This is a genomic window from Chelativorans intermedius (assembly GCF_025398255.1).
GTDB lineage: Bacteria > Pseudomonadota > Alphaproteobacteria > Rhizobiales > Rhizobiaceae > Chelativorans > Chelativorans intermedius.
The window spans coordinates 56526-112340 of record NZ_JAODNW010000019.1; the positions used below are offsets into that span (position 1 = coordinate 56526).

Genomic DNA, 55815 nt, shown 5'->3' on the forward strand with positions numbered 1-55815 from the left:
GCTTTCTGCGATCTTCGCCTTGGCGGCGAGAAGTTCGTGGATCGCAAGCTTCATCCAGAGTTCCGAAGTCTGATGCTGGATGATGAACAGCATCTCGTCGTGCGCATTCGAGATCGGATTCTGCGCGGACAGCACCTTGTCGAGCGCCAGATAGTCGCCGTAGGACATGCGCCCGTCGAATTCCATCTGGGCGCCGTCTTGCGCCGGATCGTAAGGTGTGGCTGGCCTCGTCATGTGACCTTCGCCTTCTTCTTGAACTTCTCCCTGTCCCAGGCGCGCGTGAGGATGATCTCCTCCAGCACCTCTGCGGCCCGGAACACGTCCCTGTAGGATAGATAGAGCGGCGCGAAGCCGAAGCGCACGATGTCAGGCGCGCGGAAATCGCCAATCACGCCGCGGGCGATCAGCGCCTGCATCAGCGGATAGCCGAAGTCGCAGCGGAAGGACACCTGGGAGCCGCGCAAAGCCGCTTCGCGCGGGCTTGCAAGCGCCAGATCGGGACAGCGCGCCTCGACCTCGGCGATGAAGAGCTCGCAAAGGCTGACCGACTTTTCCCGCAGCGCGCGCATGTCGACATCGGCAAAGACGTCGAGCGCGGCATCCAGCGCCGACAGCGAGATCACCGGCGGCGTTCCGACGCGCATGCGGTTGACGCCCTCGGCCGGCCGATAGTCGAGATCGAAGGCGAAGGGCGCCGCGTGGCCCATCCAGCCGGTGAGCGGCGGCTCGACCGCATCGCGATGCCTCGGCGCCACATAGAGGAATGCCGGCGCTCCCGGCCCGCCATTCAGATATTTGTAGCCGCAGCCGACCGCGAAATCGGCCTCCGCGCCGGCCAGATCGACCGGAAAGGCCCCCGCCGAATGCGCAAGATCCCAGATCGCGAGCGCGCCGGCTTCGTGCGCACGCTTCGTGAGCGCCCGCATGTCGTGGCGGCGCCCGGTCTTGTAGTCGACCTCGGTGATCATCGTAACCGCGACCGTCTCGTCGATCGCCGCCGCCACGTCTTCCGGCGGCACCACCTTGAGTTCGTGGCCCGACGCGAGCAGGGCGGCAAGCCCCTGTGCCATGTAGAGGTCGGTCGGAAAGTTCCCGCTGTCGGAGAGGATCACCTTCCGTCCCGGGCGCATCTTGAGCGCAGCGGCCAGAACCTTGAAGAGGTTGATCGAGGTGGAGTCGGCCGCGACCACGCTTCCGCGCTCGGCGCCGATGAGGCGGGCAATCTTGTCGCCGACGCGCGCCGGCAGGTCGATCCAGTCGTGTTCGTTCCAGCCACGAATGAGGCTTTGCCCCCATTGCCGTGACACGACATCCGCCAGCCGGGAAGCAACGCCGCGTGGAAGAGCGCCGAGCGAGTTGCCGTCGAGATAGATCACGCCTTCGGGAATATCGAACGCCTCGCGCTTGTGCGCGAGAGGGTCTTCACGGTCCAATCGTGCCACCTGTGCCGGTGTCGATCGCGCCATCTTGGACATCCTCCCCAGGGTCTAAGATCGCGGAACCTATCAGGGAAAGAAGGGCTGGACAAGAGTTATATATAATCTATCCTTACATATATACTGGAAGGCCGCAGTCATGTCGAAATCCGAAGATGCCTTCGCCATCCTCAGACGCGATATTCTCGATGCCGTTCTGGCGCCGGGCGAGCCGCTCGTCATTGCCGGGCTGAGGCAGAGATACGGCTTTGGCTGGACGCCGCTGCGCGAGGCGTTGCCGCGGCTTGAGGCGGAGAAACTCGTCGTCTTTCAACAACACCGTGGCTATCGCGTTGCGCCGGTTTCCGCAAAATCGCTGCGCGACCTGCAGGCGGCACGTCTTGCGGTGGAAAGCGCGCTTCTCAAGGCGTCGATCGAAAATGGGGATGGCGAGTGGGAAGGCAGGATCGTTGCCGCCCACCATCTGCTCGGAAGGACACCGGCGCCGGCGCCGGGAATGGCCGAAGACGCGACAAGGCTGTGGGAGCAACGGCACGATGCCTTCCACGACGCGCTTCTTGCGGCCGGAGAGTCGGAATGGCTGACGCGTTTCCAGCGCCAGATCGCCGACCAGTTGCACCGCCATCACCGTTTCATGGTGCACGGGCCCAACACGCGCGGCATTCTCCGGGCCGATGAGCGGCCAACCCTTCAGGCAGTCCTGCAGAGAACGCTGGGCATCGAGCATCACACGGCGCTGATGGAGGCCACCCTCGCACGCGATGCTGCCAAGGCCCTGGCGCTTCTTGAGGAACATATCGGCTTCTCGCTCGCCGTCTATGAAACGCTCTGGCCTGCCTGAGCCGCCCGCCTGCGCCGGGGCGGCGGCACCGGCGCGGCCCCGTCCGCTTGTGATCGGAAGGCTTGCCGTGGCCTCACTTTTCAGGCTGCGTGCCTTTCGACGGTATTGGGGCCTTGAGAGGGCAAAAGGGGCAGCGCAGGCAATCCGCGCATTCCCGGCGGATCGCCTGGCGCGGCGCGGGCGGTTGCATCTTCTGGCTCTTGCACATGGCGGTGTCCTTTCGTGGGTGGAGGCAGGCACGGCCGCGCCTGCCTCCGGGTTGGTCACGCGGCGCGAGCCTGGTCTCTGCCGAGCTGCGACATGAGCAGCGGCTCGTTGATGGTCAGCCAGGTTTCGGCGATCTTGCCCTCCTCCATCCGGTAGAGCGCCACGCCATCGAAGACGATGCGGGCGCCATCGGGCCGGATGCCCCGAAACTCGCCCGAATGGGTGGCCCAGATCTCCCAGTGCGCGGAGACGAAGTCCTCGGTGGCGATGGTCTTCAGCGTCTGGAAATGCATGTCGCTGAAGGACTCACGGAAGATGCGGAAAAACGCCTTGTAGCTCTCGCGGTCGCGGAACTCGCCATTGGGAAAGCCGGGGAAGCCGTGGCAGACGATGTGCGGCACGACGGTCTCGTCGATCACCTCCACATCTTCGATGTTTGCCGAGTGGGTGCCGGCGAGAAATTTCGCCACGGTGGCCTTGTTGCGTTCCACGATGTCGTTGGTCATGTCCTGTTCCTTTCCTGGGTACGGCAAGCTGCCTTTTTCGGGTAGACGGGCCCCTATCGGGGTGAACGGCCTGCGCGCGCCCGCCCCGTGGATAAAGACCTGTCGCGTGAGCCCGCAGTGCCCGGACGGCGGTGCAACCCTGTGTCCGCCCGGGCAGTTCGCGGGTCGGCGGGCGGGCAGCCGCCGGCCGCGTTCCTCGCCCGTTCAGCCGAGCGCGGCCTCGATCTGGGCAACGGTTTCCAGGCGCAGATCGCGCGTGGCTCCGCGCCCATAGGCGCCGGCCAGATGGCGCAAAAGCGGCCCGAAGCCATCGGCAAGCGGCAGATGGCCGGAAAGCACATGCGCCGGCGCCATTGCCTCCAGCCCATGCAGGATGCTGCCCAGTGCCTGCTGGTCCATCTGGGCAAGCCATGGTGCGTCGATGGAGGACCAGGTCACCAGCCCGTCGCGCAGCGCGTCATCGGCCAGTTGGCCGATTTCCTCCACCGCGCCGGGCAGAACGGCGCCGAAGCTGTCGGCCGCGAAGAAGACCCCATCCTTCGCGTCGAAGAAGCCCATCGTCTCCGGCGCGTCGTAATAGGGCGGCCTGATCTGGTGCAGGCGGCGGCCGCCCACCTCGAACACCTCGCCGGGTTCCAGCAAGCGCATCCTCTCGGGGCTGCCGGCGCCCATCATGCCCATCTTTCCGGCTCCCAGAAAGTTGGTGACGACGCGTGCATTCGGCGCGAGGGCCAGCACGCGGTCCAGATTGCCGATGTGGTCGGCATCCGTGTGGCTGAGCCAGATCCAGCGCAGGTCCTCAAGGTCCACATGCGCGCTCAGCGTCGCGACGAATTCGTCCGAGAGTGCGCCAAGCCCGGTGTCGACGAGCATCGGCTCCGGACCTTTCAGCAGAAAGGCATTCACAGGGATCGCCCCAAGCCCGGGCACGGGAAGCCAGGAGGGCAGTGCCAGCCAGGCATCGCCGATCTCTTGCGCCGGTTGCTGGGTGGGATTTTCGATGGGTGTCATGCGCGTTCTCCATTTTCAATAAACAATAATGTTCATTGAATTTGCATTAGCCCGCACGAATCCTCTTGTCAACCGTTCAGTGATCATCCATGTTCATCCAATGACGGAGACGAAGCGACCCTACAGGATGAGCGCCCGGGCCAGGGCGCAGGAGGAGACGCGCCAGCGCATCGTGGAGGCGACGATACGCCTGCACGAGGCTTTGGGGCCGCGCGCGACGACCATCAGCGCCATTGCCAAGGAGGCCGGCGTGCAGCGGCTCACGGTCTACCGCCACTTCCCCGACGAGACTGCGGTTTTCCAGGCCTGTACCGCGCACTGGCTTGAGCTCAATCCGCCTCCCGATCCGCGGGAATGGGCGCAGGAGGCGGCCGGGCCGCAGCGTGCTCGGCGGGCGATTGCCGATTTCTTCGCCTATTACCGGCGCACCCGGCGCATGTGGATGGCATCCTTCCGCGATGTGGATGAGGTGCCGGCCCTGCAGGGGCCGATGGCCGAGTTCGCCCGTTTCGTGCGTGGGGTGACGGACGGGCTTGCCGGCGAGATCGCGCCGGCGCAGGGCGAATTGGCCCCTGTGGTGGAGACGCTTCGCCATGTGCTCCACTTCCTCACCTGGAAGGAGCTCGATGAGCAGGGGCTCTCCGATGCGGAGAAGCTGGCGCTGGTGATGGACTGGCTGGAGGGCGTGCGCCGCGGGACTGAAGACGCATTGCGGCGCGCGGCGGAGGCACCGCACCAGGGGGCGCAGAGCCGCAGCACGCCGCAATGAATTGGGCAGGCGCGGCCGCAAGGGCGCGCAACGCATCTCACCGCCCTGCCCTCATCGGGCATCGGGCTTCAGGCAGCGCCATGCGTGCTTGGGCACGCATGGCACTGCACACTGTTGAAACCTGGCAGGTTCCTGCTTCGCGCTTTCCGAAAACCGGTTCCGGCTTTCAGCCTTCGTATTGTGCCTGGCGGAAGCTCACGCCCGCAGGCCGGCATGAAGCGCGTCAGACACGCGCGACGAACCACACATTCATGGGGTCGTGGGGCAGAACGTTCCGTTCGATGGTGCGCGCTCCCGCTTCGCGCAGAAAGCGTTCCGCCGTCTCCCAGCCCCACATGGTGCCGAGGCCGGCGCCGCCCTGGCCGATGGAAACCGGCGTGCAATGGACGGTGGAGACGGCATAGAGCAGCGTGGCGAAGGGGAAGTCGCGGTTCTTCTCCAGGTCCGCGGAGGCGCCGATGTCCTGCATCAGGTAGACGCCGCCGGGGCGCAGCGAGGCGAGAAGCCCCTTTACGAGACCGAACGGGTCCTTCTGGTCGTGCACCGCATCGAAGCTGGTCACGAAGTCCCAGCGGCCGGGCTCGCTGTAGCCCGTCAGGTCGCGGACCTCGAAGGTGACGTTGCCGAGGCCCTCCGCACGCGCTGTCTGGCGTGCATGTTCGATGGCGTCGGCGCACAGGTCGTAGCCGGCAAAGCGGCTCTTGGGAAAGCGCTTCGCCATGGCGATCAGCGCCGAGCCGCGCCCGCAGCCGGCATCCAGCACGTCGATTCCCTTCTCAAGGCGGTCGAGCACATCGGGCACCAGCGGCAGGATGTGGTCGAAGAGCCCGGCCGTCACCGTCTGGCCGCTGTCCTCGGCCATGATCTGATGGAAACAGGGATAGTCGTCGTAGCGCGTGCCCTCGCCGGTCTCGAAACATGCGATGGTGCGCTCCTCCACCTTGCCGAGAAGTGCGATGTGCTGCGCATAGACGGCCAGATTGCCGAGAGGCGCGTCGCGCGTCAGGCAGGCGGCGTGTTCGTCCGGCAGGCGATAGCGCCGCGTCTGCGGCGCGTAGTCCACCACGCCGGCCATCACCATCGCGGCCAGCCACTCCCGCACATAGCGTTCGGAAAGCTGGGCAGCCGCTGCGATCTCGGCGCTGGTCGCCGGCGCCCTGCCCGCCAGCGTGTCGAAAAGGCCAAGCCTGTGGCCGAGCGACATCATCGCCGCCGCCGCACCCGCGTCGAGCATGCCGCCCACGCGCTCGGCAAAGGCCTCCGCCTTTGCCATGTCAAGTGTCTGTTCCTGTACCGCCGTCATCGGTCGTTCTCCCGGTCTGTTCAGAGGATCATGGGTGAGCGCCTACACGGGGCGGCACGCTGCCGCGAGAGCGATTTTGGACGAAAAGGGGGCAAAACGGCCATTTGAAGGCCTGTTTTGGTAGACTTCTGCCGGTGTTTCGGCCATTTTCGGCGCATGTCCGACATGCGCCCCATCATTCGGGTCGGCCTTCTGACCCTGCCTGAATCCTATCCTGCTGTGCTTTACGGCCTGCACGAGCTTTTCGGCTGCGTCGGGCGCATCTGGCACAACATCACCGGCGAGCCGGAGGCTGCTTCGTGCATCTTCTCGCCCAGGCTCGTCTCCCGCGATGGGGTGAGCATGCGGTCGCCGGCCGGCCCGCAGATCGCGGTGGAAACCTCCATCGACGCCATGCCGCAGCCTGACATCGTGATCGTCACCGACCTCGGCCTGTCGCTCGATTTCGATCCCAGGGGGCGCTGGCGGGCCGAGGCGGAATGGGTGCGCCAGGCGCATGCGGCCAGCGCCGTCGTCTGCTCGGTCTGCACCGGAGCCGTGTTTCTGGCAGAGGCAGGGCTTCTCGACGGCATCGAGGCGACGTCGCACTGGTCGGCGGCCCGCATCTTTCGCACCCATTATCCTCGCGTTCGGCTGAGGCCGGAACGGATCCTATGCCCGTCAGGACCCGAACACCGGATCGTCACCGCCGGCGGGGCCTCCACCTGGGGCGAGCTCGGCCTTTATCTGGTGGCGCGCTTCGGCGGCGAGGCGGAGGCGCGGCGCATGGCCAAGGTCTTCATGATCGGCGACAAGAGCGACGGCCAGCTTCCCTTTGCCGCCATGGCGCGTCCCCGCCAGCATGAGGACGCCGCCATTGCCGCAGCGCAATGCTGGATCGCCGACAACTACACCACCACCAATCCGGTCTCGCGCATGGCCGAGGTGGCGGGCTTGCCCGAGCGCACCTTCGCGCGCCGCTTCCGCCGGGCCACCGGCTACGGGCCGGTGGAATATGTGCAGGCCCTGCGGCTGGAGGAAGCCAAGCAGATGCTGGAGACGACCAACGAGCCCACCGATGCGGTGGCGCTGGCCGTGGGATATGCCGATCCGGTGTTCTTCCGCCGCATCTTCAAGCGCTCGGTGGGGGTCACGCCGGCGCGCTACCGCCAGAAGTTCGCAGCCCTCGCAAGAGTCTGACCGTGCCCAAAATGCGCCCGCTTGCCGTGGCAGGAGGCCGGCGTGGCCAACAATCCGCCGGAGTGTGACAAAGAATGATTTGGCGATCTTTCATCTTTCTGGGTGCCCTTGCGCTTATTTCGGGATGCACCACCATGACGCCCGAAGAGCAGCGTGCGGCAGATGAGGCGGAGTGCCGCAACTACGGCTTCCGCCCGGGCACCGATGCCTTCGCCGAATGCCTGCAACGCGTGGAGCTCGACCGCAGGGCGGAGTGGCGCGCCCGCCGGCTGGAGATGGAGCGTTGGAACACTCCCACGGTCATCTATCAGCCTGTCGTGGTGGAGAAGCGGGACTGAAGCCCGCCCCTCGCCGCGGCTTCATTTCCTGCCTCCGGCCAGCATCTCCTGGAAGAAGGGAATCTCCGCCGCCATCGCCGCGTCGCGCTCGCTGCTGTGGCGATAGGCCGGGCGGTCCGTGGCGCGCGCCACATATGCCTCGAACACCGGCTTCTTTGGCAGGACGCTGATCATGTTCATGGTGTAGTTGATGCCACCGGCAAGCATCACGTCGGCAAGCGTGAAGCGTTCGCCCGCCGCCCAGGGCTGCGCGGAGAGCCGGCGTTCCAGATGGGCCACCATGTCTTCAAACAGGCCGAAGGGATAGTCGTTGCTCGCATAGCTGATCCCGTGCGCCCGGGCGCAGATGACGGGATCGAACACGGCATCGTGATAGACGAGCGTGGTCAGATAGGCGGCACGGTCGGCATCGTGCACGGCCGGCGCAAGCCCGGCCTGCGGGAATGCGTCGCCCAGATAGATGGCAATTGCCGCCCGCTCCGTCACCACCGTGCCGTCGTGCTCGATGGCCGGCACCTTCTTATTGGGCTGGATCGCGCGATAGGCTTCCGGCGCCCCGCCCTCGCCGCGGATGTCCACAAGCTCCATCTCATAGTCCACGCCGAGCTCCTCGAGGAGCCAAAAGACGACGGAGGACCGCGACCAGGGGGCGTGGTAGAATTTCAGCATCGCCTTTCTCCTTCATTGTTCGGCTGTGCCAGGATAGCAGCCACCTGCTGACAACCATCTGTCAGGAGCATGACGCGTAGACGAAAAAGGGCGGCCCCATGGGAACCGCCCTTGCAATCCGCGGGAAGCGGACGCGTCAGTTGGGAAGCTGGTCGTCCACGCCCTCGACATAGAAGTCCATGCCGAGCAGCGTGGCATCGTCGGCCACCTCGCCCTCGGCCAGCCACGGCGTGCCGTCCTGCTTGTTGATGGGGCCGGTGAAGGGATGGAACTCGCCGGAGCGGATGCTCTCCTCCACCTTCTGCGCCAGCGCCTTCACATCGTCAGGCATGTTGGTGTAGGGCGCCATCACCACATGGCCTTCCGCAAGGCCGGCCCAGATGTCCACCTGTTCCCAGGTGCCCTCGCGCACCGCCTTCACCCGCTCGACATAGTAGGGACCCCAGTCGTCGACGATGGCGGTAAGCTGTGTCTCGGGCCCGAACTCGATCATGTCGGAGGCCTGGCCGAACGCCTTGACGCCGCGTTCCGCCGCCACCTGCATCGGCGCGGTGGAGTCGGTGTGCTGGGTGATGATGTCCACGCCCTGGTCGATCAGCGCTTTGGCCGCATCCGCCTCCTTGCCGGGATCGAACCAGGTGTTGGCCCACACCACCTTCACCTTGAAGTCGGGATTGATGGACTGGGCCCCGAGCACGAAGGCGTTGATGCCCATCACCACCTCGGGAATCGGGAAGGAGGCGATGTAGCCGGCCACCCCTGCCTCCGACATCTTGGCCGCGATCACGCCCTGGATGTAGCGGCCTTCGTAGAACCTGGAGTTATAGGTGGAGACATTCGGATGCTCGCGCTTGTAGCCCGTCGCGTGCTCGAACTTCACGTCGGGGAAGCGCCCCGCCACCTTGTTGGTGGCGTCCATATAGCCGAAGGAGGTGGTGAAGATGATGTCGCAGCCCGAGCGGGCAAAGCGCTCGATGGCGCGCTCCGCATCCGCGCCTTCCGGCACGCTCTCCAGATAGGCGGTCTCCACCGCGTCGCCCAGCGCTTCCTCCACCTCCAGCAGGCCCTGATGGTGCTGGTAGGTCCAGCCGAAATCGCCGATCGGCCCCACATAGATGAAACAGGCCTTGGTCGGCTCGTCCTGTGCCAGGGCCGTGCCGGCCGCGGCAAGCCCCAGTGTGGCGGCGGTCAGTAGCACGAAAGTCTTTCTCATCGCATTCTTCCCTTTGTTGTTGCCTGTGGCGCCTTCCCGTCTTCTATCGCTCCGGCACGAATGGGCGCCCCAGCGATGCCGGCGTGTTCATCATGGTCAGTCTCCGGTTGCGCGAGATTATGACAAGAACGGCGATCGTTGCCAGATAGGGCAGCGCCGAAAGAAGCTGCGAGGGGATGGCCACCCCGAGCGCCTGGGCGTGAAGCTGGCCGATGGTGACGCCGCCGAACAGATAGGCGCCGGCCAGCACCCGCCACGGGCGCCAGGAGGCGAAGACCACCAGCGCCAGCGCGATCCAGCCGCGCCCTGCCGTCATGTTCTCCACCCATTGCGGCGTGTAGACGAGCGAGAGATAGGCGCCGGCCAGCCCCGCGCAGGCACCCCCGAACATCACCGCGAGGTAGCGCACGGCCACCACGTTGATTCCCTGCGCGTGCGCCGAATCGTGGTTGTCACCCACGGCGCGCAGCGTCAGCCCGGCGCGCGTGGAAAAAAGGAAGTAGGCAACGCCCGCCGTCAGCAGCAGCGAAACGTAGAACAAGGGGTCCTGGCCGAACAGCAGCCGGCCGACATGCGGCAGGTCGGAGAGGAACGGGATGTCCACCTGGCCGAGCTTCACGCCGGGCCGGCCGACAAACCCCTCGCCGATCATGCCGGAAAGCCCCAGCCCGAAGAGTGTCAGCGCCAGGCCGGTGGCCACCTGATTGGTGACCAGGGAAAGGGTCAGGAAGCCGAACAGCAGCGCAAACGCCGCCCCGACCAGGATGGCGCCCAGAACGCCAATCCATGCCGAGCCGGTCACGATCGCCACGGCGAAGCCGGTGATGGCCCCCATGATCATCATGCCTTCCACGCCCAGGTTGAGCACGCCGGAGCGCTCGACCACCAGCTCGCCCACGGCGGCGATGAGAAGTGGCGTGGCGGCGGTGGCGATGGTGATGAGAACCGATTCAAGCATGGCCGGCCTGCGCCCCCTTTGCGTCCATCCGCGCGGTGCGGACGAGGCGGATGCGGTAGTGGATGAGCGTGTCGCAGGCCAGCACGAAAAACAGCAGCATGCCCTGGAAAGCGCGTGCGACCTTGTCCGACACGCCGATGGAAATCTGCGCCGCCTCGCCGCCCAGATAGGACAGAGCCAGCACCAGGCCGGCAGCGATGATGCCCAGCGGATTGAGCCGGCCGAGAAAGGCGACGATGATCGCCGTGAAGCCATAGCCCGGCGAGATCGACGGGCGTAGCTGGCCGATGGCGCCGGAAACTTCCGAGATGCCTGCAAGTCCGGCAAGGGCGCCGGAGACCAGGAAGGCGAAAATCACCATGCGCCCGCTCGAAAATCCGGCGAAACGGCCGGCCCGCGGGCTCTGCCCGATCACCTTCACCTCGAAGCCCTTCAGCGTGCGCGAGAGCACGAACCAAAGCACCAGCGCAGCCACCATCGCGAAGACGAAGCCCCAATGCGCCCGGCCCGAGGCCGGCAGGATCTCGGGCAGTACCGCATAGGCGTGGAAGTTGCGCGTCTCGGGAAAGTTGAAGCCCTCCGGGTTTCGCCACGGGCCGCGCACCAGCCAGTCGAGAAAGAGCTGGGCCACGTAGACCAGCATCAGGCTGGTCAGGATCTCGTTGGTGTTGAAGCGCGCCTTCAGCACCGCCGGTATGGCGGCGTAGGCTGCGCCGCCTGCGATGCCCATCAGCAGCATCAACGGAAGCACGATCCATGACTGCAGGCCGGGAAAGACCACGGGCAGGATGGAGCCCGCCACCGCGCCGATGATGAACTGGCCCTCCGCGCCGATGTTCCAGTTCTTGGAGAGAAAGCAGACCGAAAGCCCCACCGCGATCAGGATCAGGGGTGCGGCCTTGACGGCCAGCTCGTGCAGCGACCAGACCTCCAGCAGCGGATCGACGAAGAAATAATAGAGCGCGGTAACCGGGTTCTTGCCCAGAAGGAAGAACATCACGGCACCGGCGGCGAGCGTAAGCGCCAGGGCGAGGAAGGGCGAGAGGATGCTGAAAAGCGCGGATTGCTGCGGCCGCTTGACGAGCTCGATGCGCATCACACCGCCTCCAGCACGGGCTCGCTCGCCGCTTCCGGTGCAGCGCCGCCCATCAGCAGGCCCACTTTCTCATAGGTCGCCTGGGCGATGGGCATGGGCGCGGAAAGCCGCCCGTGATGCATCACCGCGATGGCGTCGCAAATCTCGAAAAGCTCGTCGAGATCCTGGCTGATGACCAGAACCGCCGAGCCTGCCTTGGCCAGGTCGATGAGCGCTTGGCGGATGCGTGCCGCAGCCCCCGCATCGACGCCCCATGTTGGCTGGTTGACGACCATCACCATGGGCGCGCGGTCGAGCTCGCGGCCGATCACGAATTTCTGCAGGTTGCCGCCCGAAAGCGCGTTCGCTTCCGGGTCTTCGCCGCTCTTGCGCACATCCATGGCCGCAACGATGCGCCGGGCGGCGGCGGCGAGCGCCGGCGTGCGGATGAAGCCGAAGCGTGAGAGAAAGGCGCGCGCATCCGTTCGGTAGCGCGAAAGGAGCAGGTTCTGCGAAAGCGTCATCGCCGGCGCGGCGGCATGGCCCAGCCGCTCCTCCGGCACAAAGGCGGCGCCCATCAGCCGCCGGCCGGAAATGTCCAGCCTGCCGGCGTCCCGGCCCCGGATGCGCACCGTGTCGGCTCGTTCCTGCAACACCTCGCCGGAGACCGCCTCGAAGAACTCGCTCTGACCGTTGCCGGCCACCCCGGCAATGCCCAGCACCTCCCCCGCCTGCACGGCCAGCGAAATATCGTGCAACGTCACGGCAAAGGGATGGGCGGCCTTGCGGCTCAGGCCCCGCACCTCGAGAAGCGTTTCCCCCGCCGGACCCGGCTTTTCGCGCACCACCGGCTGCACCTCGTCGCCCACCATCATGCGCGCCAGCGAGGCGGCGGTCTCCTGGCCGGGGTCGCAGTGCGCCACCACCCTGCCCTGGCGCAGCACCGTGGCCTTGTCGCAAATGCGTTTCACCTCTTCCAGCCGGTGGGAGATGTAGAGGATGGAACGGCCCTCCGCCTTCAGCGTCTCCAGGGTCTTGAAGAGCCTGTCCGCCTCCTGCGGCGTGAGCACCGAGGTCGGCTCGTCCAGGATGACGAGATCGGGGTTCTGCAGGAGGGTGCGGATAATCTCGATGCGCTGGCGCTCGCCCACCGAGAGGTCGCCCACATGGGCATGCGGGTCGAGCGGGAGGCCGTAGGCTTGAGAAAGCTCGCGGGCGCGCGCCGCCACCGCGCCGGGCGGTGCCGAATCGTCGAGCGAAAGCATGATGTTTTCGGCCGCCGTCAGCGCGTCGAACAACGAGAAGTGCTGAAACACCATGCCGATGCCCAGCCGGCGCGCCTCGCCGGGACTGGTGATCGAAACCTCTTCGCCTTTCCAGCGGATGGTGCCGGCCGCCGGCTCCAATGCGCCGAACAGCATCTTCACGAAGGTGGACTTTCCTGCCCCGTTCTCCCCCAGAAGGGCATGAATCTCGCCGCGCCCGATGGTCAGGTCGATGCCGTCGCACGCCTTCAGCGTGCCGAAAAGCTTCGTCAGGCCACGGACCTCGAGCAGCGCCGAGGCCCGGTTCTCAAGTGTCGTCGGCACAACACCTCCCATTCAGCGGTGTTTTTTCTTTGTCGTTCCCTTGCAGCCATCGTAGGCGCGCAGGATTGCATTGCAAATAGGGCACACGGCTTGAAACTGCTTCAAGTTTTTCTCGCGGTCAGGAAAAACGGTCAGCCTCTTGTCCTGCCCAGTTGCGGCAGGGCCTGCATCACCCCGCCAATTGCATAGAGATAGATCGCGGTTGCACCGATCCCCACCTTGACGAGGAGGCTCGCCTGCAGGTCCTGCAGGAGCGCGACGACGCCGAAGGCGCACCATGCCAGGAAGATGGAAAGGTTGATGGGCCTCAGCCTTTTCACCCGTACCGGGTGCAGGAAGTGGATGGGCAGGAAGGTCAGCACCGCCGAGACCACGACCACCGCGAAGGAAAGATACTCCCCGGTTCCGATGACGAACAGGGTAAAGACGAGCATGTTCCAGACGACGGGAAAGCCCTTGAAGAAGTTTTCCGACGTCTTGATGCCCGTATCGGCATAGTAGATGGCGCTCGAGACCACGATGATGGCGGCGGAGAGAAACGAGAGCCCGGCGCCCATGAAGCCGCTCTGATAGAGCGCGAAGGCCGGGATGAGCACGTAGGTCACATAGTCGATGATGTTGTCCAGCATGTCGCCGGACCAGGTGGGCAGCACCTCCTTGACCTCCAGCTTGCGGGCGATCGGCCCGTCGATGCCGTCGACCAGAAGCGCCAGCCCCAGCCACCAGAACATCGCCGTCCAGCGCTGCTCGCTCGCCGCCACCAGCGAAAGGAAGGCCAGAAAGGATCCCGAGGCGGTCAGCAGGTGGACGGAGAAGGCCTTTGCCTGCGGCGCCGTTACCTTCTTCTTCATGGCTGGTCGCCCTTGCATCCCGCCCGCCGTCGGATCTTCAAACGTCTTGCGCTCATCCACTGCCTCGCTCCGGCGCCCGACGCGCCGCCGGCCATGATTAGCACGGACGGCGCGGCTGCTCATCATGATGCTTTCGATGCCGGCAAAGCGCATGTGGAAAACATGCCGCGCCCCGCCTGCGTTGATCGCGCCTGCGCCGCTGCCTATATGTGCTCATCGTTGCGTTTCGGGGAGACGGCCGGTGAGCGACAGGCACAGGGCGAGAATTCTGGTGGCCGGCACGGGGCCGGCGGGGCTTGCCGCCGCGCTGGCGCTTGCCGCTGGGGGCTGCGAGGTCCTGCTCGCCGGCCCGCCGCCAGCCCGCGAGGACCGGCGCACCACCGCGCTGATGCTGCCGGCCATGGCCTTTCTGAAGACGCTGGGCGTGGAGGAGGCGCTCGCGGCGCAGGCGGCACCTCTCGCCGCCATGCGCATCGTCGACGCCACGGAAAGGCTGGTGCGCAGCCCCACCGTCACCTTCCGCGCCGCCGAGATCGGCGAAGAGGCGTTCGGCTTCAACATCCCCAACGCCCATCTCAATACCGTGCTGGCCGAAGCGGTGCTGGCCGAGCCGCGCATCTCCTGGCGCGAGCAGATGGTGGAGGCGTGGCAGCCCGGGGCGGACAGCGTCTCGGCGAGGCTTGCCGATGGCTCGTCCATAAGGGCTGCACTCGCCGTGGCGGCCGACGGGCGCCATTCGCCGGCGCGGGCGGCCGCCGGCATCTCGGTGCGCACGCGCCGTCTGCCGCAAAGCGCTCTGGTGCTCAACTTCTCGCATGCGCGCCATCACGGCTTTACTTCCACCGAGTTCCATACCGAAGACGGTCCGTGCACCCAGGTGCCGCTGCCCGGCGGCATGCGCTCCAGCCTCGTCTGGGTGACACGGCCGGGCGCGGCGGAAGCTCTCGCCTCGCTCGACGCCGATGCCCTGTCCCGGCGGCTGGAAGAGCGTCAGCATTCCTTCCTCGGCAGGGTTGCGGTGGAGCCCGGCGTTCAGGTGTATCCCCTCTCGTCCGCGCTGCCTGCCCGCTTTGCTGCCCAGCGCATCGCCCTCGTCGGCGAGGCCGCCCATGTCTTCCCGCCGATCACCGCGCAGGGGCTCAATCTGGGCCTGCGCGATGTCGCGGACCTCGCCGCCATTGTGCGCGCCCATGCGGACGATCCCGGCGCCGCTTCGGCCCTTGCCCGCTACGATCTCGTCCGCCGACCGGATATCCTGGCACGCTCGACCGCGGTCAATCTGGTGAATGCGTCGCTTCTCTCCGCGCTGCTCCCGGCGCAGCTTGCCCGCAGCGCCGGGCTCGGCCTTCTCGGCCATGTGCCCTTCTTGCGCGGCTTCTTCATGCGCGAGGGGATGCGCCCCGGCAGCGGCTTCTCCGCGCTCCTGCCGGCGCGGCTTCGCGCGTGAGAACGGTCAGGGAAACAGGTCGGCCGGCACGTAGCCATTGACGATCGCATAAAGCAGGCCGGTGACGGTGAACACCGAAAGTGCCGTGGCGATCAGCACGCTCGCCGAGGCGCGCTCCACCCACACGCCGTAGTGCTGGGCGATGACGAAGACATTGGTGGCCGTCGGCAGCGCCGCCATCAGCACCGCCGTATAAAGCCATGTGTCGGGAAAGTCGCCGATCAGGCTGAGCACGAAATAGCACAGCAGCGGATGCAGGATCAGCTTCAGCAGGACGATGGCGCCCATCTCCCGCGGCACGCGCCTGACCGGCCGCAAGGCCAGCGTCACGCCCATGGCGAATAGCGCGCAGGGGGCCGCCGCCCCCGCCAGATAGTCGAGCAGCCGCTCCACCGGCGCCGGCGGCTGCAGGTCGAAGAAGGCAGCCGCCACGCCCGCCCCCGTGGCGAGGATGAACGGGTGAAGCACGATGCTGCGGGCCACGCCGGCGGCCAGACGCGCCGCGCTCTGCCGGTCGCCGCCGGCAATCGCCATCATCGTGGGCGCCACGGCGAAGTGCACCACGTTCTCGAAGGAGAAGATGAGCGCCACGGGCACCGCCGCCTCCGGCCCGAAGGCAAGCAGCACCAACCCCGGCCCCATGTAGCCGATATTGCCATAGCAGGCGGCAAGCCCCTTGACCGTGCTTTCGGCGATGGTGGCGCCGCGCCCCATCATCGAGCCGGCGAACATGAGGGCGAAGACCAGATAGGTGGTGGCCACGACGCCGGCCACATAGCGCCACTCGGCCAGCCGCTCCACCGGCGTCTTGGCCACGAGCTGGAAGAACAGCGCCGGCAGCGCCACATAGATGACGAAGATGTTCATCCAGCCGAGCGCCTCCAGCGGCTGGCGCACCAGCCTCGCGGCGGCAAAGCCGATGAAGATCAGGCCGAAGAACGGCAGCACCAGGCCGGCGACATCCGCCATCGGATCCCCCTTTCCCCTTCAATATCCCGGCTCCTGCCGGGCCGCCCCGCCCGCCCCTCGACCGCACGGCGGGATTGAATTGTGCTCCAAGCTGCGCCACATAAGGGCAAAGGTTGAAGAAAATGCAGAACATCAAGACCGCGAAATTTGCGATCGGGCAGGTCGTCCGCCACCGTCTGTTCCCCTTCCGGGGCGTTATTTTCGACGTCGACCCGGAGTTCGCCAACACGGAAGAGTGGTATCAGGCCATTCCGCCGGAGGTGCGGCCCGCCAAGAACCAGCCCTTCTATCACCTCCTCGCCGAGAACGAGGAGACGGAATATGTCGCCTACGTCTCGGAGCAGAACCTCCTGGAGGACGAGTCGGGCGAACCCGTGCGCCATCCGCAGCTTTCCGAGTTTTTCATCGAAACGCCGGACGGGCGCTACCAGCCGCGCATGCGCCAGCATCATTGAGGCCGCAAACGAAAACAGGGCCCGATGAGGCCCTGTCGCGGTCCGTGGCTGGCGTTACTGGGCCTGCTTCGCCCGCTCCTGGGCGGCCTTCAGCTTCTCGACGAACTCCTCGTTGTTCTTGCTGACAAATTCCTCCAGCTTCTTCTGCCGCTCGTCGAGGTCGCTCTGCTGCAGCGGCTCGCCGTCATAGGCGTCGGTGAAGCCCTGCAGCGTCACCTTCACGGGGTTGGGCTGGTTCTGGAAGTTGACGGAAGTGAGGGTCAGCTCCGAACCGCGCTTGAAGGAGCTGATGAGCGCATCGGTGAGCTGCGCCTCGGCCACGCAGCGATCAGGCACGCAGATGGCGTAGTCGATCTTCTGGGTATTGCCGCCATCCACCTGCAGGCCGATGCCCGGCGGAATGAGGCGGCCGGTGGGAACGGCGATCTGCAGCACGCGCCGGTTCACCTTGCCCTCGATCTCGATCAGGTTCACGCTGGTGAGAAGCTGCCCCGTATTGGCGCGCAGAAGGAACTGCACGTTGCAGACGTCCACATCCTCCTGCTTGGTGCAGGCTTTGAACCAGCCCTGAGGCGGCTCCTGCTGCGCGTGTGCGGTACTGCCATAGCCGATGGCGGCCACGCCGAGCGCACCGAGGAAAGCTCCCGCCAGGCGGCTCGCTCTCGCTTTCAGGCTCATCATCGTTTCCCCGTTCCTCTTGATCTCACAAAAACCGTGCGGCTGAACCAACTGCCGTAACTGGTGGCCGAATGCGGCGACAGCAAGGCCCCTGGCGCCTGTTACAACGCCTGCGCCGGCGAATCCAGTGCCTCGCCGCCAACGGGCCGCAATTCGCCGTTCAAAATCCTGCCCGCCGGCGTGGACAAACCGGCCACGCGGGGAGAGGATGCGCGGCCGTAACACCCGAGCCGATTCGATCCCGCATGGAGGTCAGACCATGTTCCGCACCGTTTCCACTCCAGTGCTCCTGGCCGCCCTCCTGCTTTGCGGGGCAGCGCAGGCCGAGGAGGCGCCGGCCCACGGCATTGCCATGAATGGCGAGCCGGCCCTGCCGGCCGATTTCACCCATTTCCCCCATGCCAACCCGGATGCCCCGAAGGGCGGCGAGATCACCTATTGCGTGGTCGGCTCCTTCGACAACCTCAACCCCTTCATTCTCAAGAGCATGCGCACCACCGCGCGCGGCATCATCGACACCATCTTCGGCAATCTCGTCTTCGAGTCGCTGATGCGGCGCAGCGATACCGAGCCCTTCTCGCTCTACGGGCTGCTTGCCGAGAGCGTGGAGATGGACGCCGAGCGCACCTATGCCGAGTTCCACCTCAACCCCGACGCCAGGTGGTCGGACGGCAAGCCGGTCACCCCGGAGGATGTCATCTTCACCTACGAAACCTTCGCGCAGAAGGCCCGCCCGCCCTACTCCACACGCATGAACCGGATCGACAGGATCGAGAAGACGGGACCGCACAGCGTGCGCTTCACCTTCAACGACAAGGCCGACCGGGAATTTCCGCTCATCGTTGCCATGACGCCCGTCATCCCGGCCCATGCCTTCGACCCAGAGACCTTCGATCAGGCGACGCTGAAGCCGCTGGTGGGCAGCGGCCCGTACACCATCGAGACGGTCCGTCCGGGCGAGCGGATCGTCTTTCGCCGCAACCCCGACTACTGGGGCGAAAACATCCCCTCCATGCGCGGCTTCGCCAATTACGGCCGCATCACCATCGACTATTTCCTGAACGGCAACGCCCAGTTCGAGGCGTTCAAGAAGGGCCTGTGCTCGGCCTATGCGGGGGCCATCTATACCGGGTTGGAGCCGAGCCGCATCGAGCGCGACTTCGACTTTCCCGCCGCCCGCGACGGCAAGGTCATCGTCGAGTCCTTCGAAACGAAGATCCCGCCCGTCGTCACCGGCTTCGTCTTCAACACCCGGCGCGAGAAATTCGCCGATCCGCGCGTGCGGCAGGCGCTGTCGATGCTCTACGATTTCGGCTGGATCAACGCGAACATCTTCGACGGGCGCTATCACCGCACGCTCAGCTACTGGCAGGGCTCGGAGCTGTCGGCGCTCGGCCGGCCGGCGGGACCCAAGGAGAGAGAGCTTCTGGCGCCCTATGCGGACAAGGTGCTGCCCTCGGTGATGGACGGCACCTATGGCGAGGATGCCGATTCGGACAGGAAGATCGACCGGCAGACCATGCGCGAGGCGCTCGACCTGCTGCAGCAGGCGGGCTACCGGCTGCAGGATGGGCGGCTTGTGGATGCCCAGGGCCGGCCCTTCTCCTTCGAGATTCTCATCACCTCCGCCGAACAGGAGCGCTTCGCCGCGGTCTTCCAGCGCGCGCTGCGGCGTCTGGGTATCGAGGTGTCGCTGCGCCTTCTCGACGACTCGCAGATGCAGCAGCGCAAGCAGACCTTCGAGTTCGACATGCTGATCTCGTCGGTCGGCTTTTCCGGCTCGCTGTCGCCGGGCAGCGAGCAGGTCGGTCGCTGGGGCTCCTCCTCGGCCAATGCGGAAGGCTCCTTCAACCTCGCAGGCGTTGCCGACCCGGCGGTCGATGCGATGATCGAGGCGATGCTCAAGGCGCGCGACAAGGAGACCTACGTCGCCGCGGTGCGGGCGCTCGACCGGCTGCTGATCTCCGGCGCCTACATGGTGCCCATGCAGCACGACAACAGCAAGTGGATCGCCTACTGGAACTATCTGGAGCACCCAGAGATTGCGCCCAACAACGGTTTCGACCTTTATAGCTGGTGGCGAAAGCCGGAATAGGCGGAAAGACCATGCCCGAAGGGGAAACCATCCATATCGACGTCGTCTCCGACGTCGTGTGCCCGTGGTGCTATGTGGGCGAGCGCCATCTTGCTGCCGCGCTCGGCCTCATGGAAGGTATCGAAGCCGTCATTCGCTGGCGTCCCTACCAGCTCGATGCATCCATCCCGCCCGAGGGGCGCGACCGGCAGACATACCTTCTGGACAAGTTCGGCGACCCGGCGCGCATCGAGGCCATGCACCGGCGCCTGCGCGAGATGGGCGAGGCGGCCGGCATCACCTTCAATTTCGAGGCAATCAAGGTGTCGCCAAATACGCTCGATGCACACCGCCTCATCCGCTGGGCGGCGAGTGCCGGGCCGGGCATACAGGCCCGCCTCGTGCGGCGGCTGTTCCAGCTCTATTTCGAGGAAGGCGCCGATATCGGCAGAGGCGAGGTCCTGCTCGATGCTGCGCGTGCGGCGGGCATGGATGCGGCCCTGGCGGAGACGCTGCTGCCCACCGGAGCCGACCGCGCCGAGGTCGAGGCGGAGATTGCCACGGCCCACCGCATGGGCATCACAGGCGTTCCCTGTTTTCTGCTCGAAGGCCGCTATGCGCTGATGGGCGCACAGCCGCCCGAGGCTCTGGCGGAGGCCATCGGCAAGGTCGCGGCGGCGAAGGCTGCGGGCGCCCTGGACGACGAGACCCAGGAATAGGGCTACCGCCGCCACAACGGTTCATACGGCCCGCGGGGGGACAGATTCAACACCCCCCGAATCTCCCTCCCCCGCCAACCCATTGCCTCTACTCACTCTTCCCTATTCTCTGTTCGCGCCATCCCCCTTTTCATCCGCACCCGCACCGCTTGGCTTTCCGAGCGACGAACACCCGGAGCCATGGCGGAGACCATTGGATGCGCCGCAGATCAATAGAGAAGGCATGGACAACCCGCCCCGTTTTCCGGGGCTTTGACAAGACCCGGCCTGGAGCCGAGGCGCAAAAACGAAGACGCACGGGCGGGCCAACGATCAGGCGGCCTGCTTTTCCACCAGCCGTACGAGTTGCGTCATGATGGTGGCGGCACCGGCGAGGCGCTTTTCGGCGTTCGGCCAGTCGCGGATGAACACCACGCTGTGGTCAGGGCGAATTTTGGCGAGCGAGCCCTGTTCGCCGATGAAGCGCACCAATGCTGCCGGGTTGGCGAAGGTCTGATTGCGGAAGGCGATGACCACGCCCTTGGGGCCTGCGTCGAGCTTTTCCACGTTCGCCCTGCGGCACAGCGCCTTGATGAAGACGATCTTCAACAGGTGCTGGACTTCCTCCGGCAGCGGGCCGAAGCGGTCGATCAGCTCGGCGCCGAAGGCATCGATCTCCTCCGGCGTGTGCAGTTCGCCCAGCCGCCGGTAAAGCCCCAGTCGAAGCTGCAGATCCGGCACGTAGCTTTCGGGGATCATCACCGCCGTGCCCACCGTGATCTGCGGCGACCAGCCGGTGTCGGCCACCTCGCCCGTGCCGCGCATTTCCGCCACGGCCTCCTCCAGCATCTGCTGGTAGAGCTCGTAGCCCACTTCCTTGATGTGGCCCGACTGCTCCTCGCCCAGAAGGTTGCCGGCGCCGCGGATATCCAAGTCATGGCTGGCAAGCTGGAAGCCGGCGCCCAGCGTGTCGAGCGACTGCAACACCTTCAGCCGCCGTTCGGCCGTAGCGGTGAGCTTCCTGTTGGCCGGCAGGGTGAACAGCGCATAGGCGCGCACCTTGGAGCGGCCCACCCGGCCGCGGAGCTGGTAGAGCTGCGCCAGGCCGAACATGTCGGCGCGATGCACGATCAGGGTGTTGGCCGTGGGAATGTCGAGGCCGGACTCGACGATGGTCGTGGAAAGCAGGACGTCGTACTGCCCGTCGTAGAAGGCATTCATGATGTCGTCCAGCTCGCCAGGCGCAAGCTGCCCATGGGCGGTCGCCACCTTCAGTTCCGGTACCTGGCTGGCCAGAAAGTCGCGCACCTCGGCAAGGTCGGCGATGCGCGGCACGACGTAGAAGCTCTGGCCGCCGCGATAGCGTTCGCGCAGCAGCGTCTCGCGGATCACCAGCGGATCGAAAGGCGAGATGAAGGTGCGGACGGCCATGCGGTCCACGGGCGGCGTGGCGATCAACGAAAGCTCGCGCACCCCGCTCATGGCCAATTGCAGCGTGCGCGGGATGGGCGTGGCCGAAAGCGTCAGCACATGCACGTCGGACTTCAGCTCCTTCAGCCGCTCCTTGTGCTTGACGCCGAAATGCTGCTCCTCGTCGATGATAAGAAGGCCGAGATTCTTGAAGTGCACGGATGCGCCCAACAGCGCATGGGTGCCCACCACGATGTCCACCGTGCCGTCGGCCAGCCCCTTCTTGGTTTCGCTGAGCTCCCTGGCGCCCACCAGCCGCGACGCCTGGCGCACCCGAACGGGAAGACCCGCGAAACGCTGGCTGAAGGTCTTGAAGTGCTGGCGGGCAAGCAGGGTCGTCGGCACCACCACGGCAACCTGGAAGCCTTCCATCGCCGCGACGAAGGCAGCACGCAGCGCCACCTCGGTCTTGCCGAAGCCGACGTCGCCACACACCAGCCGGTCCATCGGACGGCCGGACGAGAGGTCTTCCAGCACCGCCTCGATGGCCGATTGCTGATCCTCCGTCTCGTCATAGGGAAAACGTGCCGCAAACTCTCCATAAAGCCCGTCGGGCGGCGCCAGCTTGGCGGCCGGGCGCATCTGCCGCTCCGCGGCGATCTGGATAAGCTGACCCGCCATTTCCAGAAGGCGCTTCTTGAGCTTTGCCTTGCGCGACTGCCAGGCGACGCCGCCCAGCTTGTCCAGCACGGCCTCCGCCGAATCCGAGCCATAGCGCGACAGAAGCTCGATGTTCTCCACCGGCAGGAACAGCCGGTCGTCGCCGGCATAGCGCAGTTCCAGGCACTCATGCGGCGCGCCGGCGGCCTCGATGGTTCTGAGGCCCACGAAGCGGCCGATGCCGTGATCGGCGTGGACGACGATGTCGCCGGCCGACAGCGCATTGACCTCGGAGATGAAATCGGCTGCCTTCTTCCGCCGTGCCGAGCGGCGCACCAGCCGGTCGCCCAGAATGTCCTGCTCGGCGACGATGGCAAGGCGCTTTGTCTCGAATCCCGCCTCCAGCGGCAGAACGCCAAGCCCCGCCTGGCCACTGGCCAGCCCTTCAATTGCGGCAAGGCTGTCGACGCGCACCACATTGCCGAGCCCATGCTCGGCGAGGATCTGGCCGAGGCGCTCGGCCGAGCCCTCGCTCCAGCCGGCGATCATCACCCGCTTGCCGGCAGCGCGCAGGGCGCCGATGTGCTTCACGGCGTGGTCGAAGACATTGGCGTTCGGATCGGCCCTCTCCTCGGCAAAGTTGCGCCCGGCATGGGCGCCGCCGTGCAGCACGGGACCGGCGCCCTCCTGCGGCGTGTCGAATGGCGTGAGGCGGACAAGGCCGCGCGCCTCCGCCAGCCGCACCGCCTCTTCCGGCTCCAGATAGAGGCGCGCAGGCTCCACGGGCTTGTAGGGAACGGCGGCGCCGAGCCCCTGCCCCTCGGCCTGCCGCAGTCGGGCCTCGTAGTGGTCGACGATCAGCGCATGGCGTTCGCCGAGCGCCTCCTTGGCCAGGTGGTCGAAGACCACCGGCGCGTCGGGCAGATAGTCGAACAGGGTTTCCAGCCGTTCGTGGAAAAGCGGCAGCCAGTGTTCCATGCCGGAAAAGCGCCGTCCTTCGGAGACCGCTGCATAGAGCGCATCATCGCGCGACGGCGCGCCGAAGGCTTCGATATAGTTGCGGCGGAAGCGCGAGATGGTTTCCGGCGTCAGCGTCACCTCGCTCATCGCCTGCAGAACCACCTCGGCACGCTGGCCGGTGGTGCGCTGCGAAGCGACGTCAAAGGCGCGGATGGACTCCAGCGTGTCACCGAAGAAGTCGAGCCTCAGCGCCTCCTCCCAGCCGGGTGCGAGGAGATCGAGAATGCCACCGCGCACCGCAAACTGGCCGACGTCGCGCACGGTGGGGACCCGCTCGAAGCCGGCGTTCTCCAGGCGCTTGGCCAGCGCCTCCATGTCCACCTGGTTTCCCGGTCTGGCGCGAAAGCTCTGCGCGGCGATCTGGTCGGCGGGCGGCATGCGCTGCAGCAGCGCATTGGCGCTTACCAGCACGATGGCCCGGTGCGGCCTTTGCTTCAGTGCCGCCATGGCCGCCATCGCATCGAGCCGCCGCGCGGCCGCATCCGCGCCGGGCGAGACGCGGTCATAGGGCAGGCAATCCCAGGCGGGCAATTCCAGAAGCGGCAGTCCAGGCGCGGCAAATCGCAATGCTTCGGCCACCAGCGGCAGGCGCTGTCCGTCGCGCAGCACGAAGACCAGCGGTCCCTGCGGCGCGATTTCGGCGCTGATGCGCGCCAGCGCGAAGGGCTCAAAGCCGTCTGCAATGCCGTCCACGGTCACCGCGCCGGTGCGGCCGCGGGAAAGGCCGATGGGGTCGATCAGGTCGGTCATGGCTTGTCGGGTCAGCTCGGCGTTTCGCAGAAAGCGCGCAGTCGGGCAAAAAGCGCGGTGTCATGGGCGGGCGCCACCGGCGCGCGGCCCGTCACCCAGGGCAGAAGCGTGGAGTCGGGCACCTCCAGAAGCGCCTCGAACTGCGCCAGCTCTTCCTGCGACAGCGTGGCGATGTGGCGGTCGGCAAATCCGCCCAGCACGAGGTCCATCTCGCGCATGCCGCGCCGCCAGGCGCGCACCAGGGCGCGGCGTCTGCGCGGCTCGAGATCGGCGCTCGAACGGGTGGTTCCGGTCATGGCGTCTTGTCCTTCTGCGAGGCGCATATAGCGTGTGACAACGGCGCTGTCAGCCTTGCGCGGGGGCTTTTGTTCCATAAGCTGACATTCATGCGCCCCTCGATCCTCGATCCCCTCTTTGCACCGGCCACGAGCCTCGACGGCATCGGCGACAAGCTCGCCCGCCTGATCGCCAATGTCGTTCCGGCCGATCTTGCCTCCCGCCCCCTGCGCGTGGGCGATCTTCTGTTCGTGCTTCCGCATGCTCTCATCGACCGGACCAACCGGCCGGGCGTTGCGGGCGCGCCGCACGGCGCTATCGTCACCCTGTCGCTCACCGTCGACCGGCACCAGCCGCCGCCAGGCGGCAGGAAGAACGTGCCCTATCGCGTCTACGCCTTCGACGAGACAGGAGAAATCGCCCTCACCTTCTTCCACGCGCATCAGGCCTATCTGGAGCGCCTCCTTCCCGTGGGTGGCGCTGTGGTGGTCTCCGGCCGCATGGAATGGTTCAACAGCCGTCCCTCCATGGTCCACCCGGACCACATCCTGCCGGCGGACGAGGCCGCGGCGCTGCCGTCGCTTGAACCGGTCTATCCGCTGACGGCGGGGCTTTCGGCAAAGGTCCTGCGCCGCGCCATCGCCGGGGCGCTCGCCCGCCTGCCGGCGCTTCCAGAGTGGCACGATGCGGGCCTGCAAGCGCGACTCGGTCTGCCCTCCTTCGCGGCCGCTCTCAACACGCTGCACAACCCGCAGGGCATATCCGACATTTCGCCGGAGGGCGCGGCATGGCGGCGCCTGGCCTATGACGAGTGCCTGGCAAGCCAGCTCTCGCTTGCCCTGGTGCGGGCGCGCGCGCGCCGCCTTGCCGGGCGGCCGCTCGTGGGAGACGGCAGGATTACCGAGCGCATCAAGGCCGCGCTACCCTATCGGCTCACGCCGTCGCAGCAGCAGGCGGTGGCCGACATCCATGCCGATCTGGCCGGCGAGAAGCGCATGCTGCGCCTTTTGCAGGGAGACGTGGGCGCGGGCAAGACCGTGGTGGCGCTTCTGGCCATGGCGCGGGCGGCGGAGGCCGGCGGCCAATCGGCGCTGATGGCGCCAACGGAGCTGCTGGCCCGCCAGCACCTGGCGACGATCCAGCCGCTTGCCGAAGCAGCGGGGCTGAAGGCGGCAATCCTGACCGGCCGAGAGAAAGGCCGCGAGCGCCAGGCGGTGCTCGCAGCCATTGCCGCGGGCGAGATCGCCTTCGTTGTCGGCACGCATGCCCTGTTTCAGGAAAAGGTGCGCTTCCGCGATCTGGTGCTGACGGTCATCGACGAGCAGCACCGTTTCGGCGTGCACCAGCGCCTGGCCATCAGCGCCAAGGGAGATGCGCCGGACATGCTGGTGATGACCGCCACGCCCATTCCGCGCACCCTGGTGCTTTCGGCATTCGGCGACATGGACGTCTCGCGCCTCACCGAAAAGCCTGCCGGGCGCAAGCCGATCCGCACCGTCACCATGCCGGCGGAACGCCTCGATGAGCTGGTGGCAAGGCTCGTGAAGGCGGTGGCGGAAGGCCAAAAGGTCTACTGGATCTGCCCTCTGGTCGAGGAATCGGAAGCGATGGAACTCACCTCCGCGGAAGACCGCTTCGCGACCCTTGCCAAGGTGTTCGGAGCCAAGGTCGGTCTCGTCCACGGCCGCATGGGCGCCCGCGAGAAGGACGAGGCCATGCGCGCCTTCAAGGAGGGGAAGACGCGCATCCTCGTCGGCACCACGGTGGTGGAGGTGGGTGTGGACGTGCCAGACGCCACCATCATCGTCATCGAGCATGCGGAGCGTTTCGGCCTGGCACAGCTTCACCAGTTGCGCGGTCGCGTGGGGCGCGGCGAGCGCGCGTCGTCCTGCGTGCTTCTCTACAAGCCGCCGATCGGCGAGACGGCGAAACGCAGGCTTGCGATCCTGCGCGAGACGGAGGACGGATTTCTGATCGCCGAGGAGGATCTGCGGCTGCGTGGCGAGGGCGACCTTCTGGGCACGCGCCAGTCCGGCTCTCCCGGGTTCCTGGTGGCGCGGCTCGAGTTTCACGCCGACCTTCTTGCCACCGCGCGCGACGACGCACGGCTCATCCTGACGCGGGATCCCGAGCTTGACAGCGAGCGCGGAAGGGCGCTGCGCGTGCTTCTCTACATGTTCGGCAAGGACGAGGCGGTTCGGCTGTTGCGCGCCGGCTGAGCGGCCAGCGCCTCCTCCGCCAGGGCCTGGGTCGCGGCCTTGTACTCCGGCGTGACAAGGCCAGCCGAGACCACGAGCTTTGCCGCATCCTCGATCGACATTTCCAACTCGATGATCTCCTCCTTCGGCACATAGAGGAGATAGCCGGAGGTGGGGTTGGGAGTGGTCGGCAGGAAGACGGCAATGGCGGGATTGTCGTCTCCATTGGTCACGTGGCGCACCTCGCCGCGCGCCTCCGTAGCGATGAAGACCAGCGCCCACAGGCCCCTGCGCGGATATTCGATGAGGCCCACCTTCTTGAAGGTGTCGGAGCGCTCCGCCAGCACCGTTTCGAGGATCTGCTTCAGCGCCCGGTAGATGCTGCGCACCAGCGGCATGCGGCCAAGCAGATACTCGCCATAGGAAATGATGGTGCGGCCGATGATGTTGGCCGTCAGAAAGCCGATCAGCGTGATGAGCACCAGCGCCACGATGAGCCCGAATCCCGGCACGGCGAAGGGCAGATAATTGTCCGGGTTGTAGCGGGCGGGAATGTAGGGTTTCACCCACGAATCCACCCAGCCCACGAAGGACCAGGCGAGATAGGCGGTGATCGCCAACGGCGCCGTGACGATGAAGCCCGTCAGGAAATAATTGCGCAGGCGGGTCATCACCGGGCAGGACCTCGGGTGTCTGCTGACTGGAAAGGATGTTCAGTTCGGGCGGAGACTAGCGAGCCGAACGGTTTTCGTCCAGATGAAACCAACGCGGCGGCGCGACTTTCGCCGCCGCCCGGCCAGGACGACGCCGGGCGCCCTACTCCACCGTCACCGACTTGGCGAGATTGCGCGGCTGGTCCACATCCGTGCCCATCACCACCGCCGTGTGATAGGCGAGCATCTGCACGGGCAGCGCATAGACGATGGGGGCCAGAAGCTCCGGCATCTTCGGCATGACGATGGTCTCGAAGCAGTCTAGAGAGGCACGTGCCGCCCCCTCCTCGTCCGTGATGAGCACGATGCGCCCGCCGCGCGCGGACACCTCCTGCATGTTGGAAACCGTCTTGTCGAAGACGCGGTCCTGCGGGGCAATGACGACGACCGGCATCTGCTCGTCGATGAGCGCGATGGGCCCGTGCTTGAGCTCGCCCGCCGCATAGCCTTCCGCGTGGATGTAGGAGATCTCCTTGAGCTTGAGTGCCCCTTCGAGCGCCAGCGGATAGCTGGTGTCGCGGCCGAGATAGAGCACGTGGCGCACCTGCGAAAGCGCCCGCGCCACCTTCTCGATCCGCCCTTCGAGCTTCAGCGCCTGGGCGGCATAGCGCGGCGCCTCCGAAAGCGCACGCACGAAGTCGGCCGCCTGCTCCCGAGAGAGCGTGCCCCGCTCCAGCCCGGCGCGCACGGCAAGCGCGGCGAAGATGGAAAGCTGGCAGGTGAATGCCTTGGTGGAGGCCACGCCGATCTCCGGCCCCGCAAGCGTGGGGAAGATGCCATCGCTCTCCCGCGCCATGGTGGAGTCGCGCACATTGACGATGGAGGCAATCGGGATGCCGGCGCTGCGGCAGTAGCGCAGCGAGGCCAGCGTGTCCGCCGTCTCGCCGGACTGCGAGACGAACAACGCGGCACTTTTCTGCGAAAGCGGCATCTCGCGGTAGCGGAACTCCGAGGCGATGTCGATGTCCACCGGAAGGCGGGCGTAGCGCTCGAACCAGTACTTGCCGATGAGCCCCGCGAGATAGGCCGTGCCGCAGGCCGAGACGGCAAGCCGGTCGATCGCCGCGAAGTCGAACGGCGTCTCGAAATTCTTCACCCCGCCGCTCGCGAAATCCAGATAGTGCGCCAGGGTGTGAGCGATCACCTCCGGCTGCTCATGGATCTCCTTCTCCATGAAATGGCGGTGATTGCCCTTGTCGACCAGCAGGCTGGTGCCCACCGACTGCTGGCGCTGGCGCTCCACGCGCCGACCTTCCATGTCGAAGATCTCGACGCCCGAACGGCGTACCGCCACCCAGTCGCCATCGTCCAGATAGGTGATGGAATCGGTAAACGGCGCCAGGGCAATGGCGTCCGACCCCAGATACATCTCGCCATTGCCGTGGCCAACGGCCAGCGGCGGCCCGTTGCGCGCACCGATGATCAGATCTTCATCGCCGCGGAACAGGATGGCGAGCGCAAAGGCGCCCTGCAGACGCCGCAACGCGGCAAATGCGGCATCCTGCGGGCGCAAGCCGCGCCGCAGCTCTCGCGCCACCAGATGCGCCACCACTTCCGTATCGGTCTGGGAGGCAAAGACGAAGCCTTCCGCCGAGAGCTCTTCGCGCAGCTCGGCGAAGTTCTCGATGATGCCGTTGTGGACAACGGCGACATCCTGCGAAAAATGCGGGTGCGCGTTGGTCTCGTTGGGAACGCCATGGGTGGCCCAGCGGGTATGGCCGATGCCGACGAAGCCGCCGAGTGGCTGGGAGCGCAGCCGCTCCTCAAGGTTGACGAGCTTGCCTTCGGCACGCCGGCGATCAAGCTGCCCGTTTTCGACCGTGGCCACACCGGCCGAATCATAGCCGCGATATTCGAGCCGCTTCAGAGCATCGACGATGAGGGGCGCGACCGGCGTGCGCCCGACAATGCCAACTATCCCACACATGATGTCCCCGCTGCCTTGCTGTCCGTGCCGGCTGTTTCGGATTCCTGCCTACACTTTTATGGTGCGCGGCGCCCGCACCAAATACAATTATGGTTTCGCGCCTGTCACGTGGACAGGGCTATTCGAGGTCGGCGATCTCGCCCTTGCCGCTTTCGCCGCTGACGCGCTGGGACAGCGAGGCCTTCATGAAATCGTCAAGCTCTCCATCGAGCACATCCTGCGGGCTGGTGCTTTCCACGCCGGTGCGCAGATCCTTCACGAGCTGGTAGGGCTGCAGCACGTAGGAGCGGATCTGATGGCCCCAGCCGATCTCGCCCTTGCTGGACTCGGCGGCGTTGGCGGCTTCCTCGCGCTTCTTCAGCTCCTCCTCGTAGAGGCGGGCGCGCAGCATGTCCCAGGCAGTGGCGCGGTTCTTGTGCTGGGAGCGCTCGCGCTGGCACTGGACGACTATGCCCGTTGGGATGTGCGTGATGCGAACGGCCGAATCGGTGGTGTTGACGTGCTGGCCCCCGGCACCCGAGGCCCGATAGGTGTCGATGCGCACGTCCGATTCAGGAATGGTGATCTCGATCGAATCGTCGATCACCGGATAGACCCAGACGCTGGCGAAGGAGGTGTGCCGGCGCGCATTGCTGTCGAAGGGCGAGATGCGCACCAGACGGTGCACGCCAGACTCGGTCTTCAGCCAGCCATAGGCGTTGCGGCCCTTCACGAGAATGGTGGCGGACTTGATGCCCGCCTCCTCGCCCTCGTGCACCTCAAGCACCTCGACCTTCATGTTGCGGCGCTCGGCCCAGCGCGTATACATGCGCAGAAGCATCGAGGCCCAGTCCTGGCTCTCGGTGCCGCCGGCGCCTGCGTGCACTTCCAGATAGGTGTCGTTGCCATCCGCCTCGCCCGAAAGCAGCGTTTCCATCTGGCGGGCGGCAATCTCCCCCCGCAGGGCGCGGATGGCGGCTTCCGCCTCCTCAACCACCGCCTGGTCGCCCTCTTCTTCGCCGAGCATTATCAGCTCGACATTATCGTTAAGAGATTGCGACAAGGTGTTGATGGCATTTATATTTTCCTCAAGCGTCTGGCGCTCGCGCATGAGCTGCTGGGCTTCCTGCGGATCATTCCACAGATCGGCCTCCTCGGCGCGCGCGTTGAGGTATTCGAGTCGTTTTACCGCCTCGTCCCAGTCAAAGATACCTCCTCAGCAGGCTTATGGCCTGCTTGATTTCGTCGACGAGATTTGCCGTTTCGCTGCGCATGTCTTCCTTCTTTCCGGGCGATGTCCGTGAATCGGGCGGAACTTATGGGCAGGCGCGCGGCCTGTAAAGGTGATGGCCGGCCCGCCTTGCCGGGCCGGCCGGTACAGCCTGCCGAATATTGTCAGAACAGCCCGCCGGCCCCGGTGGTGATTGCCCGGTTGGCCTGCGGAGAGACGGTTCTTATGCGCCCGCCATTCACGGCCTCCATGTCGATCACCCAATAGGTGTCGGCAGGCCCGGTGCCGGGCTTGAACGCCTCCATGATGACGCCCGGCTGGCCGGCCTGGGCGCGCATGCCGGTCTTGCGGTCGATGGGGATGAGCTTCATGCCCTCGGGAACCTTGAAGTCCACGGGCCTGGCATCCTTCAGAGCGGAGGCCATGAACTCCTTGAAGATGGGGGCGGCCAGCCCGCCGCCCGTCGAGCCGCGGCCCATGGGCCTCGGCTGATCGTACCCCATGAAGACGCCGACCACGAGGTTGGGCGTGTAGCCGATGAACCAGGCGTCCTTCTCCTCATTGGTGGTGCCGGTCTTGCCGGCGATGGGATAGCCGAGCTCGGCCACCGTGGTCGCGGTGCCGCGCGTGACCACGCCCTCCATCATGGAGGTGATCTGATAGGCCGTCATCGGATCGAGCACCTGCTCGCGATTGTCGATGAGCTGCGGCTCCGGCTGGTCGTTCCATGCCTGCGCATCACAGCCCTGGCACTCGCGCTGGTCGTGCTTGTAGACCGTCTTTCCGTAGCGGTCCTGGATGCGGTCGATCAGCGTTGGCTGGATGTACTTGCCGCCATTGGCCATCACCGCATAGGCGGCGACCATGCGCATGACCGTCGTCTCGCCGGAGCCCAGCGACATGGCCAGATGCTCAGGCATGTCGTCATAGAGGCCGAAACGCTCGGCATACTCGGCCACAAGGTCCATGCCCATGTCGTTGGCCAGGCGCACGGTCATCAGGTTGCGCGAACGCTCGATGCCCATCCTGAGTGTGGAGGGGCCGGCGAAGTTGCCGCCGTAGTTCTTAGGCTCCCAGACCTGATTGCCGATCTGGATGGAAACCGGCGCATCAAGCACCACCGAGGCAGGCGTGTAGCCGTTGTCGAGGGCGGCGGCATAGACGATGGGCTTGAAGGCAGAACCGGGCTGGCGCAGCGCCTGGGTGGCGCGGTTGAACTGCGAATTGGCGAAGGAGAACCCGCCCACCATGGCCAGCACGCGGCCGGTATGGGGGTCCATGGCGACGATGGCGCCGCCGATCTCGGGCACCTGGCGCAGGCGCCAGCCTTTTTCGCCCTCGCCCTTCTTCTTCTCGACATAGACGACGTCGCCGGGCTTGAGAACGCCGGCCGGCGAATCGGCCTTGACCAGGCGCCCATCCACCACGTGACGCAGCGCCCATTTCATGTCTTCGAGGGCCACCGTGCCGGTCTCACGCTCCTTCGACAGGGCGCCGGAGACCTCGCGCGGCGGCTGCAGGCCCACGGTGATGCCCTCGGCCGATGCCTCCAGAACCACCGCCAGGCGCCACTCGGGTACATCGCGCAGCGCCTCGATCTCGCCCAGCGGCTTGCCCCAGTCGCCGGACATGTCGATGCGGCCCACGGGGCCGCGGAAGCCGCGCAGCGTGTCGTAGCGGATGAGCCCGTTCTGCAAAGCCTTGCGGGCAAAAAGCTGCAGCTCGGGATCGAGCGTGGTGCGCACCGACAGACCGCCCTCATAGAGGGCGTTCTCGCCGTAGCGGGCGATAAGCTCGCGCCGCACCTCCTCGGTGAAATAATCGGCGGCGAAGAGATAGCTGCCGCCGCGGCGTGGAGTGACGTTGAGCGGCGCGGCCTTGGCCTTCTGCGCCTCTTCGGCGGTGATGTAGCCGTTCTCCTGCATCTGGTCGATCACCCAGTTCCGGCGCTCGATGGCGCGTTCGGTATGGCGGAACGGGTGATAGTTGGAGGGGCCCTTCGGCAACGCCGCGAGATAGGCCGCCTCGGCGACGGTCAGCTCGTTGACCGACTTGTCGAAATAGGTGAGTGCCGCGCCAGCCACGCCATAGGCGCCGAGGCCAAGCCATATCTCGTTCAGATAGAGCTCGAAGATGCGGTCCTTGGAATAGGCCTGCTCGATGCGGAACGCGAGAATCATCTCGCGAATCTTGCGCTCCACGGTCTGGTCCGAGCTCAGCAGGAAATTCTTGGCAACCTGCTGGGTGATCGTCGAGGCGCCCACCAGCCGCCGGCCGGTGCCCATGTTCTGGATATTGGTGATGACCGCGCGCACGAGACCGATCGGGTCGATGCCGGGGTGGGTGTAGAAGTTCTTGTCCTCGGCCGAGAGGAAAGCCGCCTTCACCCGGTCGGGAATGGCCTCGATGGGCAGATAGAGACGGCGCTCGCGCGCGAACTCGGCCATGAGCGAGCCATCGGCGGCGTGGATGCGCGTCGTCACCGGCGGCTCGTAACGCGCCAGCACCTCATAGTCGGGAAGATCCTTGGTGACATGGCCGACATAGATCGCAACACCCGCCGCGGCCAGAAGCGCAAGGACCACGCCGATGCCGAAGAAATATCCTAAAAGACGTACCATACCCGCTCCAGTAGGGTCGAACAGACCGGCTGAGCCGTCTCGCGCACCGCATGATAGCACCAAAGCAGCGCGCGAGAAAAACGAGTCATCCGGCCGCTTCTGCGTTGTCCATGTGGGGAAAATGCGGCGATCGCGAAAATGGCGGCCCGGCGGTGGCGAAAAATTCGCCGGCGTTGTGTCTGTGCCACGCTTGCATGACGGCTATCCCCCTGCCCCGCCCTTCACCTTGGCGAAGGCGTCGATTGCCTGGACAATGCTGTCGGCCGCGCGGGCGCGCCAGTCCGCATCGCGCATCTGCGCCTCGTCCTGGGCGTTGGTGAGATAGCCAAGCTCGAGAAGGACGGACGGCACGTCCGGCGCCCGCAGAACGCGGAAGCCGGCGGAGCGCAGCGGATTGTTGACCAGCGTCACGGTGTCGGAGAGCTCGCCGATCAGGGTGCGCGCGAAGCGCATGGAAAACGCCTGAGTTTCGCGCCGAATCAGGTCGGCCAGGATGTCGGTCACCACGTCCTGCTTCTCCTCCTCGACCATGCCGGCCAGCGCGTCGGAGAGGTTTTCGCGCGCCGCCATGGCGGCGGCCTGGGCATCGGACGCCCGCTCCGAAAGCGTGTAGACCGTGGCGCCGCCGAAACCGCGCACGCGAATGGAATCGGCGTGAATGGACAGGAAGAGATCGGCATCGTTCCGCCGGGCGATGCGCACGCGTTCGTCGAGCCGCAGGAAGACATCGGTGTCGCGCGTCATCACGACATTGTAGCGGCCCGTCTTTTCGAGCTTGCTGCGCAGTTCCAGCCCGAAGGCGAGCACGATTGTCTTCTCCAGCGTGCCGTTGACGCCGCGTGCGCCGCTGTCGATGCCACCATGTCCCGGATCGATGACCACCGTGAAGCGATCGTCCACAGGTGTGGTGACGGGACCATCGCCCGCCTTGCCAGCGGAATCGGGCGCGGAGGTGATTCGCTCGCGCATCGCCGCCTCGAAGGTGCTTTCGGAGGTTGCGATAAGATCGACGATGAGCCGGAATCCCGCCGTGGTCTCGTTCTCAAGCACCGCCAGGTCGTCGATGAGAAAGGGACCGTCGATGGTGAGGATCATGCGTGAGCGGCCAGGCTCCATGCGCCCGTAGCGCACCTTGGCCACCAGGCCGCGCGGAGCAAGCTCCGCCTCGTCAATGGCGAATTTCGTCTCCGGCAGGTCGATCACCAGCCTGTGCGGCGCGCGCAGGAAGAACCAGTTGACCTCCGGTTTGCGGTCGAAGCGGAGAACGATGCGCGTGCGCACCGCGTCGCCTGCCATCTTGTAGTCATAGGCGTTGAGAATGGGTGCATCGAGGGAGGGCCGCGCCTCCTGCGCTCGCGAATCGGCCGCGGCGAAGGCAACGGCCAGCAGCACGAACCACCCCGCCAACCATGCCGAGCATGGCAAACGCCGCGCCGCGCCCCCATATGGGGGGCAAGGACGCCTCCGGTTTCGCCTTGCCGTTCGCCAGTCCGACACACGCACTCCTCGTTCAAGGCCCCTGTTTGCGGCTGTCGGCGCGGTTAGCCCAAGCTTTCGACCGCATCAAGACATCGCAGGCGGGAACTGGCATGGAGAAATCAGGGTTGCCATGGTTCGTGTCAAATCATAAAAGCGGCAGTGAACCATCGCACCGCCTGTCGCGGGGTGTCGGCGGGCACCCGAAGCGCAAGCTTCCGGGAGACGGCCTGAACACGCCGCGATGCGGGCGAAGATGATGGTTCAAAAGGATTTCTTCGAGGTGTTTGCGGCGACGCCGAAACCCTTAACGTGAGGAAAACGGCCGGGATCTGTTCCTGAGCCGGCTCTTGTAACAGAGCAAAGTAGCGGGTCCGGCGCTCGGACCCTTGGTTGAAACGGTGCTGCCAGGCGATGCAATGGCTTTAAGCGCGCACAGAAAGCGTTCCCGAAACTCCCGCCGCGGCGAAGCGGCGGGCGGGCGCGGTGTCGCTGCGAGGCCGGGGCCGGCAGCCTTCAGATTATCCGGCATGACGGTTCGATGCGGCGCGGCAAGGAGGCAACATCCTCCCGCCCGGCGGCTGGGGCATGCCGGGGAGACAAGATTTAATGCCAAACAACAAGATGCTCATAGATGCCTCCCACCCGGAGGAAACCCGCGTCGTTGTCGTACGCGGTAGCCGTATCGAAGAATTCGATTTCGAATCTCAGGACAAGAAGCAGCTTCGAGGCAATATCTATCTGGCGCGGGTCACACGCGTCGAACCTTCGCTTCAGGCGGCTTTTGTCGAATATGGCGGCAACCGCCATGGCTTCCTCGCCTTCAGCGAGATCCATCCCGACTACTACCAGATCCCCGTCGCCGACCGGCAGGCCCTGTTGAAGGCAGAGGCCGATGAAGCCAAGGCCGACGAGGAGGAGGCGGAGGAAAGGGAGGAGAAGGAAGCTTCCGGCGGACGCGGCAAGAAGCGCCGGCGCAGCCGGCGGAGCGCCAGGACCGACGGTCAGGATGGAGACTCCGCCGCCGCGGAAAGCGCGCAGGGGGATGTGGTGTCCGAAGCGGCACCGCAGAACTTCGATGGCAACGACGATTCGAGCGAGGATGACGAGGTCGATACGGTCGGCGCGGAGGACGCCATAGACGAGGCGCAGACGCGCCGCCGCCCGGTGCGCCGCAACTACAAGATCCAGGAGGTCATCAAGCGGCGCCAGATCCTGCTTGTCCAGGTGGTCAAGGAGGAGCGGGGCAACAAGGGAGCGGCGCTGACCACCTATCTGTCGCTGGCCGGCCGCTACTCGGTCCTGATGCCGAACACGGCGCGCGGCGGCGGTATCTCGCGCAAGATCACCAATCCGGCCGACCGCAAGCGGCTGAAGGAGGTCGTCAAGAGCCTGGAGGTGCCGGAAGGCATGGGCGTCATCCTGCGCACCGCCGGCGCCAACCGCACCAAGGCCGAGATCAAGCGTGACTATGACTATCTCATGCGCCTTTGGGAGAAGGTGCGCACGCTGACGCTGCAGTCGGTCGCGCCTGCCCTCGTCTACGAGGAGGGCAGCCTCATCAAGCGCTCGGTGCGCGACCTCTACAACAAGGACATAGACCAGATCCTCGTCGCCGGCGAGGAAGGCTATCGCGAAGCCAAGGACTTCATGCGCATGCTCATGCCGAGCCATGCAAAGGTGGTCCAGCCCTATCGCGACTCGGTGCCCATCTTCGCCCGCAACGGCATCGAGGCCCAGCTCGACAAGATGCTGCAGCCGCAGGTGACGCTGAAATCCGGCGGCTACATCATCATCAACCAGACCGAGGCGCTGGTCGCCATCGATGTCAATTCCGGCCGCTCCACCAAGGAGCACTCCATCGAGGACACTGCGCTGCAGACCAATCTGGAGGCGGCCGAGGAGATCGCCCGCCAGCTTCGCCTGCGCGACCTGGCGGGGCTCATCGTCATCGACTTCATCGACATGGAGGAGAACCGCAACAAGCGTGCGGTGGAGAAGCGCCTCAAGGAGTGCCTGAAGAACGACCGCGCCCGCATCCAGGTGGGCCGGATCTCGCATTTCGGGCTGCTGGAGATGTCGCGTCAGCGCATCCGGACCAGCGTTCTGGAAAGTACGATGCAGCCCTGCCCGCATTGTGGGGGCACGGGCCATGTGCGCTCCGAATCCTCCGTGGCCCTCCTGGTGGTGCGCGCCATCGAGGAATATCTTCTGAAGGATGCGCGCAGCGACATCACCGTGCGCACCCCCTCCTCCACGGCGCTCTATCTTCTCAACCACAAGCGCTCCAACCTGATCGAACTGGAAAACCGTTTCGGCGTGACGATCACGGTGGAGACGGACGAGGAGCTGGAGGGTCAGCACTACGCCATCGTCAAGGGCCAGGCGGCCACCCGGCGCCCGCTGCCGAACCTGAATGCCGCACCGCCGCTTCTTCCCGAGCCGGAAGAGATTGAGGACGAGGCGGAGAACGATGCGGAGAGCGAGACAGGCGAAGAAGCGGCAGCGGTCGGCGACGAGGAAGCCGGCGGCTCCTCGCGCAAACGCCGCCGGCGCCGCCGGCGCCGTGGCGGACGCGACCGGGGCAGCGAGCAGGCCGCGACGGAGGTGAGCGAAGAGGCAAGCCAGAGCACGGAAGAACCTGCCGAAAGCCCTGCGGAAGCCGCCGCCGAGCAACCGCCGGCCGAGGACACAGAGGGCGAGCGCAAGAAGCGCCACCGTGGCAAGCGCGGAGGACGCCGCCGTCGTGAGGCGCAGGCCGCGAGCGAGGACGAGCAGCAACAGGGCGCGGAGACGGCTGACGAGGCGACCGGCGACGAACCGGACAAGGACGAGCCTGCCGAGGCCGCTTCTCCGCAGGAGGCGGTCGAGCCAGTGGAGAGCAAGCCGGCAGAGGAAAAGGCGGACGCCGAAAAACAGCCTGCCAAGAAGCCTCGGCGCCGTCGCGCTGCCCAGAAGGCCGAGGAAGAGACTGTCTCCGAACCTTCCGCCAATGCCGAACCAGGGGCGGCCGACGCTGAAAGCGCAGGCGCCGAGCCGACACAGGGTGAAGGCGGCGATGAGACGAAGGCGGCAGCCGAGAAGCCGCGTAGCACGCGCCGCGGGTCTTCCAAGCCGGCAACCGAAAGCCAGGAGCCCGTCGTTTCCACACCCCAGGGAACCGAGGAAGAGGCACCCCGCAAGACAGGCTGGTGGCAACGGCGAAGCTTCTTCTGATCGAGGATGGCAACGGCCAGGGCTCGCCCTGGCCGTTGCCGTTCCGGCGGTCGGCCGGGCGGTGCGGCATCACAAGCGCTTGATCGGGGTGTTCTTGCGCCTTTTCCTTGCCACGAAGCTCGATTACCAATCCGTGCCATGTTGATTGCCCATAGCCCTTTTCGCCTTCTCAGAGGCCTTGTCGTCCTCCTCACCGCCGCGGGCATGGCTGCCGGGCCAACGGTCGCTCAGGCGCAACGCGGTATTCCGATCGTGCGCGATGCGGAGATCGAGGCGCTGGTGGCCGACTATGCCAAGCCGATCCTGCAGGCTGCGGGCTTGAGCCGTTCCGGCATCGAGATCGTGCTCGTCAACAACCACAGCTTCAATGCGTTCGTGGCTGGACGGCGCATCTTCATCCACACCGGCGCCCTGCTGGCGGCCGAGACCCCCAACGAGATCATCGGCGTGATCGCCCACGAGGCCGGCCACATCGCCGGCGGGCATCAGCACCGGCTGCGCGAGCAGATTGCCCGCGCCAAGACCATGGCGGTGGTGGCGGCGCTTGCCGGAATCGGCGCCGGCATTGCGGGCGCGGCGAGCGATTCGGGCGCGCTGGCCGGTGCCGGGGCGGGCCTTGCGACAGGTGGCGCCGAGTTTGCCCGCCGCAGCCTGCTCGGCTATCAGCGCACCGAGGAGATAACCGCCGACCGCTCGGCCATCGACTATCTGGAGGCCACCGGTCAGTCCGGTCGCGGGATGCTGAAGACCTTCGAGCGAATGGCCGGAGACATGGCGCTGGCGGGCGTCAATGTGGACCCGTACCAGTTGAGCCATCCGATGCCGCGCGACCGCATCGCCAATCTTCAGTCGCTGGTGGAGAAGAGCCGTTATCGCGACCGGAGGGATCCCCCTGCCCTGCAACTGCGGCACGACCTGATGCGCGCCAAGCTCGCCGCCTATACGGCTGGCGCCAATGCAGCACCGAGGCTTTTCCGAAACGATCCGCAGGGGCTGGCCATGCTCTATGCCGGCGCCATATCGAGCTTTCTGCACGGCAGCCTGCGCGACGCGCTCGACAAGACCGATCGCTTGATCGCCGCACAGCCGCGAAACCCCTATTTCCACGAGCTGCAAGGGGAAATCCTCATCAAGGCCAACCGCCCGCGCGAGGCGGCCAACGCCTATGCAAGGGCGCTCAACCTCGCCTCTTCCTCTTCCGGTCTTCTGCAGGTGGGCTATGGGCAGGCGCTTCTTGCGACGGGGGAGCCCGATCTGGTGCGCAAGGCGGCAGAGCAGCTCAAGGCGGGCCTCTCGCGCGAACCAGAATACGTCAACGGCTACCGCTTCCTGGCCCAGGCCTACGGCCAGCTTGGCAATGTGGGCGCTGCCGAACTTGCCACGGCGGAGGGCTATTTCCACGCCGGCAACCACCGCGAGGCCAAGATCTTCGCTGCCCGCGCGCAGATGAAGCTGAAGCGCGGCTCGCCGGAATGGCTGCGCGCCCAGGACATCATCGACTACCGCGCCCCCGGCGCGAAATGAAACCGGATCCGGCACGAAAGCACGCATCGAGAGGAACGCCTTCATGAGAAAGCACGTCTTGGCCGCCACCTTCGCAGCCCTCGCATTTGCTCCCGGTCCGCTGGCGGCCGAAGAGGATGCGCGCGGCGGATTCAGCCGGGCCGAGATCGAAGGCATCGTGCGCGACTATCTGCTGTCCAACCCGGAAATCATGTACGAGGTCCAGGCGGCGCTGGAAGAAAAGCAGCGCCGGGAACAGGAAGCGGCCAGCCGGGCCGTCATCGCCGAGGCGGCACGGGAAATCTTCGACAATCCCCATGACGGGGTCATCGGCAACCCCGAGGGCGATGTCACCGTTGTCGAGTTCTTCGACTACAACTGCGGCTATTGCAGGCGGGCACTCGCCGACATGGAGGCGCTTGTGGCCGCGGACGACAATCTGCGCTTCGTGCTCAAGGAGTTCCCCATTCTGGGGCCGGATTCGCACGATGCGCACGTGGTCTCCATGGCTTTCCGCGCGCTGATGCCCGAAAAATACGGCGATTTTCACACAAGGCTTCTGGGCAGCGAGGGGCGCGCAACGGGCGACAAGGCGGTGGAAATCGCACTTGCACTGGGCGCCGACGAGGCGGCGCTGCGCAAGGAGATGGAGAATCCGGCGATTGCCGAGGCGATTGCAGGAACCTACAGGCTTGCTGACAGACTTCAGATCTCTGGCACGCCCTCCTATGTCGTCGGCCAGGACGTGGTCTATGGCGCGCTTGGGCAGGATACCTTGCGTGAAAAGATAGAGAAGGCGCGGCAATAGGGGCCGCGGCGAGCCATCGCCTTTGTGGACAGCCTCGAAGAAACCGCCTGCGCTCTTTCCGGCGCGGCCAAGGGCGACTATAGAGGGCGACGCGTCGGGGAAACGCAATGGCGAACACGATCTACATTCTCAACGGGCCCAATCTCAACATGCTCGGCAGACGGGAGCCGGGCATCTATGGCGGCAGCGCGCTTGCGGATATCGAGGCCGACTGCCGCGAGCGGGCGCGCGCCCTCGAACTCGAGATGGATTTCCGCCAGTCGAACCACGAGGGCCAGCTTGTCGACTGGATTCAGGAGGCGGGAGACAGGGCGGATGGGGTTGTTCTCAATCCCGGTGCCTATGGGCACACCTCGATCGCTCTTCATGACGCGATCCGCGCTGTCAGCCCGTTGCCCGTGATCGAGGTGCATCTGTCGAATATCCACGCCCGTGAACCCTTTCGACACCAATCTATGATAGCGCCGGTGGCAGCCGGTATGATATGCGGCCTTGGCCCCATCGGGTACGCGCTGGCGCTTGAGGCGCTGGCAGCGCGGCTCCGCCAGGAGGATGCGGGCAAGGCAGGACGAAAAGAGACACACCAATGAAAAAGACCGGAGTCGACCAGCAGCTCATTCGCGATCTGGCGGATATTCTCGACGAGACGCGCCTGACCGAGATCGAGGTGGAGGAAGGAGACTTGCGCATTCGCGTCTCCCGCCAGTCGCCGGTCATGCATGCAACGATGCAGGCTCCTGCGCCGGCAGCGCCGCAGCCCGTTGCCCCGGCGGAGAAGGAAACGGCGCCCGCTGCACCCGACGTGTCTAAGAATGCCGTGCCCTCGCCGATGGTAGGCACCGCCTACCGCGCGCCGGCGCCGGGTTCTGCGCCGTTCGTGGAGGTGGGCCAGACGGTGGAGCAGGGGCAGACGCTGCTTATCATCGAGGCCATGAAGACGATGAACCAGATTCCCTCGCCCCGCGCCGGCAAGGTGACGGCCATTCTCGTCGAGGATGGTCAGCCGGTGGAATTCGGGGAGCCTCTGGTTGTCATCGAGTAGCGGCGCGAGGAACTCCGGCCCAATGTTCCAGAAGATCCTTATCGCCAATCGTGGCGAAATCGCGCTCCGGGTTCTGCGGGCGGCCAAGGAGCTGGGCATCAAGACGGTCGCCGTCCACTCGACCGCCGATGCCGAGGCCATGCATGTGCGGCTGGCGGACGAGAGCGTGTGCATCGGCCCGCCCGCGGCGCGCGACAGCTATCTGAACATCCACCAGATCGTCGCTGCCTGCGAAGTGACCGGCGCCGACGCCATCCATCCCGGCTACGGATTCCTGTCGGAGAACGCCAAGTTCGCCGAGATCCTCGCCGCTCACAACATCACCTTCATCGGCCCCTCGGCAGAGCATATCCGCCTGATGGGCGACAAGATCGAGGCAAAGCGCACGGTCCGCAAGCTTGGCATCCCCGTGGTGCCCGGCTCGGAGGGCGCGGTGCGCGAGGAAGACGAGGCGCGCAAGATTGCCGCCGAGATCGGCTATCCCGTGCTCATCAAGGCTTCGGCCGGTGGCGGCGGGCGCGGCATGAAGGTGGCCCGCTCGCAGGCGGAGCTGGCTCAAGCCCTGTCCACCGCCCGCTCCGAGGCCGGAGCGGCGTTCGGCGACGATGCGGTGTATATCGAGAAATACCTGGAAAAGCCGCGCCACATCGAGGTTCAGGTGGTGGGCGATGGCGCCGGCAATGCCGTTCATCTGGGCGAGCGCGACTGTTCGCTGCAGCGGCGGCATCAGAAACTGTGGGAGGAGGCCAACTCCCCTGCCCTCAATGCCGACGAGCGGATGCGCATCGGTGGCATCGTCGCCAAGGCGATTGCGGATATGGGCTATTCCGGTGCCGGAACGGTCGAGTTTCTCTACGAGAACGGCGAGTTCTACTTCATCGAGATGAACACGCGGCTGCAGGTGGAGCATCCGGTGACGGAGGCGATCACCGGCATCGACCTGGTGCATGAGCAGATCCGCGTCGCTTCCGGCGGTGGCCTGTCGGTCAAGCAGGAGGATGTGCGTTTCTTCGGCCATGCCATCGAATGCCGCATCAATGCCGAGGACCCGCGCACCTTCATCCCCTCGCCCGGCACCATCACCCATTTCCATACCCCCGGTGGCCTTGGCGTGCGTGTCGATTCGGGTGTCTATTCGGGCTACCGCATCCCGCCCTATTACGACAGCCTGATCGGCAAGCTGATCGTGCACGGGCGCAACCGCGTGGAGTGCATGATGCGGCTTCGCCGCGCGCTTGACGAGTTCGTGGTCGACGGGATCAAATCGACGCTGCCATTGTTCCAGGAACTGGTGGGCAATGTCGATGTGGCAAACGGCGATTACGACATTCACTGGCTGGAGAACTACCTCGCCGACCACCAGTAAAGCAGGGTGGCGGGGATGACGCGCCCCTTCGCACCCGGGTTTCGCATTCCGCCGGATCTGCTTCTGCGGGCCTATGCGACGGGTGTGTTTCCGATGGCCGAACACGCGGATGACCCGGAGGTCTTCTGGGTGCGCCCGGAGATGCGCGGCGTCATCCCGCTCGACGGTTTTCACGTGCCGCGCAGCCTCAGGAAGTTCATGCGACGCGATCCTTACGAGATCCGCTATGATTGCGACTTCGGGGGCGTGATTGACGCCTGCGCGGAACCGGCGCCGTCGCGACAGGAAACTTGGATCAACGCCCCTATCCGCGAAGCCTATACCGCGCTGTTCGAGCGCGGGCACTGCCACACGGTGGAAGCCTGGCTTGAGGGGCAGCTCGTCGGGGGGCTCTATGGCGTGACGCTCGGGCGTGCCTTCTTCGGCGAAAGCATGTTCTCACGCATGGAAAATGCCTCGAAGGTGTGTCTCGTGCATCTGGTGGAACGATTGAAGGCGCGGGGCTTCGTTCTTCTCGATACCCAGTTCACCACCCCGCACCTCAAGCGCTTCGGCGCCATAGATGTGCCGCGCCGGCGCTATGAGAGACTTCTGGCCGAGGCATTGGAGGGCAGCGCCGCCTTCTGAGCGCAAGGTGCTCGGCCCTTCGGCCTTCAGTCGGCCTCCGGCGGCGGCACGTCGGACTCCTGCTTGCAGTCCTTCAGCCATATGTCGTAGACGGCGTGATCGACCGCGTTGAGCCCCGGGCTCTCGGCAAACATCCAGCCGGTGAAGATGCGCCGGATCTTGCGGTCCAGCGTGATTTCATCCACCTCGACAAAGGCATCCGTCTTGGGCTCTTCCGATTCCGGCGAGCGGTAGCAAACGCGCGGTGTGACCTGCAACGCACCGAACTGCACGGTCTCGTCGATATAGGCATCGAAGGTGATGATGCGGCCGGTGATCTTGTCGAGGCCGGAAAACTCCGCCACGGGGTTCTCGATTCGCTCCGTCTGCGCATGCGCCTGCAGGGCGCCGGCAAAGCTGACGAGCCAGGCCAAGGCAGACATACGCAGGCCCAATCGCATCGCTTTCCTCACCAGGACCTCCAAGCCTCTTGCTGTTTTCGTGCCTGTATCGAGATTTCGCCCAAGAGGACTATTGCGCAAATGTGGCGAGAAAAAAGGCCCCCGGAGCGCGGTGCACAGGGATGGAAGGCTGCCGAAAACGCCCGGCCTAGTTGGGTGTCCAGGCGTCGTAGTCGCCGGTCACGCGCGGGCGCTCCTCCCTGGTGAGCGCGGAGCCCGGAGGACGATAGGCCAAGGGCGTTCCGGTGAGGTTCGGCAGATGGGGCTTTTGCCACTCACGCGGCGTGTAGTTCTCTTCGACCGGCGGGGTATCCACCTTGTGGTGCAGCCAACCGTGCCAGCCCGGAGGCACCATGGAGGCTTCCGAATAGCCGTTGTAGATCACCCAGCGGCGCGTGCGTCCCTCCGAGTCCTTGCCGCCCTGATAGTAAACGTTGCCGAACTCGTCCTCCCCCACGCGCTGGCCCTTGCGCCAGGTGTGGAAGCGCGTGTTGAGGGTTGCGCCATTCCACCATGTAAAGAACTGAAGCAGGAACTTTTTCATCGCTCTCCTCTCGGGGCGGCGTCGGACTGGCAGCCGGATGACCGCCTTATGGCGGTGAAGCCGGCCGAAGGCAAGGCCCCGCGCGCTTTCGCCGCTGTCATTTCAGCGTCCCAGCGGCTTTTCGTAGATCGCCGCAGGAATATCCGATTGCTCTTGCCCGCAGTTGTCTGTGCAACCGACCTTCAAAAAGCCTCGTGCACGGTAGAACGCCACCGCACGGCTGTTGCCTTCCTCCACCTCCAGCCGGATGCGCGAGGCACGGGGAAAGGCATTCTCGACCGCCGCGAGAAGCTGGCCGCCAATGCCCTGTCCATGCCGGCACGGCATCACATACAGCTGATGGAGCATGACAGTGCCGCCGTCTTCGGTCGCCGCGGCGAAGGCCATGCCGCAGATCTGGCCGCCCTCTTCGGCAAGAAGAAAGGCCGAATCATGCCGCTCCAAGCGGGCCTTCAAGGCAGCCGGCGAATGCCAGCTCCCGACAATCTGCCGCACCCGCTCGCGGCCATAGAGCGCGTCGTAGGTGGCATGCCAGGTTTCGACCAGAAGCGAGCGGACGGCCCCGAGATCGCTCTCGGATGCGGCGCGGATGAGCATCGCCTACTCTTCGAGCCCCAGCTTCGCCTTCACCAGCGCGTTGACCGCCTGGGGATTGGCCTTTCCTTGCGTGGCCTTCATCACCTGGCCGACGAACCAGCCGGCAAGCGTCGGCTTGGTCTTCGCCTGCTCCACCTTGTCGGGGTTGGCGGCAATGACCTCGTCCACCGCCTTTTCGATGGCGCCGGTGTCGGTGACCTGCTTGAGCCCGCGTTCTTCGACGATGAGGCGCGGATCGCCACCTTCGTTCCAGACTATCTCGAACAGGTCCTTGGCGATCTTGCCGGAGATCGTGCCTTCCTTGATGAGGTCGATGATGGTGCCGAGCTGAGCGGGAGAAACCGGCGTTTCCTCAATGTCCTTGCCGGCCTTGTTCAGGGCGCCCAGAAGGTCGTTGATCACCCAGTTGGCCGCTGCCTTGCCGTCGCGCCCCTCGGCCACCTTCTCGAAATAGTCGGCGATGGCCTTTTCGGAAACAAGTACCGAGGCGTCATATTCGGACAGGCCCAGCTTTTCCATGAAGCGCGCCTTCTTCTCGTCCGGCAGTTCCGGTAGATGGGCGGCAAGCGCGTCCACATAGGCCTGATCGAATTCCAACGGCACGAGGTCGGGATCGGGAAAGTAGCGGTAGTCGTGCGCCTCTTCCTTCGAGCGCATGGAGCGCGTTTCGCCCTTCACGGGATCGAACAGGCGCGTCTCCTGCTCCACCTTGCCGCCATCTTCCAGAATGGCGATCTGGCGGCGGGCCTCCGATTCGATGGCCTGGCCCACGAAGCGGATGGAGTTGACGTTCTTGATCTCGCAACGCGTGCCGAATGGCTCTCCGGGGCGGCGCACCGAAACATTGACATCGGCGCGCATGGAGCCTTCGTCCATGTTGCCGTCGCAGGTGCCCAGATAACGCAGGATCGTCCGAAGCTTGGTGAGGAAAGCCTTGGCCTCTTCCGCGGAGCGGATGTCCGGTTTCGAGACGATCTCCATCAGCGCGACGCCGGAGCGATTGAGGTCGACATAGGACATGGTGGGGTGCTGGTCATGCATCGACTTGCCGGCGTCCTGCTCCAGATGCAGGCGCTCGATGCCTACCTCGATCTCCTCGAAGCTGCCATCCTTGGCCGGCCCCACCGAAACGATGACCTTTCCTTCACCGACGATGGGCTGCTTGTACTGGGAAATCTGGTAGCCCTGAGGCAGGTCGGGATAGAAGTAGTTCTTGCGGTCGAAGACGGAGCGGTGATTGATCTTCGCCTTCAGGCCGAGGCCGGTGCGGATCGCCTGACGGACACATTCCTCGTTGATGACCGGCAACATGCCGGGCATGGCCGCATCCACCAGGCTGACATTCGCGTTGGGCTCGGCGCCGAAGGCTGTGGAGGCGCCGGAGAAAAGCTTGGCGCGCGATGTCACCTGGGCGTGGATCTCCATGCCGACGATGACTTCCCAGTCTCCGGTGGCACCGGGAATGAGACGCTTGGGATCGGGCGTACGCGTGTCGATGATCGTCATGGGCCGTGCGTTCTTCGAGTTGGCGAAAATGCGGCTGGTTCAGGTCGCGGCCTTGGCTAGACCAATCCCGCCGGCGTGGCAAGCGGGGCCTTTTCTCCCTCGCCGCCTTGCGCTAAGAAAGCCGCCGACGAACGGAGCCTTTATGTCCACCATCCTGGAGACCTGCTGAAGCCCTGCGCCTGAATGAAGGCCAGGGCGAAAGAGCGAGCCCCGCGCCGCAAGCGGCGTGGAGACCGTTTTTTGGCGTCGTGCACGCCGCAGGTTTTCAGGATTCCAGAGACATGGACATTTCGCGCGCCGAGCAGCGCATTCTCCACATATTGGCCCAGGGTGGGCGCATAACCGTCGAGAAGGACGAAAAGGGCCGCATCACGGCACTTGATTGCATCACGCGGGACGGGTGGTATTTCCCGGGTCTCGACCTGGTGATCTTTCGCAAGCTCAAGCGCAAACGCGCCATCCTTTCCAGAAATGGCGGCCCCTACCGCATCACGCGGCGCGGGCTGGAGCTGGTGCGCGCGCAGCCGGACAATCGCTGAGGCGAACGCCCGTCAAGACACGCGGGGCCGCCGGTCTTTCCGACGGCCCCGCGGGATCAGGCGGTTGCGATGTAGGTGCGTATTTCTTCCGCCTCGCGCTCCACCTCCTGAATGCGGCGCTTGACCACATCGCCGATGGAGACGAGACCGGCAAGCCGACCGTCCTTCTCGACCGGCAGATGGCGGAAACGGCCCTCGGTCATGATCTGCATGACCTCATTCACCGTGTTCTCTTCGCGGCAAACCTTGACGCGTGCCGTCATCACGGAGGAGACGGGCTTTTCCAATGCCTCCGGGCCTTCCCTGGCAATCACGCGCACGATGTCGCGCTCGGAGAGAATGCCGCTGATGCGATCGTCGCCCGAAGTGATGACGACCGCGCCAATGCCACGGTCGGAAAGCAGGTCCACCGCCTCCCTCAATGTCTTTTCGGCGGCGATGGTGACCACATCGCGACCCTTTTCATCCAGAATGGCCTTCACCGTCATGAGCACTCTCCTCCAGTCTCGGCCACATGCCCGCCCGTGCGTACCGAAGAAGGATGCGACGAGGCGCGGCACTTGGCAAGAGCCTGCTCAGGCCGATCGTGGCGGATCAAAAAGGCCGATTCCGAAAAAGCCCACCAGAAAGCCGCCAATATGGGCCTGCCAGGCGATCTCCGGCGTGCCGGCGCTGCCCGATGCCAGCCCGACGACGAGATTGACCACAAACCAGACTGTCAGAAACACCATCGTCATGCGCGAGCGCAGCACGGCCCAAAGCGGCAGGACCGGGCCATGAAAACCGGGCCGGTCGGCGCTGCGGTCGATGCGGAAGGCAAACCGAGCCGCCGCCCCCATCATGCCCGAGACAGCACCCGAAGCACCGACCAGGGGCACCGCGTCATAGGGATGGAGAAGAAAGTGCAGGAAGACGGCGGCGAACGCCGTCGCTGCCCAGAGGCCCAGGAACCGCAACGGCCCCAAACGATTGGCCAAGGGAGAGCCGAAAGCGGCAAGCCAGATCATGTTCACCGCCAGATGCGCCACGCCGCCGTGCAGGAATGCATAGGTGAAGGGACTCACAAACGCATAGAGATCGAGCGGCAGGCCGCCAGTGTAGCGCAGCGGCCAGAAGGCAAAGCGCACGATGACCAGCAGATCCTCCTGACGGGTCAGGAGGAAAGCGCGCACCAGGTGAACGCCGATGCACAGGCCGATGAGGGCGGTGACGACGCCGGGCAAGTTGAACACCGGCTCGCGGCGGCGCTGCTCCTGCCGGTTCTCCCCTTGCCGTTCGGATTCCGGTGGCTTGGTGCTGTCGCTCATGCGTTCTGCTTCACTGTAGGATCCGCGACGTGCGGTAGCAGAGATGAGGCCAAAACAGAAGCCGCCCAGCCATGAAGACTGGACGGCTTCCGGCCCCCCTTCCGGTCGAGCTCCCACCCCGCTATTCCCCAAGCAAGCCGCATGCCAACCTTGAGAACGAGGACAGCGTCGCAGGACGGCACAGCGCGGGAAACCCGCATTTCCTCGGGAACAAGCAGGTTTACGCTTCGTTAACCCTAACAATTCCTTCCCGTGCACAAGTCTCCTGCGGGCTGGCACGGGACCTGCATCCTGCTTCATGTAGAGGGGTGGAGCGCGGTGTCTGTCCCTCCATGGGACAGAACGGAATCTCAAAACGGGACGGCAGGCATGAATCAGGACGGACCGATGGCCCTGTTTCAATATTGGAACAGGTTGCGGGGCAGCCGCCCCGCCCCACGGCGCAGCGAGATAGAGCCGGCCGACATCAAGAATCACCTACCCGACACCTTCATCGTCGAGCACGAGCCGCGCGCGGAGCCGGTGTTCCGCCTTGCCGGCACCAGGCTGTGCGCAATCTATGGCAGGGAGCTGAAGGGGCATGCGCTGCCCTCCCTGTGGAACGCGCGCGACCGGCCGGCCGTCGGCCGGCTGCTGCAGCACGCAATCGAGGCCAAGGCGGTGGCGCTGATCACCTTCGAGGGGCTGAGTCGCGATGGCCGCGTCAACGGCTTCGAGCTCATCCTCCTGCCTCTGGAGGGCGGATCTCCCGATGGCGCGCTGGGGCTTGGCGCCGTTCAAGCGCTCATGAAGCCCTATTGGCTGGGCGCCGATCCGATCGTGGAGAACCGAATCGAGAGCTTCCGTTTCATCGATCCCCTGCACGAAACGCCGCTGGCGGAAAGGCGGCCTGCCCTCGACGCTCCCTCCCTGTCTCCGCAAAGCGAGGTTCTGACGATACGGCTTGACGACGGCGCCAGGCGTGTGCGCCATCTGGTCGTCTTCGAGGGCGGGCGGCGGCGCTAGACCGGTTCATCGTTTCAATGAAACGCTGATCCGGTCCATCTATTTGTTTTTGCCGCATTTGTGCGACGCCAGATGATTCCATCTGGCTGCAAAATGCTGTAGCCAATTACGCGTTGTTAACGCTTGCGGCATAACGTCATGCACGTGCGATCCTGCCCGGTCGACCTTCCGGGCAAGCGGAAATGCGACGGTGATGACCATGCCTGCGGCGACGAATCCGATCTCTGCACGCGCTGAGCGCCGGGACTTTCAGCGCGTGAAGGTGACGGTGTATGGCCGCTATATGCTGCAGGACCGTTCCGAATATCCCTGCAGGGTGGTGGAAATGTCGCCGGGCAACGCGCTGCTGGTGGCCGAGCGGCCGGGGCGCACCGGCGAACGCGTGGTCGCCTATCTGGACCACATCGGCCGCATCGAAGGCCGCATCATGCGGCTCGTCGATGGTGGCTTCGCCATGAGCATCACGGCCTCGGAAAGAAAACGCGACAAGCTCGCCGCACAGCTTACCTGGCTCGCCAACCGCCATGAGCTGGATCTTCCCGAGGATCGCAGGCACGAACGAATCGTTCCGCGCAATCCCTTCAGCACGCTGCGGCTGGCCGACGGCAGGGAGCATTCCTGCCGCGTCGTCGACCTGTCGCTCTCCGGCGCCGCCATCGAAGTGGACGCCAGACCGGAGGTCGGGGCGGAGGTCTTCCTCGCCGCCCTGCGTGGCCGTGTCGTGCGCCACTTCGAGGACGGCATCGCCATCGAGTTTTCCGTGGTGCAGGAGGAAAGCGCGCTCATGGCGCGGTTTTCTGCCTGAGAACCCCTCCACAGCCTGATTGAAACATCGGCCGTTGCCCGCGCGTTTCCGGGCCTGTCGGCTGTTTGTCCTCTCCGGGGCAAGGCGGGCTCTCCTTCCTCTGACAACGATTGCATTTGCCTGATAGATAGCAAATAATATCCTTCCATAACTCTCCCGGTGGATCCCGGGAGAGGCTCGGGAACGAGGAGGTTCCAATGCTTGCAGGATTGTCTGGAGTGACGGGTTGGGTCGCGTCCGTTCTGCGCGCCACCGATGAGGGTGCCGACATCACGGCGGAAGCCGTTTCGCCAGGGGCATCATCCGGCTTTACCACGACGGGCAACCTGATCGGCCCCAAAGGTGTCAGCGACGATGCCATCACCGGTGTCGAGACGGGCGACTACACCGGCTCGGTGGAACGCGTCTATTCCGACATCATTGGACCGGGCGGCGTGGTGCACAATCTCGGACAGGGATACGGATTGGGCGTCGAGGGGCTGCTCGGCAACGTTCTGAGCACCGCAGACGAGCTGCTCGGCTAGCCGAGAAAACTGTGCCTCGGCCCGGGCGCGCGACATCGCATTTCCGGGCCCTGGACCTGGCAGGCAACCTTCCCCCTGCCCCGACCTCTTCCTGCATGTGGAGTTCTTCGCCACCCCTCCGGCAAAGACGACGCACGATGTTCCTGCCCCGCCTGGCTCAGGATTAACACATGGTATATGGAAAGGCGAAAAATTTATACTTTGAGTGTTACTGGGAATCGGAAAATTTGAGCTTATTTATACTTCTGATTTTTGCGTCGGATAAATTGGAACCTGTCATGGTCTCTCCAAACGGGGAGACGAACAATGCAACGGAAAAGACAGGTTCTGCTTCTGGCAGCCGCGGCCATGCTCGCCTTTCAGACAGGTGCCGTGCGGGCGGCATCCGACATGATGCCCGTTGGCGGGCGCGCCTCACAGCCCGTCGGCCACTACGAGTTCTGCCAGCGGCAGCCTTCCGAGTGTCGCCGCACCGCATCTCATGCGCCGGTGGAGATGACACGGGCGCTGTGGGCGAAGCTCATCGAAGTCAACAACTCGGTCAACGCCTCCATCATCCCGCTCACCGATATGGAGATGTGGGGTGTGGAAGAGCATTGGTCCTATCCGGACCTTTATGGCGACTGCGAGGATTTCGTGCTGGAGAAGCGCCGTCTCCTGATCGAGGCGGGCATCCCCGCTGCCAATCTCCTGATCACGGTGGTGCGCCAGCCCAATGGCGATGGCCATGCCGTTCTGACGGTCAACTCGACGATGGGCGATTTCATTCTCGACAATCTGGAGCCGCGCATCCTGCCCTGGTCGCAGACCGAGTACCAATATCTGAAGCGCCAGTCGGCACGCCACGCCGGGCAGTGGGTTTCCATCCACGACGGCCGGTCCGTGCTGGTCGGCAGCATCTCGTCCAATCGTTGAGTTACAGGAAAACCCGGTCGAGTCCCCACCTCCCCGTCCCCAACGACCGGGTTAGGAGCCGGCCCCTCGCGGGGTCGGCTCCGCTTTTCTCTGGACGGGATCAGGCGGACACCAGGCCCTTTCGAAAACGATGCGCGTTCTCAACATAGTGAGCGGCGGAAGCGCGCAGCATCTCCACCGCCTTCTCGTCGAGCTGGCGAACCACCTTTGCCGGAGTGCCGACAATCAGCGAACGGTCCGGGAACACCTTGCCTTCCGTGACAAGAGCGCCGGCGCCCACCAGGCAGTCATTGCCGATCCTTGCGCCGTTGAGCACGATGGCGCCCATGCCGACAAGCGTGTTGTCGCCAATGGTGCAGCCATGAAGGATCGCCCGATGGCCCACCGTGCAGCCGCGACCGACCGTTAGCGGAAAGCCCATGTCGGTGTGCATCACCGTGTGCTCCTGCACATTGGTATCGTCACCGATGACGATGGGCTCGTTGTCGCCTCGCAGCACGGCGCCGAACCAGATGCCGACATTGCGCCCGATGCGCAGGCGACCGATCAGCGTTGCATCCGGTGCCACCCAGCCGCTTTCCTCGTCGGCAAATTCGGGGCGGTCTCCGTCAAGGGCATAAATGGGCATGGCAGACTCCCGATTGGGCAAAAACGGTTTCTCGAAGATCCATCTTTACCCGCCCTTTACCATGAGCGGCAATGTATCCGCGTGGTCCTCTGGAGAAACCCCTTGCCAGCCCGTGCATCTGCCTTCGCCGGTTTTGACGATTTCGTGCCGCGTCGCACGACTCCTTTGCGCGCGCTGCTGTGCATTCTGCTGGTGGTGGCACTTGCCTCTCTGGCCACGGCCTTCGGCGGACGCTGGCTTGTGCATGCGGCGGCACCCATGTTCCATACGGAATCGCGGCAGGTGCGAGAAATCGTCGTTGGTTCAAGTGTTCTCCGGGTGCCGGAGAATGTCATCCGCGAGCCGCGGATGCGCCGGGATGGTGCGCAGGAACGTCTCGATCTCTATTTCCGCTGGCCGCAGATGGAAGGCTATACGCCTGACGCTCGGGCAGCCTTCAACCACGCCGGGGGAAGCCGCTCCATCATCTACGCTACCATCGCGCCGCGCCGGCTTGCCCACGACATGAGCGACAGGCTTGAGCCGATCTATCGCCATCTCGTCGCGCCGGAAGAACGGGAAGCCGCGGACGGCCTCACCATCCGCCCCTTTCGGGAAGAAGCCGGATTTGCCGGCGAAGTCCTGGTGGTGGGCGAGCGCCCGCCAGAGCGCCCCTTCGTGGCGCGATGCCTGACCCGCGACACAGCGGCGCATTCCCTGGCACCGTGCGAGCGAGAGGTACATTTCGGGGACGATCTGAGCCTCGTCTACCGCTTCCCGCGCGAGATTCTCAACGAATGGCGCATCCTCGACGAGAAGATCTTGGCCGGGGCGGGAGAGTATCTGACGGCGCGCAGCACGGGCAGTTGAGCCGGCCATGGGCGCCCTCGAAGGGCCGCGCGAAGTGGAGCTGACGGGCGCGCACTGCGCGACCTATTCCAGATCGACGTCGAGGATGGCCATCGAGAAATTGTAGGACAGTTCTCCCTCGTCCTCGTCCTTGAAAATGATGCCCAGAAACTCGTCGCCGAGATAGAGTTCGCAGGAATCATCCTTGCGCGGGCGCGCCTTGACGCTGAGGGAGGGGTTATTGAAGGTACGCTTGAAATAGGCGTCGAGTTTCTTGATCTCTTCCGGCTTCAACAAACTTCTCCGCTCGGTGTTTGGGTTGCCCGCGCTTCTGGCACGGCTGCCGCCGGGCTGTAAACCCTCAAAAGGGACACGCCGGTGGAGAAGCCCGGGCCATGCGGGCGGGTTGTCCCTCACTCCTGCCGCAGAAGCTGATCCATGGCGCGCGACGGCTCTTCGCAACCCGCCTCGCCGATGATGCGGGCGGGAACGCCGGCGACCGTCTTGTTGGGCGGCACGGGCTTGACCACCACGGAGCCGGCCGCAACCTTGGTGCAATGGCCGATCTCGATATTGCCGAGGATCTTGGCCCCAGCCCCGATCAGCACGCCATGGCGGATCTTCGGATGCCGGTCGCCCATCTCCTTGCCGGTTCCACCCAGCGTCACGCCCTGCAGGATCGAGACATTATCCTCGACGACCGCCGTTTCGCCGACCACGAGCCCCGTGGCATGATCGAGAAAGATGCCCTTGCCGATCTTCGCCGCCGGGTTGATATCCGTCTGGAAGACGGCGGAGGAACGGCTCTGCAGATAGAGAGCAAAATCGCGGCGGCCCTTTTTCCACAGCCAATGGGCCAGCCGGTGGGTCTGAATGGCGTGAAAGCCCTTGAAATAGAGAACCGGCATGAGGAAGCGGTCACAGGCCGGGTCGCGATCGTAATAGGCCTGAATGTCGACGCGCACGGTCGAGCTCCATTCGGGCTCGTCCTCCCACATGGCCTGGAAGGTCTGACGGATGAGGTCAGCGCCGATATCCTGATGATCCAGCCTCTCGGCCACCCGGTGAATGACCGCATCTTCCAGCGTGGCGTGGTTGAGCACCGTGGCATAGAGAAAAGCGGCAAGCAGCGGATCGTTGTCGACCGCGGCCTGCGCCTCCGCCTTGACAGTGGACCAGATGGGATCGAGCTGCTGCGAGGCGTCGGTGCGCACGGCGTTCCTGGCCGTCATGTGGCTTCTCCCCTGCTTCGGGCACGTTTCGCGCTGGCGACAAGATAGGGCACAAGCGCGCGCGATTGAACCGCAAAATACTTCAACCTCGATCAAGCCAAATTGATGCCTGGCAACTTCAGATAGGGTGCGCCGCCAGAAAATCGAGCACACGCGCCTTGAAGCTGCGGTCGCCCACCGAAAGCATGTGGTCGCGCCGCGCGATGGAAAACGCCTCGCCGTTGGGCAGCATGTCGGCAAGCGGTTCCGGCGGACCGGCGATCTTGTCCTTCGTGCCGACGGCCACCAGGGTGGGCTGTCGGATCTTCGCTACGTCCTGCGGCGAAAGCAGCTTGCGGGAGGTCGCAATGCAGGCGGCGAGCGCCTTGCGGTCGCTTTTGGTCTGGTCGGCGAAGGCGCGGAACATACGCCCGCGCTCATGAACGATGGTGGCGGGATCCTCGGCCAGCAGAGCCTCGGCAATCACGTCCCACTCGCCCACGCCTTCCACCATGCCGATGCCGAGCCCCCCGAGGATGAGGGCCGCCACCCGGTCGGGATGGCCAAGAGCCAGAAAAGCGGCGATGCGCGCACCCATGGAATAGCCCATGACGTGGGCGCGCGCGATGTCCAGATGGGACAGCAGGGCAGCCGCATCCGATGCCATCTTTTCCGGGGTGTAGTCTTCCGGCACGTGGCTCTTGGTGGAACGGCCGTGGCCGCGATTGTCGAGCGCGATCGCGCGGTAGCCGGCATCCCGCAGGGTCTTCACCCAGCTGGGGGCCACCCAGTTGACGTGATGGGTGGAAGCAAAGCCGTGGATGAGAAGGACGGGCTCCCCCGCGCCCTCGTCGATAAAGGCGATCTCGAACCCGTCGTGGGAGAAATACCGCATTGCGCGCAGACCCCTTGCCGCCTCAACCGCCCGCCGCCTCGATGAGCGGGTGGCGGAGCCGGTCTCCAATCCTGATGCCGGCGTTCTGCGCGGTTCCCGCCTTCAGTTCAAGCACGAAGCGCGCGCTCACCGGCGGAGCGATGCTTTCGGTGGAAAAAGGCGTGCCGCGTGCGATCGCCGCCACCCTGCCATCCGCGCCGACAAAGAGCAGATCGAGCGGCAGCGGCGTGTTCTTCATCCAGAAGGCCCTGGGGCCGCTTTCGGGAAAGACGAAAAGCATGCCGCGGTCGTCATCCATGTTCCGGCGAAACATCAGGCCGCGGGCGCGCTCCCCCGGCTCGTCCGCCACCTCGATGGAAAAGCGGTGGATGCCGGAAGCCGTTTCAACCACCAGCGGCACCGGGTGAACGGGGAGCAGCATCGGCTCTTCCTGTGCCATCGCCGCGGCGAACAGGGGCAGGAGGAACAGAAACGAAAGAAGGGTGCGCATAGGCTCTCCGCCGGCCCCGGCCGCGCTTTCAGTGGGAGACCGGCAAGGTGCCAACGTCCGGGTGTATCTCTGCTGCCATCAACCCCTTTTCGCCGCGCCCGTAGCGCACCAGGACTACCTGGCCGGGCCGCAGCTCGGTCACGCCGAAGCGGCGCAGCGTCTCCATGTGGATGAAGATGTCCTCCGTGCCCTCCCCGCGGGTAAGGAAGCCGAAACCCTTGGTGCGGTTGAACCACTTCACCAGAGCGCGCTCCAGCCCGCTTTCGGGCGTCACTGCGACGTGCGTGCGCTGGGTCTGATCCTCGGCGGGATGGGTTGCGGTGGAGGTATCCATCGACAGGACCTTGAAGGCCTGCAGGCCCTTTTCGCTGTGCCTGGCGAGGCAGACGACGCGCGCACCGCTCAGTGCCGTCTGGAAGCCATCCCGCCGGAGACAGGAAACATGCAGGAGAACGTCACCCATCTCTGGCGCATCGGGCAGGATGAAGCCAA

General features: G+C 65.3%; 54 protein-coding genes (2 of these 54 running past the window's edge). 22 read left to right on the forward strand and 32 right to left on the reverse strand.

Going from position 1 to position 55815, the window contains the following annotated elements; genetic code table 11:
- On the reverse strand, nt 1-234 hold the beginning of the coding sequence (gene kynA, locus NYR58_RS14175) for a tryptophan 2,3-dioxygenase (RefSeq protein ID WP_261521589.1). Its footprint begins 612 nt before the window's first position; 234 of the gene's 846 nt are visible here — the first part of the coding sequence; the start codon lies at nt 232-234; its stop codon lies off the left edge, out of view.
- Nucleotides 231-1466 (reverse strand): kynureninase, encoded by a 1236-nt coding sequence (kynU, locus tag NYR58_RS14180; RefSeq protein WP_261521590.1) that lies wholly within the window; start codon nt 1464-1466, stop codon nt 231-233. Before kynU ends, kynA begins: the two co-directional genes overlap by 4 nt.
- 109 nt (nt 1467-1575) lie before the next feature.
- Between kynU and NYR58_RS14185 the strand changes: the two genes are divergently transcribed.
- A complete protein-coding gene (locus NYR58_RS14185) occupies nt 1576-2277 on the forward strand; it encodes a GntR family transcriptional regulator (RefSeq protein ID WP_261521591.1) in 702 nt (233 codons plus the stop codon).
- A 263-nt stretch (nt 2278-2540) separates the two neighbouring features.
- Here the strand turns inward: NYR58_RS14185 and NYR58_RS14190 are convergent, their stop codons facing one another.
- Nucleotides 2541-2990, reverse strand: coding sequence for an ester cyclase (locus NYR58_RS14190; protein WP_261521592.1), 450 nt, complete (start codon nt 2988-2990; stop codon nt 2541-2543).
- Nucleotides 2991-3194: 204 nt separating this feature from the next.
- A complete protein-coding gene (locus NYR58_RS14195) occupies nt 3195-4001 on the reverse strand; it encodes an MBL fold metallo-hydrolase (RefSeq protein WP_261521595.1) in 807 nt (268 codons plus the stop codon).
- A 100-nt stretch (nt 4002-4101) separates the two neighbouring features.
- Between NYR58_RS14195 and NYR58_RS14200 the strand changes: the two genes are divergently transcribed.
- Nucleotides 4102-4770 carry a TetR/AcrR family transcriptional regulator gene (locus NYR58_RS14200; protein ID WP_261521596.1) on the forward strand — a complete coding sequence of 223 codons (669 nt, stop codon included), beginning with the start codon at nt 4102-4104 and terminating at the stop codon, nt 4768-4770.
- 223 nt (nt 4771-4993) lie between these two features.
- On the opposite strand, the gene NYR58_RS14205 is transcribed toward NYR58_RS14200, so the two are convergent.
- Nucleotides 4994-6073: a class I SAM-dependent methyltransferase gene (locus NYR58_RS14205; RefSeq protein ID WP_261521597.1), complete on the reverse strand. Its 1080-nt coding sequence runs from the start codon at nt 6071-6073 to the stop codon at nt 4994-4996.
- Between the two features lie 165 nt (nt 6074-6238).
- Between NYR58_RS14205 and NYR58_RS14210 the strand changes: the two genes are divergently transcribed.
- Both NYR58_RS14210 and NYR58_RS14215 read left to right on the forward strand, forming a co-directional pair.
- Nucleotides 6239-7252 carry a GlxA family transcriptional regulator gene (locus NYR58_RS14210; RefSeq protein ID WP_261521598.1) on the forward strand — a complete coding sequence of 338 codons (1014 nt, stop codon included), beginning with the start codon at nt 6239-6241 and terminating at the stop codon, nt 7250-7252.
- 74 nt (nt 7253-7326) lie between these two features.
- On the forward strand, nt 7327-7590 hold the full coding sequence (locus NYR58_RS14215) for a hypothetical protein (protein WP_261521599.1): 264 nt from the start codon (nt 7327-7329) through the stop codon (nt 7588-7590).
- A 21-nt stretch (nt 7591-7611) separates the two neighbouring features.
- Here NYR58_RS14215 and NYR58_RS14220 read toward each other — a convergent pair whose 3' ends face one another.
- The 6 genes from NYR58_RS14220 to pcsA form a co-directional block, all read right to left on the reverse strand.
- Entirely contained in the window at nt 7612-8259 is a 648-nt protein-coding gene (locus NYR58_RS14220) for a glutathione S-transferase family protein (protein ID WP_261521601.1), read from the reverse strand.
- Nucleotides 8260-8395: 136 nt separating this feature from the next.
- On the reverse strand, nt 8396-9472 hold the full coding sequence (locus NYR58_RS14225; RefSeq protein WP_261521602.1) for a BMP family ABC transporter substrate-binding protein: 1077 nt from the start codon (nt 9470-9472) through the stop codon (nt 8396-8398).
- Nucleotides 9473-9515: 43 nt separating this feature from the next.
- Nucleotides 9516-10430: an ABC transporter permease gene (locus tag NYR58_RS14230; RefSeq protein WP_261521603.1), complete on the reverse strand. Its 915-nt coding sequence runs from the start codon at nt 10428-10430 to the stop codon at nt 9516-9518.
- Nucleotides 10423-11526: an ABC transporter permease gene (locus NYR58_RS14235; RefSeq protein ID WP_261521605.1), complete on the reverse strand. Its 1104-nt coding sequence runs from the start codon at nt 11524-11526 to the stop codon at nt 10423-10425. The genes NYR58_RS14230 and NYR58_RS14235 overlap by 8 nt, the downstream gene beginning before the upstream one ends.
- Entirely contained in the window at nt 11526-13106 is a 1581-nt protein-coding gene (locus NYR58_RS14240; protein ID WP_378074620.1) for an ABC transporter ATP-binding protein, read from the reverse strand. Before NYR58_RS14240 ends, NYR58_RS14235 begins: the two co-directional genes overlap by 1 nt.
- A gap of 119 nt (nt 13107-13225) precedes the next feature.
- Entirely contained in the window at nt 13226-13945 is a 720-nt protein-coding gene (gene pcsA, locus NYR58_RS14245; RefSeq protein ID WP_261521608.1) for a phosphatidylcholine synthase, read from the reverse strand.
- Nucleotides 13946-14186: 241 nt separating this feature from the next.
- Between pcsA and NYR58_RS14250 the strand changes: the two genes are divergently transcribed.
- Nucleotides 14187-15392: a UbiH/UbiF family hydroxylase gene (locus NYR58_RS14250; RefSeq protein WP_261521609.1), complete on the forward strand. Its 1206-nt coding sequence runs from the start codon at nt 14187-14189 to the stop codon at nt 15390-15392.
- 6 nt (nt 15393-15398) lie between these two features.
- Here the strand turns inward: NYR58_RS14250 and NYR58_RS14255 are convergent, their stop codons facing one another.
- A complete protein-coding gene (locus NYR58_RS14255) occupies nt 15399-16361 on the reverse strand; it encodes an AEC family transporter (RefSeq protein ID WP_261521610.1) in 963 nt (320 codons plus the stop codon).
- 122 nt (nt 16362-16483) lie between these two features.
- On the opposite strand from NYR58_RS14255, the gene hspQ reads away from it, so the two are divergent.
- The gene (gene hspQ / locus NYR58_RS14260) at nt 16484-16816 is read left to right on the forward strand and encodes a heat shock protein HspQ (protein ID WP_261521611.1); all 333 of its coding nucleotides are present in this window, start codon (nt 16484-16486) and stop codon (nt 16814-16816) included.
- A 54-nt stretch (nt 16817-16870) separates the two neighbouring features.
- Here hspQ and NYR58_RS14265 read toward each other — a convergent pair whose 3' ends face one another.
- Nucleotides 16871-17497, reverse strand: coding sequence for an invasion associated locus B family protein (locus tag NYR58_RS14265; RefSeq protein WP_261521612.1), 627 nt, complete (start codon nt 17495-17497; stop codon nt 16871-16873).
- Between the two features lie 256 nt (nt 17498-17753).
- Here NYR58_RS14265 and NYR58_RS14270 point away from each other — a divergent pair, with 256 nt between their 5' ends.
- Both NYR58_RS14270 and NYR58_RS14275 read left to right on the forward strand, forming a co-directional pair.
- Complete coding sequence (locus NYR58_RS14270; protein WP_378074619.1) at nt 17754-19589, forward strand: extracellular solute-binding protein; 1836 nt, start codon at nt 17754-17756, stop codon at nt 19587-19589.
- 11 nt (nt 19590-19600) lie between these two features.
- Entirely contained in the window at nt 19601-20287 is a 687-nt protein-coding gene (locus NYR58_RS14275; protein WP_261521613.1) for a DsbA family oxidoreductase, read from the forward strand.
- A 312-nt stretch (nt 20288-20599) separates the two neighbouring features.
- Here the strand turns inward: NYR58_RS14275 and mfd are convergent, their stop codons facing one another.
- Nucleotides 20600-24106: a transcription-repair coupling factor gene (gene mfd / locus NYR58_RS14280; protein WP_261521614.1), complete on the reverse strand. Its 3507-nt coding sequence runs from the start codon at nt 24104-24106 to the stop codon at nt 20600-20602.
- Nucleotides 24107-24117: 11 nt separating this feature from the next.
- The gene (locus tag NYR58_RS14285; RefSeq protein ID WP_261521615.1) at nt 24118-24402 is read right to left on the reverse strand and encodes an FAD assembly factor SdhE; all 285 of its coding nucleotides are present in this window, start codon (nt 24400-24402) and stop codon (nt 24118-24120) included.
- A gap of 90 nt (nt 24403-24492) precedes the next feature.
- Between NYR58_RS14285 and recG the strand changes: the two genes are divergently transcribed.
- Complete coding sequence (gene recG / locus NYR58_RS14290) at nt 24493-26601, forward strand: ATP-dependent DNA helicase RecG (RefSeq protein WP_261521617.1); 2109 nt, start codon at nt 24493-24495, stop codon at nt 26599-26601.
- On the opposite strand, the gene NYR58_RS14295 is transcribed toward recG, so the two are convergent.
- The 5 genes from NYR58_RS14295 to NYR58_RS14315 form a co-directional block, all read right to left on the reverse strand.
- The gene (locus tag NYR58_RS14295; RefSeq protein WP_261521670.1) at nt 26553-27251 is read right to left on the reverse strand and encodes a DUF502 domain-containing protein; all 699 of its coding nucleotides are present in this window, start codon (nt 27249-27251) and stop codon (nt 26553-26555) included. The genes recG and NYR58_RS14295 overlap by 49 nt on opposite strands.
- A gap of 145 nt (nt 27252-27396) precedes the next feature.
- Nucleotides 27397-29220 carry a glutamine--fructose-6-phosphate transaminase (isomerizing) gene (gene glmS / locus NYR58_RS14300; RefSeq protein WP_261521618.1) on the reverse strand — a complete coding sequence of 608 codons (1824 nt, stop codon included), beginning with the start codon at nt 29218-29220 and terminating at the stop codon, nt 27397-27399.
- A 118-nt stretch (nt 29221-29338) separates the two neighbouring features.
- A protein-coding gene (gene prfB, locus NYR58_RS14305; protein ID WP_261521620.1) for a peptide chain release factor 2 occupies nt 29339-30473 on the reverse strand; the annotation gives its coding sequence in 2 pieces (ribosomal slippage) (nt 29339-30406 and nt 30408-30473; 1134 coding nt in all).
- A gap of 121 nt (nt 30474-30594) precedes the next feature.
- Entirely contained in the window at nt 30595-33051 is a 2457-nt protein-coding gene (locus NYR58_RS14310) for a penicillin-binding protein 1A (protein ID WP_261521621.1), read from the reverse strand.
- 201 nt (nt 33052-33252) lie between these two features.
- Nucleotides 33253-34440 carry an N-acetylmuramoyl-L-alanine amidase gene (locus NYR58_RS14315; protein ID WP_261521671.1) on the reverse strand — a complete coding sequence of 396 codons (1188 nt, stop codon included), beginning with the start codon at nt 34438-34440 and terminating at the stop codon, nt 33253-33255.
- A 696-nt stretch (nt 34441-35136) separates the two neighbouring features.
- On the opposite strand from NYR58_RS14315, the gene NYR58_RS14320 reads away from it, so the two are divergent.
- From NYR58_RS14320 to aat, 7 genes are all read left to right on the forward strand, one after another.
- The gene (locus tag NYR58_RS14320) at nt 35137-37743 is read left to right on the forward strand and encodes an Rne/Rng family ribonuclease (protein WP_261521622.1); all 2607 of its coding nucleotides are present in this window, start codon (nt 35137-35139) and stop codon (nt 37741-37743) included.
- A 204-nt stretch (nt 37744-37947) separates the two neighbouring features.
- Nucleotides 37948-39267, forward strand: a complete 1320-nt coding sequence (locus tag NYR58_RS14325) for a M48 family metalloprotease (protein ID WP_261521625.1) — start codon at nt 37948-37950, stop codon at nt 39265-39267.
- A 43-nt stretch (nt 39268-39310) separates the two neighbouring features.
- Nucleotides 39311-40054 (forward strand): DsbA family protein, encoded by a 744-nt coding sequence (locus NYR58_RS14330; protein WP_261521627.1) that lies wholly within the window; start codon nt 39311-39313, stop codon nt 40052-40054.
- Between the two features lie 107 nt (nt 40055-40161).
- Complete coding sequence (gene aroQ, locus NYR58_RS14335; protein ID WP_261521629.1) at nt 40162-40644, forward strand: type II 3-dehydroquinate dehydratase; 483 nt, start codon at nt 40162-40164, stop codon at nt 40642-40644.
- A complete protein-coding gene (gene accB, locus NYR58_RS14340; protein WP_261521630.1) occupies nt 40641-41096 on the forward strand; it encodes an acetyl-CoA carboxylase biotin carboxyl carrier protein in 456 nt (151 codons plus the stop codon). Before aroQ ends, accB begins: the two co-directional genes overlap by 4 nt.
- Nucleotides 41097-41118: 22 nt before the next feature.
- Nucleotides 41119-42462: an acetyl-CoA carboxylase biotin carboxylase subunit gene (gene accC / locus NYR58_RS14345; RefSeq protein WP_261521631.1), complete on the forward strand. Its 1344-nt coding sequence runs from the start codon at nt 41119-41121 to the stop codon at nt 42460-42462.
- Between the two features lie 15 nt (nt 42463-42477).
- A complete protein-coding gene (aat, locus tag NYR58_RS14350; protein WP_261521632.1) occupies nt 42478-43089 on the forward strand; it encodes a leucyl/phenylalanyl-tRNA--protein transferase in 612 nt (203 codons plus the stop codon).
- A 26-nt stretch (nt 43090-43115) separates the two neighbouring features.
- Here aat and NYR58_RS14355 read toward each other — a convergent pair whose 3' ends face one another.
- The 4 genes from NYR58_RS14355 to gatB form a co-directional block, all read right to left on the reverse strand.
- A complete protein-coding gene (locus NYR58_RS14355; protein ID WP_261521634.1) occupies nt 43116-43511 on the reverse strand; it encodes a DUF2155 domain-containing protein in 396 nt (131 codons plus the stop codon).
- A 166-nt stretch (nt 43512-43677) separates the two neighbouring features.
- On the reverse strand, nt 43678-44073 hold the full coding sequence (locus tag NYR58_RS14360) for an NADH:ubiquinone oxidoreductase subunit NDUFA12 (protein WP_261521635.1): 396 nt from the start codon (nt 44071-44073) through the stop codon (nt 43678-43680).
- Between the two features lie 102 nt (nt 44074-44175).
- On the reverse strand, nt 44176-44670 hold the full coding sequence (locus tag NYR58_RS14365; protein ID WP_261521636.1) for a GNAT family N-acetyltransferase: 495 nt from the start codon (nt 44668-44670) through the stop codon (nt 44176-44178).
- Nucleotides 44671-44673: 3 nt separating this feature from the next.
- Nucleotides 44674-46176: an Asp-tRNA(Asn)/Glu-tRNA(Gln) amidotransferase subunit GatB gene (gatB, locus tag NYR58_RS14370; RefSeq protein WP_261521637.1), complete on the reverse strand. Its 1503-nt coding sequence runs from the start codon at nt 46174-46176 to the stop codon at nt 44674-44676.
- A gap of 281 nt (nt 46177-46457) precedes the next feature.
- Between gatB and NYR58_RS14375 the strand changes: the two genes are divergently transcribed.
- Complete coding sequence (locus NYR58_RS14375; RefSeq protein ID WP_261521638.1) at nt 46458-46715, forward strand: YjhX family toxin; 258 nt, start codon at nt 46458-46460, stop codon at nt 46713-46715.
- 56 nt (nt 46716-46771) lie between these two features.
- Here NYR58_RS14375 and NYR58_RS14380 read toward each other — a convergent pair whose 3' ends face one another.
- Together NYR58_RS14380 and NYR58_RS14385 are read right to left on the reverse strand one after the other, a co-directional pair.
- On the reverse strand, nt 46772-47203 hold the full coding sequence (locus tag NYR58_RS14380) for a CBS domain-containing protein (protein ID WP_261521639.1): 432 nt from the start codon (nt 47201-47203) through the stop codon (nt 46772-46774).
- Between the two features lie 87 nt (nt 47204-47290).
- Nucleotides 47291-48022 (reverse strand): rhomboid family intramembrane serine protease, encoded by a 732-nt coding sequence (locus tag NYR58_RS14385; protein ID WP_261521641.1) that lies wholly within the window; start codon nt 48020-48022, stop codon nt 47291-47293.
- Between the two features lie 369 nt (nt 48023-48391).
- Here NYR58_RS14385 and NYR58_RS14390 point away from each other — a divergent pair, with 369 nt between their 5' ends.
- From NYR58_RS14390 to NYR58_RS14405, 4 genes are all read left to right on the forward strand, one after another.
- On the forward strand, nt 48392-49027 hold the full coding sequence (locus NYR58_RS14390; protein ID WP_261521642.1) for a PAS domain-containing protein: 636 nt from the start codon (nt 48392-48394) through the stop codon (nt 49025-49027).
- Between the two features lie 199 nt (nt 49028-49226).
- A complete protein-coding gene (locus NYR58_RS14395) occupies nt 49227-49832 on the forward strand; it encodes a PilZ domain-containing protein (RefSeq protein ID WP_261521672.1) in 606 nt (201 codons plus the stop codon).
- 218 nt (nt 49833-50050) lie between these two features.
- Complete coding sequence (locus NYR58_RS14400) at nt 50051-50356, forward strand: hypothetical protein (protein WP_261521644.1); 306 nt, start codon at nt 50051-50053, stop codon at nt 50354-50356.
- Between the two features lie 306 nt (nt 50357-50662).
- A complete protein-coding gene (locus NYR58_RS14405; RefSeq protein WP_261521645.1) occupies nt 50663-51271 on the forward strand; it encodes a transglutaminase-like cysteine peptidase in 609 nt (202 codons plus the stop codon).
- Between the two features lie 100 nt (nt 51272-51371).
- Here the strand turns inward: NYR58_RS14405 and NYR58_RS14410 are convergent, their stop codons facing one another.
- Nucleotides 51372-51899 (reverse strand): gamma carbonic anhydrase family protein, encoded by a 528-nt coding sequence (locus NYR58_RS14410; protein ID WP_261521646.1) that lies wholly within the window; start codon nt 51897-51899, stop codon nt 51372-51374.
- A gap of 102 nt (nt 51900-52001) precedes the next feature.
- Between NYR58_RS14410 and NYR58_RS14415 the strand changes: the two genes are divergently transcribed.
- The gene (locus NYR58_RS14415; protein WP_261521647.1) at nt 52002-52748 is read left to right on the forward strand and encodes a hypothetical protein; all 747 of its coding nucleotides are present in this window, start codon (nt 52002-52004) and stop codon (nt 52746-52748) included.
- Nucleotides 52749-52811: 63 nt separating this feature from the next.
- Here NYR58_RS14415 and NYR58_RS14420 read toward each other — a convergent pair whose 3' ends face one another.
- The 5 genes from NYR58_RS14420 to NYR58_RS14440 all read right to left on the reverse strand — a co-directional run.
- Nucleotides 52812-53021, reverse strand: a complete 210-nt coding sequence (locus NYR58_RS14420; RefSeq protein ID WP_261521648.1) for a DUF3126 family protein — start codon at nt 53019-53021, stop codon at nt 52812-52814.
- Nucleotides 53022-53140: 119 nt separating this feature from the next.
- The gene (gene cysE / locus NYR58_RS14425; RefSeq protein WP_261521649.1) at nt 53141-53959 is read right to left on the reverse strand and encodes a serine O-acetyltransferase; all 819 of its coding nucleotides are present in this window, start codon (nt 53957-53959) and stop codon (nt 53141-53143) included.
- A gap of 118 nt (nt 53960-54077) precedes the next feature.
- Complete coding sequence (locus NYR58_RS14430; protein WP_261521650.1) at nt 54078-54833, reverse strand: alpha/beta fold hydrolase; 756 nt, start codon at nt 54831-54833, stop codon at nt 54078-54080.
- Nucleotides 54834-54855: 22 nt separating this feature from the next.
- Nucleotides 54856-55323 (reverse strand): DUF192 domain-containing protein, encoded by a 468-nt coding sequence (locus tag NYR58_RS14435; protein WP_261521651.1) that lies wholly within the window; start codon nt 55321-55323, stop codon nt 54856-54858.
- Nucleotides 55324-55351: 28 nt separating this feature from the next.
- On the reverse strand, nt 55352-55815 hold the 3' portion of the coding sequence (locus NYR58_RS14440; protein ID WP_261521652.1) for a cold-shock protein. Its footprint extends 130 nt past the window's final position; 464 of the gene's 594 nt are visible here — the last part of the coding sequence; its start codon lies off the right edge, out of view; its stop codon occupies nt 55352-55354.

Bases quoted from the DNA above. Each gene is read 5' to 3' on its own strand.
- kynU (WP_261521590.1), bottom strand. From the start codon at position 1,466: ATGGCGCGATCGACACCGGCACAGGTGGCACGATTGGACCGTGAAGAC.
- NYR58_RS14185 (WP_261521591.1), top strand. From the start codon at position 1,576: ATGTCGAAATCCGAAGATGCCTTCGCCATCCTCAGACGCGATATTCTC.
- NYR58_RS14190 (WP_261521592.1), bottom strand. From the start codon at position 2,990: ATGACCAACGACATCGTGGAACGCAACAAGGCCACCGTGGCGAAATTT.
- NYR58_RS14195 (WP_261521595.1), bottom strand. From the start codon at position 4,001: ATGACACCCATCGAAAATCCCACCCAGCAACCGGCGCAAGAGATCGGC.
- NYR58_RS14200 (WP_261521596.1), top strand. From the start codon at position 4,102: ATGACGGAGACGAAGCGACCCTACAGGATGAGCGCCCGGGCCAGGGCG.
- NYR58_RS14205 (WP_261521597.1), bottom strand. From the start codon at position 6,073: ATGACGGCGGTACAGGAACAGACACTTGACATGGCAAAGGCGGAGGCC.
- NYR58_RS14210 (WP_261521598.1), top strand. From the start codon at position 6,239: ATGCGCCCCATCATTCGGGTCGGCCTTCTGACCCTGCCTGAATCCTAT.
- NYR58_RS14215 (WP_261521599.1), top strand. From the start codon at position 7,327: ATGATTTGGCGATCTTTCATCTTTCTGGGTGCCCTTGCGCTTATTTCG.
- NYR58_RS14220 (WP_261521601.1), bottom strand. From the start codon at position 8,259: ATGCTGAAATTCTACCACGCCCCCTGGTCGCGGTCCTCCGTCGTCTTT.
- NYR58_RS14225 (WP_261521602.1), bottom strand. From the start codon at position 9,472: ATGAGAAAGACTTTCGTGCTACTGACCGCCGCCACACTGGGGCTTGCC.
- NYR58_RS14230 (WP_261521603.1), bottom strand. From the start codon at position 10,430: ATGCTTGAATCGGTTCTCATCACCATCGCCACCGCCGCCACGCCACTT.
- NYR58_RS14235 (WP_261521605.1), bottom strand. From the start codon at position 11,526: ATGCGCATCGAGCTCGTCAAGCGGCCGCAGCAATCCGCGCTTTTCAGC.
- NYR58_RS14240 (WP_378074620.1), bottom strand. From the start codon at position 13,106: ATGGGAGGTGTTGTGCCGACGACACTTGAGAACCGGGCCTCGGCGCTG.
- pcsA (WP_261521608.1), bottom strand. From the start codon at position 13,945: ATGAAGAAGAAGGTAACGGCGCCGCAGGCAAAGGCCTTCTCCGTCCAC.
- NYR58_RS14255 (WP_261521610.1), bottom strand. From the start codon at position 16,361: ATGGCGGATGTCGCCGGCCTGGTGCTGCCGTTCTTCGGCCTGATCTTC.
- hspQ (WP_261521611.1), top strand. From the start codon at position 16,484: ATGCAGAACATCAAGACCGCGAAATTTGCGATCGGGCAGGTCGTCCGC.
- NYR58_RS14265 (WP_261521612.1), bottom strand. From the start codon at position 17,497: ATGATGAGCCTGAAAGCGAGAGCGAGCCGCCTGGCGGGAGCTTTCCTC.
- NYR58_RS14270 (WP_378074619.1), top strand. From the start codon at position 17,754: ATGTTCCGCACCGTTTCCACTCCAGTGCTCCTGGCCGCCCTCCTGCTT.
- NYR58_RS14275 (WP_261521613.1), top strand. From the start codon at position 19,601: ATGCCCGAAGGGGAAACCATCCATATCGACGTCGTCTCCGACGTCGTG.
- mfd (WP_261521614.1), bottom strand. From the start codon at position 24,106: ATGACCGACCTGATCGACCCCATCGGCCTTTCCCGCGGCCGCACCGGC.
- NYR58_RS14285 (WP_261521615.1), bottom strand. From the start codon at position 24,402: ATGACCGGAACCACCCGTTCGAGCGCCGATCTCGAGCCGCGCAGACGC.
- recG (WP_261521617.1), top strand. From the start codon at position 24,493: ATGCGCCCCTCGATCCTCGATCCCCTCTTTGCACCGGCCACGAGCCTC.
- NYR58_RS14295 (WP_261521670.1), bottom strand. From the start codon at position 27,251: ATGACCCGCCTGCGCAATTATTTCCTGACGGGCTTCATCGTCACGGCG.
- glmS (WP_261521618.1), bottom strand. From the start codon at position 29,220: ATGTGTGGGATAGTTGGCATTGTCGGGCGCACGCCGGTCGCGCCCCTC.
- NYR58_RS14310 (WP_261521621.1), bottom strand. From the start codon at position 33,051: ATGGTACGTCTTTTAGGATATTTCTTCGGCATCGGCGTGGTCCTTGCG.
- NYR58_RS14320 (WP_261521622.1), top strand. From the start codon at position 35,137: ATGCCAAACAACAAGATGCTCATAGATGCCTCCCACCCGGAGGAAACC.
- NYR58_RS14325 (WP_261521625.1), top strand. From the start codon at position 37,948: ATGGCTGCCGGGCCAACGGTCGCTCAGGCGCAACGCGGTATTCCGATC.
- NYR58_RS14330 (WP_261521627.1), top strand. From the start codon at position 39,311: ATGAGAAAGCACGTCTTGGCCGCCACCTTCGCAGCCCTCGCATTTGCT.
- aroQ (WP_261521629.1), top strand. From the start codon at position 40,162: ATGGCGAACACGATCTACATTCTCAACGGGCCCAATCTCAACATGCTC.
- accB (WP_261521630.1), top strand. From the start codon at position 40,641: ATGAAAAAGACCGGAGTCGACCAGCAGCTCATTCGCGATCTGGCGGAT.
- accC (WP_261521631.1), top strand. From the start codon at position 41,119: ATGTTCCAGAAGATCCTTATCGCCAATCGTGGCGAAATCGCGCTCCGG.
- aat (WP_261521632.1), top strand. From the start codon at position 42,478: ATGACGCGCCCCTTCGCACCCGGGTTTCGCATTCCGCCGGATCTGCTT.
- NYR58_RS14355 (WP_261521634.1), bottom strand. From the start codon at position 43,511: ATGTCTGCCTTGGCCTGGCTCGTCAGCTTTGCCGGCGCCCTGCAGGCG.
- NYR58_RS14360 (WP_261521635.1), bottom strand. From the start codon at position 44,073: ATGAAAAAGTTCCTGCTTCAGTTCTTTACATGGTGGAATGGCGCAACC.
- NYR58_RS14365 (WP_261521636.1), bottom strand. From the start codon at position 44,670: ATGCTCATCCGCGCCGCATCCGAGAGCGATCTCGGGGCCGTCCGCTCG.
- gatB (WP_261521637.1), bottom strand. From the start codon at position 46,176: ATGACGATCATCGACACGCGTACGCCCGATCCCAAGCGTCTCATTCCC.
- NYR58_RS14375 (WP_261521638.1), top strand. From the start codon at position 46,458: ATGGACATTTCGCGCGCCGAGCAGCGCATTCTCCACATATTGGCCCAG.
- NYR58_RS14380 (WP_261521639.1), bottom strand. From the start codon at position 47,203: ATGACGGTGAAGGCCATTCTGGATGAAAAGGGTCGCGATGTGGTCACC.
- NYR58_RS14385 (WP_261521641.1), bottom strand. From the start codon at position 48,022: ATGAGCGACAGCACCAAGCCACCGGAATCCGAACGGCAAGGGGAGAAC.
- NYR58_RS14390 (WP_261521642.1), top strand. From the start codon at position 48,392: ATGAATCAGGACGGACCGATGGCCCTGTTTCAATATTGGAACAGGTTG.
- NYR58_RS14395 (WP_261521672.1), top strand. From the start codon at position 49,227: ATGCCTGCGGCGACGAATCCGATCTCTGCACGCGCTGAGCGCCGGGAC.
- NYR58_RS14405 (WP_261521645.1), top strand. From the start codon at position 50,663: ATGCAACGGAAAAGACAGGTTCTGCTTCTGGCAGCCGCGGCCATGCTC.
- NYR58_RS14410 (WP_261521646.1), bottom strand. From the start codon at position 51,899: ATGCCCATTTATGCCCTTGACGGAGACCGCCCCGAATTTGCCGACGAG.
- cysE (WP_261521649.1), bottom strand. From the start codon at position 53,959: ATGACGGCCAGGAACGCCGTGCGCACCGACGCCTCGCAGCAGCTCGAT.
- NYR58_RS14430 (WP_261521650.1), bottom strand. From the start codon at position 54,833: ATGCGGTATTTCTCCCACGACGGGTTCGAGATCGCCTTTATCGACGAG.
- NYR58_RS14435 (WP_261521651.1), bottom strand. From the start codon at position 55,323: ATGCGCACCCTTCTTTCGTTTCTGTTCCTCCTGCCCCTGTTCGCCGCG.